41 protein-coding genes and 3 pseudogenes (1 of these 44 running past the window's edge) are annotated in these 57671 nt (G+C 71.0%); 14 read left to right on the top strand and 30 right to left on the bottom strand.

From position 1 onward, the window contains the following. Positions 1 to 504 carry the 5' end (the start) of a PIN domain-containing protein gene (locus V1634_RS32105; protein ID WP_331210533.1) on the bottom strand. The gene continues 591 nt to the left of window position 1, outside the view, so only the first 504 of its 1095 coding nucleotides appear in the window; its start codon is at positions 502 to 504; its stop codon lies off the left edge, out of view. Positions 505 to 641: 137 nt separating this feature from the next. On the opposite strand from V1634_RS32105, the gene V1634_RS32100 reads away from it, so the two are divergent. Beyond that, a complete protein-coding gene (locus V1634_RS32100; protein WP_331210532.1) occupies positions 642 to 1706 on the top strand; it encodes a serine hydrolase in 1065 nt (354 codons plus the stop codon). 79 nt (positions 1707 to 1785) lie between these two features. Here V1634_RS32100 and V1634_RS32095 read toward each other — a convergent pair whose 3' ends face one another. The 9 genes from V1634_RS32095 to V1634_RS32055 all read right to left on the bottom strand — a co-directional run bounded on the left by V1634_RS32095 (position 1786) and on the right by V1634_RS32055 (position 13979). Beyond that, a complete protein-coding gene (locus V1634_RS32095) occupies positions 1786 to 2772 on the bottom strand; it encodes an NAD(P)-dependent alcohol dehydrogenase (RefSeq protein ID WP_331210531.1) in 987 nt (328 codons plus the stop codon). 182 nt (positions 2773 to 2954) lie between these two features. Next, entirely contained in the window at positions 2955 to 3650 is a 696-nt protein-coding gene (locus V1634_RS32090; RefSeq protein ID WP_331210530.1) for a TetR/AcrR family transcriptional regulator C-terminal domain-containing protein, read from the bottom strand. A gap of 112 nt (positions 3651 to 3762) precedes the next feature. Continuing rightward, positions 3763 to 5892 (bottom strand): alpha-glucuronidase, encoded by a 2130-nt coding sequence (locus tag V1634_RS32085; protein WP_331210529.1) that lies wholly within the window; start codon positions 5890 to 5892, stop codon positions 3763 to 3765. A gap of 34 nt (positions 5893 to 5926) precedes the next feature. After that, positions 5927 to 7978 carry a beta-galactosidase gene (locus V1634_RS32080; protein WP_331210528.1) on the bottom strand — a complete coding sequence of 684 codons (2052 nt, stop codon included), beginning with the start codon at positions 7976 to 7978 and terminating at the stop codon, positions 5927 to 5929. Further along, on the bottom strand, positions 7975 to 8664 hold the full coding sequence (locus V1634_RS32075) for a hypothetical protein (RefSeq protein WP_331210527.1): 690 nt from the start codon (positions 8662 to 8664) through the stop codon (positions 7975 to 7977). Before V1634_RS32075 ends, V1634_RS32080 begins: the two co-directional genes overlap by 4 nt. Then, entirely contained in the window at positions 8661 to 10205 is a 1545-nt protein-coding gene (locus V1634_RS32070) for a GH39 family glycosyl hydrolase (RefSeq protein WP_331210526.1), read from the bottom strand. Before V1634_RS32070 ends, V1634_RS32075 begins: the two co-directional genes overlap by 4 nt. A gap of 122 nt (positions 10206 to 10327) precedes the next feature. Next, positions 10328 to 11968, bottom strand: coding sequence for an ABC transporter substrate-binding protein (locus V1634_RS32065; protein ID WP_331211452.1), 1641 nt, complete (start codon positions 11966 to 11968; stop codon positions 10328 to 10330). Positions 11969 to 12024: 56 nt separating this feature from the next. After that, positions 12025 to 12987 (bottom strand): carbohydrate ABC transporter permease, encoded by a 963-nt coding sequence (locus V1634_RS32060; protein ID WP_331211451.1) that lies wholly within the window; start codon positions 12985 to 12987, stop codon positions 12025 to 12027. Then, positions 12984 to 13979, bottom strand: a complete 996-nt coding sequence (locus tag V1634_RS32055) for an ABC transporter permease (protein ID WP_331211450.1) — start codon at positions 13977 to 13979, stop codon at positions 12984 to 12986. Before V1634_RS32055 ends, V1634_RS32060 begins: the two co-directional genes overlap by 4 nt. Before the next feature lie 428 nt (positions 13980 to 14407). Between V1634_RS32055 and V1634_RS32050 the strand changes: the two genes are divergently transcribed. Next, positions 14408 to 15445, top strand: coding sequence for a LacI family DNA-binding transcriptional regulator (locus V1634_RS32050; protein ID WP_331211449.1), 1038 nt, complete (start codon positions 14408 to 14410; stop codon positions 15443 to 15445). Between the two features lie 57 nt (positions 15446 to 15502). On the opposite strand, the gene V1634_RS32045 is transcribed toward V1634_RS32050, so the two are convergent. Together V1634_RS32045 and V1634_RS32040 are read right to left on the bottom strand one after the other, a co-directional pair. After that, complete coding sequence (locus tag V1634_RS32045) at positions 15503 to 16417, bottom strand: cation diffusion facilitator family transporter (protein ID WP_331211448.1); 915 nt, start codon at positions 16415 to 16417, stop codon at positions 15503 to 15505. 366 nt (positions 16418 to 16783) lie between these two features. Continuing rightward, positions 16784 to 17773 (bottom strand): LacI family DNA-binding transcriptional regulator, encoded by a 990-nt coding sequence (locus tag V1634_RS32040; RefSeq protein WP_331211447.1) that lies wholly within the window; start codon positions 17771 to 17773, stop codon positions 16784 to 16786. A gap of 320 nt (positions 17774 to 18093) precedes the next feature. Between V1634_RS32040 and V1634_RS32035 the strand changes: the two genes are divergently transcribed. Then, positions 18094 to 19422 (top strand): MFS transporter, encoded by a 1329-nt coding sequence (locus tag V1634_RS32035; protein ID WP_331211446.1) that lies wholly within the window; start codon positions 18094 to 18096, stop codon positions 19420 to 19422. Here the strand turns inward: V1634_RS32035 and V1634_RS32030 are convergent. Then, positions 19382 to 21505 (bottom strand): MMPL family transporter, encoded by a 2124-nt coding sequence (locus V1634_RS32030; protein ID WP_331211445.1) that lies wholly within the window; start codon positions 21503 to 21505, stop codon positions 19382 to 19384. The two genes, V1634_RS32035 and V1634_RS32030, sit on opposite strands and share 41 nt — an antisense overlap. A gap of 183 nt (positions 21506 to 21688) precedes the next feature. Here V1634_RS32030 and V1634_RS32025 point away from each other — a divergent pair, with 183 nt between their 5' ends. Next, positions 21689 to 22882 (top strand): sensor histidine kinase, encoded by a 1194-nt coding sequence (locus V1634_RS32025; protein WP_331211444.1) that lies wholly within the window; start codon positions 21689 to 21691, stop codon positions 22880 to 22882. Continuing rightward, positions 22879 to 23526 carry a response regulator transcription factor gene (locus tag V1634_RS32020; RefSeq protein ID WP_331211443.1) on the top strand — a complete coding sequence of 216 codons (648 nt, stop codon included), beginning with the start codon at positions 22879 to 22881 and terminating at the stop codon, positions 23524 to 23526. The genes V1634_RS32025 and V1634_RS32020 overlap by 4 nt, the downstream gene beginning before the upstream one ends. Before the next feature lie 177 nt (positions 23527 to 23703). Here V1634_RS32020 and V1634_RS32015 read toward each other — a convergent pair whose 3' ends face one another. Together V1634_RS32015 and V1634_RS32010 are read right to left on the bottom strand one after the other, a co-directional pair. Beyond that, positions 23704 to 25344, bottom strand: a complete 1641-nt coding sequence (locus V1634_RS32015) for an MDR family MFS transporter (protein WP_331211442.1) — start codon at positions 25342 to 25344, stop codon at positions 23704 to 23706. Beyond that, positions 25341 to 25835, bottom strand: a complete 495-nt coding sequence (locus V1634_RS32010) for a MarR family winged helix-turn-helix transcriptional regulator (RefSeq protein WP_331211455.1) — start codon at positions 25833 to 25835, stop codon at positions 25341 to 25343. The genes V1634_RS32015 and V1634_RS32010 overlap by 4 nt, the downstream gene beginning before the upstream one ends. A gap of 117 nt (positions 25836 to 25952) precedes the next feature. Here V1634_RS32010 and V1634_RS32005 point away from each other — a divergent pair, with 117 nt between their 5' ends. From V1634_RS32005 to V1634_RS31995, 3 genes are all read left to right on the top strand, one after another. Next, entirely contained in the window at positions 25953 to 26534 is a 582-nt protein-coding gene (locus V1634_RS32005; protein WP_331211441.1) for a TetR/AcrR family transcriptional regulator, read from the top strand. Further along, on the top strand, positions 26531 to 27217 hold the full coding sequence (locus V1634_RS32000) for a TetR/AcrR family transcriptional regulator (RefSeq protein WP_331211440.1): 687 nt from the start codon (positions 26531 to 26533) through the stop codon (positions 27215 to 27217). The genes V1634_RS32005 and V1634_RS32000 overlap by 4 nt, the downstream gene beginning before the upstream one ends. Before the next feature lie 172 nt (positions 27218 to 27389). After that, entirely contained in the window at positions 27390 to 31925 is a 4536-nt protein-coding gene (locus tag V1634_RS31995; RefSeq protein WP_331211439.1) for a glycoside hydrolase family 2 TIM barrel-domain containing protein, read from the top strand. A gap of 65 nt (positions 31926 to 31990) precedes the next feature. Here the strand turns inward: V1634_RS31995 and V1634_RS31990 are convergent, their stop codons facing one another. The 9 genes and pseudogenes from V1634_RS31990 to V1634_RS31955 form a co-directional block, all read right to left on the bottom strand. Continuing rightward, entirely contained in the window at positions 31991 to 33886 is a 1896-nt protein-coding gene (locus V1634_RS31990; RefSeq protein WP_331211438.1) for an adenylyl cyclase, read from the bottom strand. 230 nt (positions 33887 to 34116) lie between these two features. After that, positions 34117 to 34746 (bottom strand): DUF642 domain-containing protein, encoded by a 630-nt coding sequence (locus V1634_RS31985; RefSeq protein WP_331211437.1) that lies wholly within the window; start codon positions 34744 to 34746, stop codon positions 34117 to 34119. Between the two features lie 264 nt (positions 34747 to 35010). After that, positions 35011 to 35856 (bottom strand): CPBP family intramembrane glutamic endopeptidase, encoded by an 846-nt coding sequence (locus V1634_RS31980; RefSeq protein ID WP_331211436.1) that lies wholly within the window; start codon positions 35854 to 35856, stop codon positions 35011 to 35013. Positions 35857 to 36027: 171 nt separating this feature from the next. Continuing rightward, a complete protein-coding gene (locus V1634_RS31975) occupies positions 36028 to 37551 on the bottom strand; it encodes a hypothetical protein (protein WP_331211435.1) in 1524 nt (507 codons plus the stop codon). A 77-nt stretch (positions 37552 to 37628) separates the two neighbouring features. Next, positions 37629 to 40463 carry a PQQ-dependent sugar dehydrogenase gene (locus V1634_RS31970; protein WP_331211434.1) on the bottom strand — a complete coding sequence of 945 codons (2835 nt, stop codon included), beginning with the start codon at positions 40461 to 40463 and terminating at the stop codon, positions 37629 to 37631. 93 nt (positions 40464 to 40556) lie between these two features. Next, positions 40557 to 41726, bottom strand: coding sequence for a family 16 glycoside hydrolase (locus V1634_RS31965; RefSeq protein ID WP_407951891.1), 1170 nt, complete (start codon positions 41724 to 41726; stop codon positions 40557 to 40559). Positions 41727 to 41805: 79 nt separating this feature from the next. Then, positions 41806 to 42288 (bottom strand): annotated as a pseudogene (locus V1634_RS35575) (ThuA domain-containing protein); the annotation flags it as partial. Between the two features lie 85 nt (positions 42289 to 42373). Continuing rightward, complete coding sequence (locus tag V1634_RS31960; protein ID WP_331211433.1) at positions 42374 to 45247, bottom strand: ricin-type beta-trefoil lectin domain protein; 2874 nt, start codon at positions 45245 to 45247, stop codon at positions 42374 to 42376. A gap of 147 nt (positions 45248 to 45394) precedes the next feature. Continuing rightward, positions 45395 to 48544: a glycosyl hydrolase family 95 catalytic domain-containing protein gene (locus V1634_RS31955; protein WP_331211454.1), complete on the bottom strand. Its 3150-nt coding sequence runs from the start codon at positions 48542 to 48544 to the stop codon at positions 45395 to 45397. Between the two features lie 1022 nt (positions 48545 to 49566). On the opposite strand from V1634_RS31955, the gene V1634_RS31950 reads away from it, so the two are divergent. From V1634_RS31950 to V1634_RS31935, 4 genes and pseudogenes are all read left to right on the top strand, one after another. After that, a complete protein-coding gene (locus V1634_RS31950) occupies positions 49567 to 50193 on the top strand; it encodes a DUF5753 domain-containing protein (protein ID WP_331211432.1) in 627 nt (208 codons plus the stop codon). A 78-nt stretch (positions 50194 to 50271) separates the two neighbouring features. After that, positions 50272 to 50433 (top strand): annotated as a pseudogene (locus tag V1634_RS31945) (DUF397 domain-containing protein); the annotation flags it as partial. 596 nt (positions 50434 to 51029) lie between these two features. Further along, positions 51030 to 51305 carry a hypothetical protein gene (locus tag V1634_RS31940; protein WP_331211431.1) on the top strand — a complete coding sequence of 92 codons (276 nt, stop codon included), beginning with the start codon at positions 51030 to 51032 and terminating at the stop codon, positions 51303 to 51305. Next, entirely contained in the window at positions 51302 to 51589 is a 288-nt protein-coding gene (locus V1634_RS31935) for a CopG family ribbon-helix-helix protein (protein WP_331211430.1), read from the top strand. Before V1634_RS31940 ends, V1634_RS31935 begins: the two co-directional genes overlap by 4 nt. 97 nt (positions 51590 to 51686) lie before the next feature. Here the strand turns inward: V1634_RS31935 and V1634_RS31930 are convergent, their stop codons facing one another. Continuing rightward, complete coding sequence (locus tag V1634_RS31930; RefSeq protein ID WP_331211429.1) at positions 51687 to 53060, bottom strand: cytochrome P450 family protein; 1374 nt, start codon at positions 53058 to 53060, stop codon at positions 51687 to 51689. Between the two features lie 120 nt (positions 53061 to 53180). Between V1634_RS31930 and V1634_RS31925 the strand changes: the two genes are divergently transcribed. Continuing rightward, positions 53181 to 54146, top strand: a complete 966-nt coding sequence (locus V1634_RS31925) for an aminoglycoside phosphotransferase family protein (RefSeq protein ID WP_331211428.1) — start codon at positions 53181 to 53183, stop codon at positions 54144 to 54146. A gap of 83 nt (positions 54147 to 54229) precedes the next feature. Continuing rightward, positions 54230 to 54769 carry a GNAT family N-acetyltransferase gene (locus V1634_RS31920; protein WP_331211427.1) on the top strand — a complete coding sequence of 180 codons (540 nt, stop codon included), beginning with the start codon at positions 54230 to 54232 and terminating at the stop codon, positions 54767 to 54769. Positions 54770 to 54781: 12 nt separating this feature from the next. Here the strand turns inward: V1634_RS31920 and V1634_RS31915 are convergent, their stop codons facing one another. From V1634_RS31915 to V1634_RS31895, 5 genes and pseudogenes are all read right to left on the bottom strand, one after another. Further along, positions 54782 to 55123, bottom strand: coding sequence for a nuclear transport factor 2 family protein (locus tag V1634_RS31915; RefSeq protein ID WP_331211426.1), 342 nt, complete (start codon positions 55121 to 55123; stop codon positions 54782 to 54784). A gap of 187 nt (positions 55124 to 55310) precedes the next feature. Continuing rightward, positions 55311 to 55619: a hypothetical protein gene (locus V1634_RS31910; RefSeq protein ID WP_331211425.1), complete on the bottom strand. Its 309-nt coding sequence runs from the start codon at positions 55617 to 55619 to the stop codon at positions 55311 to 55313. A 93-nt stretch (positions 55620 to 55712) separates the two neighbouring features. After that, positions 55713 to 56066, bottom strand: coding sequence for an STAS domain-containing protein (locus V1634_RS31905; RefSeq protein ID WP_331211424.1), 354 nt, complete (start codon positions 56064 to 56066; stop codon positions 55713 to 55715). Beyond that, the gene (locus V1634_RS31900; RefSeq protein ID WP_331211423.1) at positions 56063 to 57313 is read right to left on the bottom strand and encodes a PP2C family protein-serine/threonine phosphatase; all 1251 of its coding nucleotides are present in this window, start codon (positions 57311 to 57313) and stop codon (positions 56063 to 56065) included. The genes V1634_RS31905 and V1634_RS31900 overlap by 4 nt, the downstream gene beginning before the upstream one ends. Before the next feature lie 112 nt (positions 57314 to 57425). Next, positions 57426 to 57671 (bottom strand): annotated as a pseudogene (locus V1634_RS31895) (endo-1,4-beta-xylanase); the annotation flags it as partial.

The raw sequence follows: 57671 nt of genomic DNA, 5'->3' as shown, positions 1-57671 counted from the left end.
GCCCCGCCGGGGACGGCTGGGGGCGATGTCCACCCCCTCCAGCCGGTCGTAGTAGAGGAACTCGTCACAGGCGGGTGGCAGCAGCGCCGAGGTGGACTTCTCCACGCCGACGCCGATCACCCGCTTGTTGAGTTCGCGCAGCTTGTGCACGAGCGGGGTGAAGTCGCTGTCCCCGGTGCAGATCACGAAGGTGGAGATGTATCCGCGTTCGAAGGCGAGTTCCACCGCGTCGACCGCCATCTTGATGTCGGCGGCGTTCTTGCGGCTGGCTCCCATCCGCTGCGGGATCTCGATCAACTCGACGTGTGACCGGGTGAGCATCCGGCGGTCCTCGTCGAAGTACGACCAGTCGGCGTACGCCCGGCGGACCACCACCCGGCCGCGCTCGGCCAGCGCGTCGGCGATCGGGCGGAAGTCGAAGGCCAGGCCGCCGAGGTGGTCCCGCGCACCGAGCGCGAGGTTCTCGTAGTCGAGGAAGAGGGCGATCCGGTCTTCTTGATCCACGTCGCTCAGCCTACGCCGGACGGGCCGCTCCGGGCGGCGGCCCGCCCCGGCGGGTCCGGCCTGCTCCGGGTTGTTGCCCGATATCGCCGCTCGGTACGCTCCCCGCGACAATTGTCGATGACCACGGGGGAGGAACAGTGCCGGAGCATGTCAGTCGCCGGGCGGCGATCGGGATGGGAGCGGCGGCGGCCGCGCTGGTGGCGACCGGACGGCCCGCTGCCGCCGCGCCCGCCACGACGGTGGCGGTCGGGCGGGCACCGGTCCCCGGGCCGGGCGTACCGGGCGGCCCGCTGGGCGCGACCGGCACCGCGCAGACGTCGATCCGGCAGGCGTACGACACGCAGAAGGCCCGGGCCGGTGGGGTGTGGCACTCGCACATCGCGATGGTCAACGCCGCCGGCACCCTGGAGACCGTGGTGGCGGACGACGCCGACAAGGTGACCCACGGCTACAGCGTGCAGAAGCTGGCGGTCGCGGTGGCGGTGATGGACAAGATCGACCGTGGCCAGCTCCGGCTCGACCAGAAGCTCGACCTCACCGCCGACATCATCCTCGGCGGCACCGGGATCTACTTCCTGCACACCGTCTGGGGCGACGACATCACGGTCGCCAACTTCCTCACCGCGATGCTGCTGGTCTCGGACAACACGGCGGTCCGGATGTGCGGCCGGGTGGTACCGGCGTTGGAGATCAACCAGATCCTCGCCAGCAAGGGCTTCACGCACACCCGGGTCGAGCCGGTCGCCAACCCGAACCGGTTCTTCCTCGGCGTGACCACGCCGCGGGAGACCCACGACCTGCTGTGGCGACTGGCCAACAAGACCATCGTGACGCCGAGGTCCGCCGACTTCCTGCTCGGCATCCTGCGGTGGATCAACGGGTACCACGACGGGGTCCGCCGTAACATGTCGTCGGCCGAGCGCAGCCGGGTGGCCACCAAGTACGGTGCGGACTACGACGAGTTGGGTGCGGCCCGGCACGAGGCCGGCATCATGTTCGACGCGGCGGGAGCGCCGACGCTGACGTACGCGATGTTCGCCGACTCCCTCGGCGACCGGGACAACTACGGTGCGACGCACCCGGCGGTGCAGGCGCACGCGGTCCTCGGCCGGAGCATGTTCGACGCGATCGCGACGGTCACCAACCGGACGGCGAAGGCCCGGCACACGGTCGACCCGTTCCGTCCGGTCAGCGGCGGCTGACCGGCTCCGATTCCCGGTACGTCGGCCGGGGCGAGCGGGTTCTCCGGCTCGCCCCGGCAGCGGGTCGCCGCCCGGGTGCTCAGAGCGTCACGACCACCTTTCCCGGGCTGTGTCCCTCCTCCTGGTAGCGGACCGCCTCCCGGATCTCGGCGAACGGATAGCGCCGGTCGACGACCGGGGTGACGCTGCCCTCCTCGATGAGTCCGGTCAGCAGCCGTAGGCACTGCTTCTTGTCGGGGCAGCGGACGGTGTCGGCGAGCGTGATCCGCTGGGACACCAGCGGGCTCGCCGCGAGCGCCGCGAAGACCCGGCCGACGGGCTGTAGCCAGCGACCGCCCGGGCCACCGACGACGACGAGCGTGCCGTCGCGGGTCAGCGCCCGCCGGTACGCCGCCACGGAGCGGCTTCCCGCGTTGTCCAGCAGCAGGTCGTAGCGGCGCCCGCGCCGGGTGAAGTCCTCGGTGGTGTAGTCGACGACCTCGTCCGCGCCGAGCGACCGGACCAGTTCGACGTTCCGGCCGCTGCACACGCCGGTGACGGTGGCGCCGAACGCGCGGGCGAGCTGCACGGCGAAGGTGCCGACCCCGCCCGAGGCGCCGTTGACGAGTACCTGCTGACCGGGCTGGAGCCGGCCCGCGTCGCGGAGTCCCACCAGGGCGGTGACGGCGGCCATCGGCACCGCTGCCGCCTGCTCGTACGACAGGTTCGCCGGTTTGGGGGCCAGCAGGTCCTCCCGGACGCTGACGTACTCGCCGAAGCCGCCCTCCGGAAGCAGGGCGTAGACGTCGTCGCCGGGGCGGAACTCGGTGACGTTCCGGCCGACCGCCTCGACCTGACCGGCCATGTCGCAGCCGGGGATCCCGATGGCCGGGGTACGCAGCCGGGGGCCGTCCGGCATCAGGCGGGCGACCAGCGGCTCGCCGCGGATGTGGTGCCAGTCGTACGGGTTGACGGAGGTGGCCCGGACCCGGACCAGCACCTCGTCGTCGCCGGGGGTGGGCCGCTGGACCTCGGTGAGTTCCAGCGCTTCGGGTGGGCCGTACGAACGCAGGACTGCCGCCTTCATCGTCGTCTCCTTCGGCTCGGCTCGACCGTGGGGGCGGACGGGTGTCCCGAGTGGAGCCGCAGCCGCCCTTACGTTGTAAGTCTTACGTCGTAAGGTACTCGTACGGCGTAAGGTTGTCGAGGGTGCGGATCGATCGAGATCGCGGGGCTGTGCTCGGAACCGTCCGGCGGGGGTGGGCGGACTCAGGCCCGTTCGCGGAGCCGGTCCAGGCCGTCCAGGATCAGGTCGAGTCCGAACTCGAACTCGGCCTGGTCGTCGCACCAGCCCAGCGTCGAGTCGGGGTCGTCGTGCGCGATCTCCGAGAGCATCCCGACCAGGTGCGGAAGCTGCCCGGCCAGCTCGGCCAGCCCGGCCGCCGGGTCACCGTCGCCGCCGCTGTTCGGGTCGAAGAGTTCCTGGCTGAACCCCAATGCCCTGCTGCCCAGCGCGTGCATCGCGTGGTGCGCCAGATCGTACGAGAAGCCGCCCTCGCGCATCAGACCGAGCAGGGCGTCGTAGTAACGCAGCACCGCCATGCTGGTGGTGGTGCGCGTCTCGAAGACCCCGGGCGCCCACCGGTGCCGGAGCAGCACCTCGCGGGCGGCCAGGATGCGCTGGCGTACCGCCTTCTTCCAGTCGGCGCCCCCGGCCGGTACGTCGATCCGGTCGACGACCTCGTTGATCTCCGTCGCGATCAGGTCCACGACGCCGTCGAGCACGTCTTCCTTGTTGGTCACGTGGTAGTAGAGCGACATCGCCTCGGCCCCGAGATGCTCGGCGAGCCGACGCATCGTCAGCGACTCGATGCCGCCGGAGTCGGCAACGCTGACCGCGGCCCGCAGCACCCGCTCGCGACTCAACGGGATCCGGGGCTCGACGGACTCGGCTTGGCTGGCCACCTACCTCAACTCTCCTCCGGGACGACATCGTACAAGGCAGGTCGGGCCCGGACCGCCAGGTGACAGGTGGCCCGGCGGACGCGCCACCCGGAGCCGGCCCCGTCCGGCGGCTTCAGTAGATCCGTCGGCCGTGCGCGTCCGGTACCCCGGACTTGCGGAGGAAGTAGGTGTTGACCTTGTCGCGCCACTCCTCGGCGGAGCGCAGCTGCTCGGCGAGCCGCTCCGTCACCCGGGCGTGCAACGCCGGGTCGACCAGTCCGGCCGGGCCGATCCGCTCCCACCGGCGCACCATCGCCACCACCTGCTCGACCCCGGCGAAACGGGTGTCGTAGATGTGCTGGATCACCGTCGACCCGGAGTGCAGTACGTGCTGGTAGGGCACGTGGTGGAAGAAGAGCAGCAACTCGTCCGGACAGGTGTCGAGGAACTCGTACCGGTCCGCCCAGGGCTGCGGGTACTGGCCGGTGAAGCCGGTCCCGGAGGCCCGGGTGCGGTCCACCCCGACGCCGTACCGGTCGGCGAAGTGGTAGGTGCCCCAGCGCGAGTACTCGTAGCCGTCCACGTCGGGGCCGTAGTGGTCGCCCGGCGCGACCATGAAGCCGACCCCGAGCGGCGCCGTGTACCGCTCGTAGGTGCGCCACGAGTCGTCCAGCAGCGCGTGCAGCGTCCCGCGCAGCAGGTCGGGATCGGCGGTCGCCGACGGCGTGAAGGTCAGCTCGATCCACTCGTCGAGTACGGCCACCGGGTCAAGATCGGGTGCCCAGGCGAGCTGGCCCGCGACATACAGGTTGGCCTGGGCGAGCGGGTGCCCGGTCCAGTACCGGTCGTCGCCCACGTTGGAGACGACCACCAGGCCACCACCCGCCGACGCCCCGCCGGCACCGCCACCCGCCGAGCCGGCGACCACCGAGGCGACCGTCGGCCCGCCCGGGCCCCAGGGCGCGAACCGCAGCACCTCGCTCCAGCACGGGCCGAGATAGCAGACGTGCCGCTGCTGCCCGGTGTACTCCTGGGTCGCCTGGAACTCCACCGCGAGCCGGGTGTTCGGCATCGCCGCCAGTACCGGCGAGACGGGCTCGCGCACCTGGAAGTCCATCGGACCGTGCTTCACCTGGAGGACCACGTTTTCCCGGAACCGGCCGTCCAGGGGCGTGAAGTGGTCGTACGCCGCCCTGGCCCGGTCGGTCGACCGGTCGCGCCAGTCCTGGCGGTGGTTGTAGACGAAGGCACGCCAGTGCACGATCCCGCCGAACGGCGCCAGCGCGTCGGCGAGCATGTTGGCGCCGTCCGCGTGACTGCGCCCGTACCTGAACGGGCCCGGCTGCCCCTCGGAGTCCGCCTTCACCATGAACCCGCCGAAGTCGGGTATCCGCTCGTAGACCTGTCTGGCGGCCTTGCACCACCAGGCCCGCACGTCGTCGTCGAGCGGGTCGGCGGAGGGCAGCTCGCCGAGGACGAACGGCGCGGCGAAGTTGACCGACAGATGCACCCGGATCCCGTACGGGCGGACCAGGTCCGCGATCGCGGCGACGTCGTCGAGCCGGTCGGTCAACAACTGGGTCGCCGTACCGCGCACGTTGACGTTGTTGACCGTCAGCGCGTTCATCCCACAGGCGGCGAGCAGCCGCGCGTAGTCGCGTACCCGATCCGGGTCCTGGCGGGGCGCACCGTCGCGCCAGAAGATCGACCCGCCCGCGTAGCCGCGCTCGACCTGCCCCATCACCGGATGCACGTCGACGTTGTCCCAGTGGCTGACCAGCCGCAGCCGCATCGCCGGCCGGTGCCGCCGCACCGGGATGTCGGCGCCGAACGCCGCCGGGCCGAGCCGGACGACGTGGAACAGCCCGTAGAGCAGCCCGGCCGGCTCGTCGGCCAGCACCACCGAGACGCCGTCCCGGCGGGCCACCGCGAAACCCTCCGGCCCGAGGCCGCCCGGATCCGACCCGCGCCCGATCTCGGCCGCGAGCGCCGCCGCGCCGGCCGGCAGCGGCCCGGCCGCGCCGAGCGCGAACACCAGGTCGTACGGTCCGCCGGGCGCGCCGGTGAGCTGCTCGCCCGCCGCCTCGGCCGGCAGGTGGGTGACCGTGCCGCCGAAGCGGGTGCAGGCCCGGGCGACCTCGTCGCGCACCGTGTCCACGAGGACGCCGCTACCGCGGACCAGCGTCCGGCGCGACCCGATCGCCCGGAACGCCTCCGGCGGCAACCAGGCCGGATGGATGGACGCGGGCTCGCCGGTGGTCATCGGGTCCCTCCCGGGCACGCTGCCGGAACCGTCATCACTCCGCCTCCGGGACGTCCTCGCGCAGCACCAGTACCCCCTTCGGGTCCAGCCGGATCGACTGGCCCGCCTCCACCCGGCCCCCGCCGAGCAGATCGGTACCGGCGGTGTGTGCGGTCGTCTCGACCGGGTCCACGCCGTGGTTGAGCAGGAACCGCAGCCGCGTCCCGTCCGGGGCGACCCGCACCGTCGACTCCAGTTCGGGCAGGTCCGAATACGGGCCGACGAGATCGTGCCGCTCCAGCACCCGACGGACCACCCAGTTCACGCCGGGCTGGTCGAGACCGGCGGCGACATACCAGCCGTGGCCGGCACCGTAGCTGTTCCGGGTGACCGCCGGGGTACCGGCGTAGAAGTCCGCCCGGTAGCTGCCGACCACCTCGGCACCCTGCGGTATCACCAGCTCGAAGAGGAGCCGCGACTCGACCTCGATCTCGTCGTCCGGGCCGGCGCCGTGCAGCCGTACCGGATTGACCACCTCGGGCGGACGGGCGTCCCACTCGTCGATCCGGATGCCCATCAGCGGCCCGAGCGGACCGGGAACGTCCGTCAGGAACGCCTTGTCGTCCTCGTCGACCCGTCCGGAGAGGAAGGTGGTCAGCACCGAACCGCCGCGCTGCGCCACCGCCGCCAGCCGCTGCGCCAGGTCGCCCTTGAGCATGTGCAGCGCCGGTGCGACCACCACCTGGTAGCCGCCGAGGTCGGCGGTCACCGGCAGCACGTCGACGTCGGCCCCGGCCTCCCAGAGCGCGCGGTAGTAGGCGTGCACGATCTGCTGGTAGCGCAGCAGCCGGGACGGGCCGTCGGAGATCTCCAGCGCCCACCAGCTGTCCCAGTCGAAGAGCAGGGCGACCCGGGCCGGCGTCCTAGCGCCCAACGTCGCCGGGCCGAGCCGGTCCAACTCGGCGCCGAGTCCGGCCACCTCCCGGAAGACCCGGGTGTCCTCCCGCCCGGCGTGCCCGATGACCGCGCCGTGGTATTTCTCGCAGGCACCCCGGGAGGCGCGCATCTGGAAGAAGAGCACCGCGTCCGCGCCGTGCGCCACCGCCTGCCAGCTCCACAGCCGCATCACCCCGGGCCGCTTGAGCGGGTTGACGTCCCGGGACGCGGTGTAGCTCGGAGTCTGCTCCATCAACCAGAACGGCTGGCCGTCCTTGAGCCCACGCATCAGGTCGTGGGCCAGCGCCATCCAGGCCGGCGAGTTGTCGTCGGGCGGGTAGTTGTCCCAGGAGGCGAAGTCGAGGTGCGGGGCCCAGCGGTGGTAGTCGATCGGCCGGTACATCCCCATGAAGTTCGTGGTGACCGGGACGTCGGGACTCGATTCCCGGATCGCCGACTTCTCGTCGCAGAAGTTGGCCAGCATCGCGTCCGACATGAAGCGCAGGTAGTCGAGGGTGATGCCCTGGAAGGCGGTGTGGTTCGGCCCGCGCCAGTGCTCGGTCAGCGCCGACGGCGGCTCGATCTCGGCCCAGTCGGTGAAGGTGTGCGACCAGAAGGTGGTGTACCAGGCGTTGTTGAGCGCGTCGAGGCTGCCGTACCGGTCACGCAGCCAGTCCCGGAAGCCGGCGGCGCAGAGGTCGCAGTAGCAGGCGCCGCCGTACTCGTTGCCGACGTGCCAGGCGACGACCGCCGGGTTGCCGGCGTACCGGCGGGCGACCCGCCGGGCCAGTTCGGTGGAGAGTCGACGGAAGACGGGGGAACTGGGGCAGGAGTTGTGCCGCTGCCCGTACCGGTGCTTGCGCCCCTCGAAGTCCGTCCGGGTCACCTCCGGATGGGCCCGGGCCAGCCAGGCCGGGTGCGCGCCGGTGCCGGTGGCCAGGCAGACCTGCCGCCCCTCGGCGGTGGCCCGCTCGACGATCCGGTCCAGCAGGCTGAAGTCGTAGACGTCCGGCGCCGGCTGGGTCAGCGCCCAGTCGAAGACGCCGAGCGTGACGGTGTCGATCCGGGCGGCGTCGAAGAGCCGGTAGTCCTCCTTCCAGACCTCCTCCGGCCACTGCTCGGGGTTGTAGTCCCCGCCGAAGGCAATCTTGGGGGTGACCGGCAGGCTCACGCGGTGAACTCCTTTTCGACCTTCGCGATCAGTGGGCGGCAGTTGCGGAGCAGGGCCAGCGTCAGCACCGAACCGAGGAGCCCGAGAACCGCCTCGGAGGAGACCCAGACGACTCCGGCCATCACCACCAGCAGGCAGAGGTTGCCGAGGGTCACCCCGGGGGTGTGCCCGAGGAAGTGCATCGCCAGCCGGGCGACGTCCCGGACCCGGAAGCTGAACAGCGACGTGATCACCAGGGCGTTGACGCCCCAGAGGGTGACGCCGAGCGCGACCAGGAGCAGCGGCACCCGCCACCAGCCGGGCACCCCGGCGGCGCCGAAATAGCTGAGGTTGAGCGCGACGATGGTGAGCCAGGCCAGCCACGGCACCCAGATCGCGAGTACGCCCCGGGCGTTGGCCCGGTAGCCGCGCCAGAACAGGGTCGCCGGCGCCAGCTCGGTCAGGTCCGGACGGTGGTGGCGCAGCGCGTACAGCGCGGCGGAGACGGCCGGCCCGAGCGGCAGCGCGCAGAGCGCGACCAGCGGAAGGTTGCTGACGTGCCGCTCCAGCAGGAAGAGCGGGACCAGGCCGGGCAGGGTGGTCAGCACCAGCAGCAGCTCCACCACCAGCAGGCTGTAGACCAGCGCCATGGCCCGGGAGAGCGGTCCGGTGCCGAACCGGCCGCCGGCCTCCGTGGTCTCGGTCATTCCTGCTCCCTCCCGGGGGTACTCTCCGGCGGGGTCAGGCCGAGCAGCCTGCCCTCGTCCCACCACGGCGGGGTCTCGTCGACCACCGGCGTGATCTCCGCCAGGGTCACCTCGTGCCGGGCCAGGGTCAGCGCGAGTTCGACCCGGCCGGCCACGACCGGCAGACTCCGGTGGGTGCGGGCCGGTTCGGCCGCCTCGCGCAGCGCGTCGAGCTGGCCGGGGCGCGGCGAGCGGGGCCGGCCCATCTCGGACCAGGCCGTCCAGGCGTTGCCCAGCTCCTCGTTGACCGTCGAACGGAGCAGGAAGGCGGAGGTGGTCTCCGGCGTTCCGACCGGGATGGAGAGCGCCACGCAGTGCCGGTCCACCGGTGCTGCCCCGGTGACGTCCACGGGTGCCCAGGCGAGCACCGCGATCCGGCCGGCGGGGTCCCGGGTCACCAGGTGGTCGTCCCCGCGCGCCAGCACCTGGTCACCGAGCCGGGCCAGGAAGGCGTACAGGTGGTAGGTGGGTTTCTTGACCTGGCAGTGGGTGAGCAGGCCGAAACCGCCGTGGAAGAGCGAGGTCGGGATGCCGACCTCCTCGAACATGTCGCTGAAGGTCCAGTACGAGAAGGAGTCGACCAGGTCACCGCCGGCCACCAGCACCGGGGCCAGGTACGCGGCGTGGAACGCGGTGTCGTGGATCGGGTTGTCCGGCCGGTACGAGGAGTTGAACTCGGTGATGTGCACCGGCAGCCCGGCCAGGGCGGTGTCCCGGAGCAGCTCCCTCGGCGAGCCGAACTGCTCCAGCAGCCGGGACGCCGGAGCCAGCGTCTGGTGTACGCCGAACGGCACGTGCTGGGCCGGCCCGGAGGTGTACGCGTGCTTGCTGACGAAGTCGATCGGCACGTCGCGGGCCGCGACGAAGTCGGCGAAGCGCGGCAGCCACTCGTCGGCGCCGGGGGAGATGGCCGGTCCACCCACCTGGAGGCCGGCGTCCACCTCCTTGACGGCGTGCGCGGTCACCTCGTAGAGGCGGTGGTAGGCGGACTCGTCGGCGCCCTGCCAGAACTGTTCGAGGTTCGGCTCGTTCCACACCTCGATCGGCCAGCGGCGCACCTCGGCCAGGCCGTACCGGTCGACCAGGTGCCCGACCGTGGCCTTGACCAGGTCGGCCCACTCCGACTCCGAGCGGGGCGGGGTGACGTTCCCCTGCCACCAGAAGACCGTCTGGTCGCCGGAGGCGAGCGCGGCGGGCATGAAGCCCAGCTCGACGAAGGGCCGGATGCCGAGTTCCAGATAGGCGTCGACCACCTGGTCGACGTAGCCGAAGTTGTGCCGGACCTGGCGCGAACCCTGGTGTTCGTAGGGCCGGTAGACACCGACACCGTCGCTGAGCAGCCCGTGCCCGCGGATGTGCCGGAAGCCGATCTCCCGCTGGACCAGCGCGAGGGAGTCCTGGTAGTCACGGCGCAGCGCCAGTTCGAAGCGGCCCGTGCCGACGCAGGTCCGCCAGGCGTCGGTCAGCCGCCCGGTCGGCTGCTCCGGTACGGGGATGTGCATGGTGTTCCTCTGTTCCGTGTCGCGCGGTTCCCGCCCGCGCCGGTGGTGGTGGTGCGGGCGGGGCCGCTGCGCCGACGTCCGGCCCGGTCGTGCCCGTCGCGGGGCACGACCGGACCGGGGGGTCAGCCGTGTTCCTTCTGGTACCGCTCGTACGCCTCCTGCACCTTCTCCATGTAGGCGTCCATGTTCTTGCCCTTGAGTTCGGTCAGGTAGGCGTCCCACTGGGCGAGGTCCCGCTGCCCGAGGACGAACTGGAGCGTCGCCTGGTAGACGAAGTCCCGCAGCGGCGTCGCCCAGAGCGATATCTGCTCGCGCTCCTCGTCGGTGAACGGGAACGGCGGCATCACCGGCCGTGGCGTCCGGGCGTTCATCACCTTCTGGAACTCCTGCTCCTCCGGGGAGAAGAAGGCCTGCACCAGTTCCGGCTTGCCGCCGTAGGCGAAGATGCCGTTGTAGAAGCCGAAGTCCTTCTGCAGGTGCTTCGGCGCCTTCGGGTTGAGCGCGATGACCCGGACGTCCGGCGACAGGGTGTACTTGCCGGAGGCGTCCTTGGTGAAGGTGGTGCCCTCCACGCCGAGCCGGGCGAACTCCTGGCCGGCGTCGGAGTAGAACAGCCAGTCGATGAACTGCATCATGGCGACGAAGTTCTTGCTGTCCCGGGCCTTCTTCGAGATCATGACGCCGTTCTCCAGCCTGCCGGCCGGGTTGATCTCGCCGGCCGGGCCGATCGGCAGCGGGATCTTCGTGAGCGTCGCGTTCGGCAGCGTCTTCGCCAGGTCCGGGCGGTAGTCGTTGTCCAGCGTCTGCGCGTTGCTGCTGATCACGAACGACTTGCCGTTGGCGAGCTTCTGCCGGGCGTTGTCATCGGTCTGGGTGAAGCTCTCCGGGTCGAGCAGTCCCTCCTTCACCAGCTTGTTGAGGTAGGTCAACATGTCCCGGTACTTTTCGCTGGCCCCGGTGTAGAAGAGCTTCTTGGCGTTCGCGTCCCAGCTCACGTGCTGGAAGTTCCAGCCGGCGCCCTCCAGGCCGTACGAGGCCGCGAGGATGTTCAGCAGGTTGCCGGCCGGGTTGGGCTGGCTGAACCGGTCGGAGAAGGGGAAGGTGTTGGGGTACTTCGCCTTCATCGCCTTGAGTACGGTGTAGAGCTCGTCCCAGGTCTTCGGGATCTCCAGGTTGAGTTCCTTGAGAATGTCCGTCCGGATCGCCAGCGAGTAGTCGTGCCAGGGCTTCTCGTGCAACCCGGGCAGCAGGTAGAACTTGCCGTCCGCCTGCCGACGCTGGTTGATCTCAGGAGCCAGGTTCCACTTCTCGATCTTGTCCTTGAAGTTCGGCATCAGGTCGAGATAGTCGCTGACCGGCAGGATCGCGCCGGAGGAGACGAAGGTGTCCTCCTGGCTCGGGTAGGTCTTCGGAATGATCATCGGCGCGTCGCCGGCACCGATCAGCAGGCTGCGCTTCTGCTCGTAGTCGCTCAGCGGTACGGAGACCGGTTCGAGCGTGATGTTGGTCCGCTTGTTCAGCTCGGTCCAGAACAGCCAGTCGGCCTTGTAGGGGTAGTTCGGGTGGTTGTTGTAGAGCATGGAGAACGACACCGGTTCGGTCGCCTTGAACTGCTGGTTGACGCCGAATTCGGCCATCGCGCCGGCGCGGTTCTCCGAGAGGTCCTCGGCCTCGCCCTCGTCGCCACTGCCGCAGGCGACGAGCGAGAGAGTAAGCGCGCCGGCAGCGACCACCGCTGCTCGGCGCCGGGCTCGTTGGAACATCAGGCTTCCTTTCGCTGGTGGTTCGTGGGTTCGACGGCTCACTCCCGCCTGCCGGGCTATCCCTTCACCGCGCCGAGCATCACGCCCGACACGAAGTACCGCTGGACGAAGGGGTAGACCAGCAGGATGGGCAGGGTGGTGAGCACGATGGTCACGGCCTTGAGCGTCGCCTCGGCCTGTACCTCGTTCGCCTCGGTGACGGCGCCGACGTTTTCCGCGCCGACCGCCCCGGCGATCAGGTTGCGCAGATAGACGGTGACCGGCAGCAGGTCCTGCCGATCCATGTAGAGGAACGCGGAGAACCACGAGTTCCAGAACGAGACGGCGTAGAAGAGGATCATCGTGGCGATCACCGCCTTCGACAGCGGCATGACGATCCGCAGCAGGATGCCGTACGTGTTCAGCCCGTCGACGGCCGCGGCCTCCTCCAGGTCCACCGGCAGGCTCTCGAAGAACGCCTTCATGACCAGCAGGTTGAAGACGCTGATCGCGTTCGGCAGCACGATCGCCCAGATGGTGTTCGTCATGCCCAGGCTGCTGATCAGGACGTAGTTGGGGATCAGCCCGCCGTTGAAGAACATGGTGAAGACCGCGATGCCGATCAGCGCGGTACGGCCCTTGAGGTGGTGCTTGGAGAGCACGTAGGCGAAACAGGTGGTCAGCACCATCGCGATGAGCGTGGCGACGACCGTGTAGACCACGGTGTTCCGGTAGTTGGTCCAGAACAGCGAATCCTTCATCACCAGCGCGTACGTGTCGGTGTTGAAGCCTCGTGGCACCACGGTCACCTGGCCGGCGATGATGTACGCCTCGTCGCTGAGCGACCGGGCCACGATGTTCAGGAACGGGTAGAGCGTCACCACCACCACGCCGGTCAGCACGATGGCGTTGAACACCCGGAAGACCCGGTAGCCCCGGGTGTCCTGGATGCCCCGCCGTCGACGGGGCCGGCCGAGCCGTTCGGCGGCCCGCGCCGGATCGGCGGCCTCGGGCGCGACGGTGCTGGAATCCACGGTCACCACAGGCTCGTCCCAACTGTGCGGCGGGAGATCGCGTTCGCGGACAGGATCAGGGTCAGCCCGACCACGGCCTCGAAGAGTCCGATCGCGGCGGCATAGCTGAAGTTGCTCGACTGGAACGCCATCCGGAACAGGTAGGTCGAGATCACGTCCGCTGTCGGATACGTCAACGGGTTGTAGAGCAGCAGGATCTTCTCGAAGCCGACCGCCATGAAGGTACCGATGTTGAGGATCAGCAGCGTGACCATCGTGGGCCGGATGCCGGGCAGCGTGACGTGCCAGGTCTGCTTCCACCGGTTGGCGCCGTCGATCCGGGCCGCCTCGTAGAGGTTGTCGTCGATCGTGGTCAGCGCGGCGAGGTAGAGGATGGTGCCCCAGCCGACCGTCTGCCACACCTCGGAGGTGACGTAGATGGTCCGGAACCACTCCGGCCGTTGCAGGAACGGCACGGCGTCGCCGCCGGTGAGCTTGACGAGCTGGTTCACCGTGCCGTCGGTGGAGAGCAGCTGCATCACCATCGCGGCGACGATCACGATCGACAGGAAGTGCGGCAGGTAGGAGACGGACTGGACGAACCGCTTGAGCTTGCGGGTCCGGACCTCGTTGAGCAGCAGCGCCAGGATGACCGGCAGCGGGAAGCAGACCACCAGGGTCAGCGTGCCCAGCACCAGGGTGTTGGTGAAGACCTCCCAGAACGTCGGGTCGGAGAGGAACATCTTCACGTAGCGCAGGCCGACCCAGTATTCACCGAAGATGTTGCCGCCGGGCTGGAACCGCCGGAACGCGATGATGTTGCCCAGCATCGGCAGGTACCGGAAGATCAGGAAGAAGAGCAGCGGCAGCAGTGCGAGCGAGTAGAGCTGCCAGTCCCGGCGTATCGCCTGCCGCCACGTCCGGCGGTGTTTGCGGGCCCGGCGCCCGGTCGGCCCGGCTGCCGGCCGGTCGGACTCGACGGTCACGGGCGGTGGGCCCGCGGTCATGGGCGCACTCATCGGCGTACCTCCGCAGCAGTGGGCGGGAGCGGGCCGGTTTCCTCGCCGGAGGCGTCGGTGCCGTGCAGTCGTGGATCGCGCCGCGGCACGGCGGTCCCCGTCGTGGCGCCGTCGGCCACGGGCAACTGGCTCTTCATGCCACCCCTTCGGGCCGACATGCCACTGTCCAGTCGGGACGGCGGGCCTGTCAGGCCGGCGAGTCTTCGAAACTTTCGGCAATATCCGCGTTACCTGTGCGGGGCAACCTATGCGGCGTAGCGAAGATGTGTCAAGGGTGTCTGAACTGCTGGATCCGTAGCCACACCGCATGTCGTGCGCAGAGTGGTCCGGACGGTCAGGCCGATCCCACTGCAATATCGAACCCAGGTTGGTCCGTCCGGTGTTAGGGTTTCGCACCGAAAGTTTCGGATAGTTGCGGGAGGCTGTCGATGACGAGGTCCCGGCGGATCGTCAGTACCGGTGCCGCGACGATCGCGACCATCGCCGACGAGGTCGGAGTCTCCCTGACGACCGTCTCCAAGGTCCTCAACGGCCGCTCGGACGTGGCGCCCGAAACCCGGGCCCGGGTCGAGGCCAGCCTCGAACGGCACCGGTACCGCCGCCGCGCGAAGCGCCAATCGAGCGCGGTGGAGCAGATCGACCTGGTCTTCCACGAACTCGACTCCGGCTGGGCGACCCAGATCATCCACGGGGTGCAGGCGGTGACCAACACCGCCAAGATCGACGTGGTGCTGTCCCAGCTGGGCGGCATGCACCGGCCCTCGCAGCAGTGGTTGGAGGGCGTGTTGCTGCGGCGGCCGCTCGGGGTGCTGCTGGTGCTCTGCCACCTCAGCGAGCCGCAGTTGCGACACCTCCAGCGCCGGTCGATCCCGCTGGTGGTGGTCGACACCGACAGCGCGACCTCGGCCTCGGTGCCGACGGTCGGCTCCAACAACTGGAACGGCGGACTGCTCGCCACCCGGCACCTGCTGGAACTCGGCCACCGCCGGGTCGCCTGCATCTCCGGTCCCGAGGATGTGCTGTGCAGCCGGGCCCGGGCCGCCGGCTTCCGTTCGGCGCACGACGAGGCAGGGATCCCGGTCGACCCCGATCTGGTCCGGTACGGCATGTTCTCCGCGCAGGCCGGCTACCAGTACGGGATGGAGTTGCTGACCCGGCCCGACCGACCCACGGCGATCTTCGCCGGTTCCGACATGCAGGCCCTGGGCGTGCTGCGCGCCGCTCGGCAGCTCAACCTCGACGTGCCGGCGGACCTCTCGGTGATCGGTTACGACGACCTGCCGGTGGCCTCCTGGATCGGCCCGGCCCTCACCACCGTCAACCAGCCGCTGCGGGACATGGCCGGCACCGCGACGCAGATGCTGCTCGACCTGGCCCGGGGGGCGGAACTGTCGACCAGCCGGATCGACCTCGTCACCGAACTGGTCGTACGGGAGAGCACGGCGCCGCCCCGACAGCGCGGCTGAGCACCGGCCACCGTCGAACCGCCGGCTGCCCGGTCGGCGCGGTCGTCGGGCCGGCGGTCACCAGTCGGCGTCCTGGCACACCTTGTGCGTGGTGGGCGGCTCGATCTGGAGCGTGCAGTGGTCGATGCCGAAGCCTTCGTGCAGCCGGGCACGTGCGGCGGCGAGCACCGGGGCGAGGTCGGCACCCGGGGCCAGGGCGAGGTGCGCGGAGGCGACGTCCATCCCGGAAGTCAGGGTCCAGACGTGCAGGTCGTGCACGCCGGTGACCCCGGGGACACCGGTCAGGCTGGTCGCCACGGCGGCGACGTCGATGTGCGGCGGTGCCGCCTGTACCAGTACCCGGACCGCGACCCGGGCCAGTTGCCAGGTGCGGGGCAGGATGAAGAGGCCGACGGCGACCGCGACGACCAGGTCGGCGTGGCGCCAGCCGGTGGTGGCGATGACGACGGCGGCGACGATCACCCCGACCGAGCCGAGCAGGTCGCCGAGCACCTCCAGATAGGCGCCCCGGACGTTGAGGCTCTCCTTGGCGCCGGCACGCAGCAGCAGGAACGCCACGACGTTCGCGGCGAGACCGACGACCGCGACCGCCAGCATCGGCCCGGCCCGCACCTCGGGAGGGTCGTCGAACCGGCGTACCGCCTCGACGATCACGAAGATCGCCACCCCGGAGAGGAGTACGGCGTTGGCCAGCGCGGCGAGCACCTCCAGCCGGTAGAGCCCGAAGGTGCGGTGGGCGTGCCGGGCGGCCCGGCTGGCGGCGGTGATCGCGGCCAGCGCCAGGCCGATGCCGAGCACGTCGGTGAACATGTGGCCGGCGTCGGAGAGCAGTGCCAGCGAGCCGGTCCACCAGGCCGCCCCCGCCTCCAGCAGCAGTACGGTGCCGAGGACGGCCACCGCGGCCCAGAGCGGCCGGCGATGACGCTCTCCGGCCCGCATCGCCTGGCCGCCGTGGTCGTGACCCGCGCCCATCTGCCCAGCCTCCCGCCCTCGACGTCGCCGCAGACAACATATGCGGACATTGCAATGTGTGCAAGTTGAAACTGGATGCCGATGCCGATGCCGATGCCGATGCCTTGTTCGGGTCGGCCCGCCTCGGCGGCGGTGCCCCGTCGGTCCAGCCCAGTGGTTCGGCCCGGTTCAGCCGGCCCGCCACGTCCCGGTAGATCGGCGCGCTGGCCAGCTAACAACCCCCTCGGCCTGGCTTTCGGCACGGTGAGTCAGTGACGTCGGCGGCGCCGATGCCCGCGCGCCGACGGCCCACCAGGCCGGGGCCCACGGGCGGCGACGATCAGCAATGAGGGGCGACGGGACTCTCCGGGTGCGGGCCGGAGCCGCTCAGGCGCTCTCCCGGAGAATCAACTCGGACGGGTACGCGGTGGCCGGCGGCACCCAGGCGCGATCGAGCACCGCCGTCACGGCCGCCGTGGCGATCTGCTCGACCGGATGGCTCGCCGTGGTCAGAGCCGGCGCGCTCAGCGCGGCGAACGGCACGTCGTCGAAGCCGGCCACCGCGATGTCACCCGGCACGTCGACCCCGCGCCGCCGCAGCACCGCCAGCGCCCCGAGCGCCATCGCGTCGCTGTTCGCGAAGACCGCGTCGGTGTCCGGCCAGCGTTCCAGGATCGTCAGCATCGCAGCCTGGCCGGCGTGAGCGGTGAAGTCGCCGGGTACCAGCCGGATCGGCCGCCCCGCCGCCCGCATCGCCTCCCGGTAGGCGGTGACGGGACGCCGGGAGCAGGGCATCCAGGCCGGACCGGTGATCATGGCGATCCGTCGGCGTCCCGAGGCGAGCAGGTGCCCGACGATGGCACGGGCGGCCCCGCCGTTGTCGACGTCGAACGACGGTACGGTGCGGGAGCCGATGCCGATCGACACCGTCCGACCCTCAAGCCCGGTCGGTACCGCCGCCAGAATCGGTTCGGTGGTGTTGATCACGAGTACCCCACGGACGCCACGGTCCTCCGCCAACTGCCGCAACCGGACGGGCGCGTGCACCGGCAGCCACTCCAGGGACACCCCGACCTCCCTGGGTGCACAGACCTCTGCCGCGGCCCGCACCACCCGGTCGACGTACGGGTCGTGCAGCACCGTCGGCACCGTCCCGGCGACCGCCACCACCAGTCGTACCCCGGCGCCGGTGGCCAGGGCCCGGGCGGCCGGGTCGGGTGCGTAGCCGAGTTGCGCCGCGGCCGCGACGACCCGGTCCCGGGCGGTCGCCGAGGCGGCACCGTATCCGGCGATGACCCGGGAGGCCGTCGACCGGGAGACTCCGGCGACCCGGGCCACGTCCTCCAGGGTGGCCCGGCGCGGCGCCCGGCTAGTCACGCCGGCTCCCCAGGTTGTGCGAGCAGGGAAGTGGCGGGGTGGCGACGGGACGGCCTGGCTGACACATGGGGAAATGATGCACCCGAGCCGCACGCGTCGGCGAACCGGTTACGGCGAGGCGGACCAGCGGCGGACCCGCGCTCCCGGGTTGCGTCGAGAGCGTTCCCAGGGGTGCGATCAATGGACCTTCTCGACCCGGGCGGCGCGGCGCGGGCCGCACGGGCTTCCACCCGGTGGCCACGACCGAACGCGGGGGAGGGTGGGAAGGTGCATTCGGCGGCTCGCCGACGGGGGGAGCCGAGGAAGCGGAGGGGTACCAGGTGAACACGTCCGCCGGCGCTGTCCGGCCACCGGTCGTACCGCGGCAGGTCGTCACCGCCCGGACCGCCGTCGCCGTGGTCTTCGGGCTCAACGGGCTGGCCGTCGCCTCCTGGTTCGCCCGGGTGCCGGCGGCCCGGGACGCGCTCGGGCTCACCCCGGGACGGTTGGGCCTGCTGCTGCTGGCCCTCTCCGCGGGCGCCCTGCTCGCACTGCCGTCCGCCGGGATCGTGGCGCAGCGGCTGGGCACCGCCCGCACGGTGGGCGCCGCGACCGGGGTGGCCGCGCTCGGACTGGCACTCGCCGGGGTCGCCACCGGAAGCTGGCAGGCGGTACCGGCCGTCGCGGTCGGGCTCTTCGCCATCGGCTACGGTTCCGGCACCTGCGAGGTCGCCATGAACGTCGAGGCGGCGGCGGTCGAACGGCGACTCGGCCGTACCGTGATGCCCCGGTTCCACGCAGCCTGGAGCCTCGGCACCGTGGCCGGGGCGATCGCCGGGGCCGGCAGCGCCCGGTTCGGCGTACCGATCGGGCTGCACCTCGGGCTCGCCGCCGTGGCGATGCTCGCCGGTACGCTGCCCGCGGTCCGGCTCTTCCTGCCCGACCGCGCGACCCCGCCGTCGCAGTCGAGGACCGGACCGACCCGGGGTAGCGGCACGCTGGCCGCCTGGCGTGAGCCGCGCACCCTGCTGATCGGCCTGCTGCTGCTGGTGATGGCCTTCACCGAGGGGACCGCCAACGACTGGCTGGCACTGGCCTTCGTGGACGGCCACCGGGTGAGCGACGCGGTCGGGGCGCTCGCCTTCGGGGTCTTCGTCGCCGCGATGACGGTCGGCCGTACCGCCGGCACGATCGCGCTGGACCGCTGGGGCCGGGTACCCGTGCTGCTCTGCACCCTCGTGCTGGCCGCGCTCGGCGCCACGGTGGCGGTACTGGCCAGCCCGTGGCAGTTGGCGATGGCCGGGGTACTGCTCTGGGGGCTCGGCACCTCGCTCGGCTTCCCGCTCGGGATGAGCGCGGCGGCCGACCAGGAGGACCGGGCGGCCGCCCGGGTCAGCGTGGTGGCGGCGATCGGCTACACCGCCTTCCTGGCCGGGCCGCCGCTGGTCGGGCTGCTCGGCGACCGGGTCGGCAGCCTCCGTGCCCTGCTGGTCGTGCCGCTGCTCCTGCTGCCCGCCCTGCTCCTGGTGCCGGCCGCCCGCCCACCCGCCGACGCCCGTCCCGACCTCCTCGACGCCCGACCCGACTCCGCCGACGCCCGACCGGAACCTGGCGGCCGGGCGGTGCCGGTCAGCTCTCCCGGAGACCCCACCGCCGGTGGAGCCGGCTGAGCGGGGCCGGCGCCCACCAGTTGGCCGGGCCGGCGAGCCGCATGACGGCCGGCACCAGCAGCCCCCGGATGATCGTGGCGTCCACCAGGATCGCCAGGGCCAGACCGATCCCCATCAGCTTCAGGAAGCTCATCCCGCTAACCCCGAAGGCGGCGAACGAGACGGCGAGTACGACGGCGGCGGCCGTGATCAGTCGGCCCGTCCGGGCCAGCCCGGTGGCGATCGACCGGACGTTGTCGCCGGTACGGTCGTACTCCTCCTTGATCCGGGAGAGCAGGAAGACCTCGTAGTCCATCGACAGGCCGAAGGCGACGCAGAACATCAGGATGGGCATCGAGACGTCGAGTTGGCCGGTGGCGGTGAAGCCGAGGATCCCGGAGAGGTGCCCCTCCTGGAAGATCCACACCATCGCGCCGAAGGTCGCCGTCAGGGAGAGCAGGTTCAGCAGGATCGCCTTGACCGGGACGAGAATGCTGCCGAAGACGGCGAAGAGCAGTATCGCGGTCGCCGTCGCGATCAGCGCCAGCGCCAGCGGCAGCCGGTCGGCGATGGCGGCCTTGGCGTCCACGAGTTCGGCAGCGTCACCGCCGACCCGGAAGTCGAAGGGCGGATCCAGCGCCCGGATCTCCTCGACGAGCCGCTCGCCCTCGGCGGAGCGCGGCACGACGGAGGGGACCACGCTCAGCCAGGCGCCGGCCGCCGCCGCGTGCGGCGTCACCTCGTCGACCCCGTCGACTGCGCCAACCTGGCCGGCGAAGGTCCGCACGGCCTCGGCGTCCGCGCCGTCGGCGTCGACGCCGGGCAGGGCGATCCCGAACTCTTCGGTCCGGTTGCCGGCGAACCCGGCCTCGATCGCCTCGACGACCTGCCGGGCCTCGCTCGACGGCGGCAGCGCCTGGTGCGACGGCAGCCCCGGGTCGACACCGAGGAACGGGATGCCGAGCGCGAGCAGGAAGACGACGACTCCGGTCGCGACCGGTACCGGCCGGCGCATCACCGCGGTGGCGAGCCGGTACCAGAAGCCCGGCCCGGCCGGCCGCTCCGTACGCCGACGCGACCGCAGCGACCCGGCGTTCACCCTCGGCCCGAGCAGCGCCAGCAGGGCCGGCAGGGTCAGCAGGGCACCCGCTGCGGCGCAGAGCACCACCGCGACCCCGGAGTAGGCGAACGAGCGCAGAAAGGACAGTGGGAAGACCAGCAGCGCCGAGAGCGAGACCGCCACGGTGAGCGCCGAGAACGCCACCGTACGGCCGGCGGTACGCACGGTCCGCAGCACCGCCTCCTCCGTCGTCCGGCCGGCCGCCAGCTCCTCGCGGAACCGGCTCAGGATGAAGAGCGAGTAGTCGATGGCCAGCCCGAACCCGAGCCCGGTCATCAGGTTGATGGAGTAGACCGAGACCTCGGTGAGCTGCGCGATGCCGGAGAGCACGAGGAACGCGCCGAGCACCGCGATCACCGAGACGGCCAGCGGCAGCGTCGCCGCCACGATCCCGCCGAAGACGAAGAGCAGCAGGAGCAGCGTCACCGGTACCGCGATCAGCTCGGCCCGGACCAGGTCGGTGTCGAGTTGTTCGCCGATGGCCTCGTCGATCGCGTACCCGCCGCCCACCCGGACGGTGAGCGGGCCGCGACCTCCGGCGTACTCCGCCGCGATGCCGGCCGCCGCCGCCTCGACCTGCTCCTCGCCGCCGGCCAGGTCGACCACGACCAGCGCCGCGCCGCCGTCGGTCGAGCGGAGCGCGGCCCGCCCACCGGTCGACCAGTACGAGTCGAGCCCCAGCACGCCGGGCTCGTCGGCGAGTTCCCGGCCCAGCGCGGCGCCGGACGCCGCCACCGCCGGGTCGTCGACTCCGGCGCCGTCGGGCGCCTCGACCAGCAGCACCAGTTCGGGCCGGGGAGCGCCGACCTCGGCCAGGAAGGCTTCGGCCCGGGTCGACTCCGCGTCCGGGTCCGCGAAGCCACCCCCGCCGAGCTGGCCGAAGAGGCCGGAGCCGGCCGCACCGGCGACGACGACGAAGAGGACGGTCAGGGCCAGCACCAGTCGACGGCGACGGACGACGAAGTGACCGATTCGGCCGAACACGGCAACCTCCGGGGTACGCGGAAAAGGGGCGTCGTCATCGTCCGTGCCGGACCCGTCCGGCCACATCGGACCGGCGAACCCCTCCGTCCCGCCCCCGGCCGGGTGCCGACCCGTACCGGGGACCGGGGTCGGGACGTACCCGGGGACGGGGTGACCGGTCCGACCCGGCGGTAGTCTGCGGGCGTGGAGCAGACGGGGTTGCGGGCGTGGGGCGGCTCGTTCACCACCGGTCTGGCCTTTCCGCTGGCTGCCCTGGTGGCGGCGCTGCTCGTCTTCCTGACCACCGGCATCACCCTCGGCCTGGTCGGCACGCTGGTCGTCGCGCTGCTGCCCTGGGCGCTGCTGGCCGGCCAGGTCCGGGTCGGGCCGTGGTCGATGGTGACGCTCGGCGTCGGGGTGCCGGCGCTAGTCGCCTTCTGCTACGACGCTCCGGGCGCCGTCTTCCTGGCCATGCTCGCGGTGGCCTGGCTGGCGGCGCTGGGCGGATCGTGGCCTGCCGAGACGGTGGCCGTCGTCGTCACCTCCGCCGTGCCGGTGGCGCTGGTCGCGGTCGAGGGGGAGTGGCGCGAGGACTATGTCGGCGTCGTCTTCTTCGGCACCGGCACGCTGTTCACCTGGTTGATCGGCCGCATCCTCCGGCGGGAGCGGCAGCTCGTCGCCGCGCTGACCGAGGCACACGACCGGCTCGACGTCGCGGCGGCCGCGGCCGAGCGCCGCCGGATCGCGTACGAGGTGCACGACGCGGTCGGGCACGGGCTCACCGTCGTACTGCTCAACCTGGTCGGCGCCCGACAGGTGCTGGACCGCGACCCGACGGCGGCGGCCGAGGCGCTGGACCGGGCCGAGCAGGTCGGCCGGGAGAGCCTCCAGTCCGTACGGGCGATCGTCGGTCTGCTGCGCGACCCGGGCGAGGGTCCTCCGCCCGCCCCGGGGCCGGGCCGGGGGAGTAACTCGCAGGCCCAACCACCGTTGCCGGGAGCGGCGGAGATCGTGGATCTCGTCCGGGGCGCGGCCGAGGCCGGGCTGCCGGTCCGCACCGAGCTGTCCGGCGACCTCGGATCCGTCGACACCTACACCGGACTCGCCGCGTACCGGATCGTGCAGGAGGCGGTCAGCAACGTGCGGCACCACGCACCGGGAGCCGAGGCGGTGGTCCGGATCGTCCGGCACCCCGACCGCCTCGCGGTGTCGGTCCGCAACGGTGCACCGGCCCGCACCCCCACCCCGACCGGCCGGGGTGGTGGCGCCGGACTGGACGGCATGCGCCAGCGGGTCGACGCGCTCGGCGGTACCGTTTCGGCCGGACCGGACGGCGACGGTTGGCTGGTCGAGGCGTCGCTGCCGGTGCGGCGTACCGGCACGGGGGTGGCCCGTTGATCCGGATCGTGCTCGTCGACGACCAGGAACTCGTCCGGGCGGGACTCCGGCTGATCCTGTCGGCGCACGACGATCTCGCCATCGTGGGTGAGGCGGCCGACGGCCGGAGCGGTGTGGACCTCGCGGGTCGGCTGGCCCCGGACGTCGTACTCATGGACATCCGGATGCCGGTGCTGGACGGGATCGAAGCGACCCGGCGGTTGGCCGCCGCGGAGCAGGCGCCGCCGGTGCTGGCGCTCACCACCTTCGGCGACGACGAGGTGCTCTGGGGCGTCATCGAGGCCGGCGCGGCCGGTTTCGTGCTGAAGGACGCGCCAGCGGCGGAACTCGTCGGCGCGATCCGGGTCACCGCCCGGGGTGGCTCCTGGTTCGACCCCCAGGTGGCGGCGCGGGTGCTGGCGCTGGTCCGGGCCCGGCGGGCGGGCCGGCCGGCGTCCTCGGTGGCCGGGCTGACCGGCCGCGAGCTGGAGGTGCTCCGCCTGGTGGCATCGGGCGCGAACAACCTCGAGATTGCCGGGTCACTGCACCTGAGCGAGCGGACCGTGAAGGGTCACGTCTCGGCGATCTTCCTCAAGCTCGGTGTCCGGGACCGGGCCGGCGCCATCGTCCGGGCCTACGACGCCGGCATCGTGCCGGGACGGTGATTCGACGCCGGCATCGTGCCGGGACGGTGATTCGACGCCGGGCCACCTGTCGAGGTCGACGCCCGGAGACCGCCTCTGCCCGGACAGCCGCCGGACGACCAGCCCGGTGGGGCTGGTCGTCCGGGTTGGGACGGTGCTCGCCGGCCGGGTCGCGGTCGGCGGGCACCGGTCTGCGGGTCAGCGCCGGGGCGCCGCCGGATTCGGGGCCGGCTCGGCGGCCGGCGGGGCGCCGTCGACGGCGCCCGCCGCGGTGGCGGTACTGGTGGCCGGGTCCGGCAGGTCGAGGCTGGTCCGCAGGGTGACCGGCTTGAGCAGGGCGGCGGCGATCACCCCGACCACCGCGATCGCGGCGGAGATCAGGAAGACGTGCCCGGTGGCGTCGCCGTAGGCGTCGCGCACGATGTGCACGACGGCGTCCGGCAGGCCGGAGAGGTTCAGGCTGTTGCCGGCGCTGCCCGCTCCCGAGGCGGGAATCCCGGCTGCGGCCAGGTCCTGGGTGATCTGCTCGGTGACCCGGCGGGCGAGCACGGCACCGAGTACGGAGACTCCGATGGTGCCGCCGAGCGAGCGGAAGAACGCCACCGAGGAACTCGCCGCACCGATGTCCTTGAGCGGTACGGCGTTCTGCACCGCGAGGACCAGGTTCTGCATGGTCATCCCGACCCCGATCCCGACCAGCAGCATCGCCCCGCCGATGAAGACCAGGGAGGTCTGGTGGTCGATGGTGCCGAGCATCAGGAAGCCGGCGACCAGGACGATCGCCCCGGTCACGATGTACGGCTTGATCCGCCCGCTGCGGGTGATCAGCCGTCCCGCCACGATCGACGAGACGAGCACCCCGACCATCATCGGAATGGTGAGCAGGCCGGCCTCGGTCGGGCTGTAGCCACGGCCGATCTGGAAGTACTGGCCGAGGAAGACGGCGCCACCGAACATCGCCATCCCGACCGCCAGGCTGGCGACGATCGACAGTGCCGTGGTGCCCTGCCGGACGATGTCGAGTGGCACGACCGGCTCGGCGGCGCGGGTCTCGACCAGTACGGCGAGGGCGAGCAGGACCAGGGCGGCGCCGACCATGGCACCGGTCTGCCAGGAGATCCAGGCGAACGAGCCGTCGACGAACGAGATCCAGACGAGCAGCACGCTGACCCCGGCCGCGATCAGGGTGGCGCCGAGATAGTCGATCTTCACGTTCTCCCGGCGGACCGTGACCAGGTGCAGGGTGGCCTGGAGGACGAGCAGCGCGACGATCGCGATCGGTACGCCGACGAAGAAGCACCAGCGCCAGCCGAGCCAGGAGGTGTCGACGATGAGGCCGCCGAGCAGCGGTCCGCCGACGGTGGCGAGCGCCATCACGCCGCCGAGGTAGCCGTTGTAGCGGCCGCGTTCCCGGGGCGGGATCATCGCGGCGATCACCACCTGGACGAGGGCCTGCAACCCGCCGACCCCGATGCCCTGGAAGGCGCGCGCGGCGATGAGCTGGCCGGCGTTCTGGCTCAGCCCGGCGACCACGGAGCCGAGGATGAAGATCACGATGGCGCTCTGGACCAGGGTCTTCTTGTTGAACAGGTCCGCCAGCTTGCCCCAGACCGGGGTGGTCGCGGTCGCGGTGAGCAGGGTCGCGGTCACCACCCAGGTGTACTGGTTCTGCGATCCGTTCAGAGCGCCGATGATCTTTGGCAGCGCGGTCGAGACGACGGTGCTGCTGAGCATCGCCACGAAGAGCACCAACAGCAGGCCGCTGAGCGCCTCCAGGGTGCGCCGATGATTCATCGGCTCCGCTGCTGGCGCGGGTGCGAGGGTGGTGGGTGCGCTCATCGCGCGGCCTCCAGCTTTTCTTGGGAGTTGATCGGTCCAGGGGCCCGGTCGAGGCTGCCCTGGATGTCGGTGACGAACCGGTCGAGCGCGCCGGTCAGCGCGTCGATCTCCGTCGGGCTCCAGTCGGCGAGCGCGGCGCGGAGCAGGTCGCCGTACCAGTCGCGGGCGTCGGTCAGTGCCGTACGCCCCTCGTCGGTGAGGACGAGGAAACTGGCCCGCCGGTCTGCCGGGTCGGCGCGTCGGGTCACCAGGCCCCGCTCCACCAGCGCGGCGACCGCCCGGCTGACCGTGGAGGGGTCGAGGCCGGACCGGTCGGCCAGTTCCTTGGCGTGGCAGCCGGCCGCCTCGTCGGCCAGTTCGTCGATCTGCAACAGCATCCCGACCAGCCCGGACGGCACGGCCGGTCGTTCGATCGCGCGGCGGTGCCGGATCAGCCGCATGGCCGACATCAGGTCCCGGAGCCGGTCACCGAGCTCGGTGTGCCGAGCCATGCTGTCCACCTCGCCTCCTACGGACGGTTGGTTGTCACACACAAGGATCGACACATAGCTGCGCGGTGCGCAAGTTTGCTCTTTGAGAAATGAATCACCACCAGTAAGCTGTTCCCGATGGATGAGACGGTGGGGCGGCGGGAGCGCAAGAAGCTCGCCACGCGCGAAGCACTGCACCGGGCGGCGCTGCGGCTCGCCGCGGAGCTGGGGCCCGACCGGGTCACCGTGGAGGCGATCGCGGACGCCGCAGACGTGTCCCGCCGGACATTCTCGAATTACTTCGCGAACAAGGAAGAAGCTCTCTTCCACGCCGATCTGGTCCGGATCCGTCGACTGCTGGAGCTGGTGCACGCCCAGCCCGCCGACGAAGCGCCCTGGACCGCCCTCACCCGGGCCGCCGAACAACTGGCCCGGGAGAGCGACGGCCTCGACCCGCTGTGGCTGGCCCAGCGGCGGCTGATCCGCCACCATCCCAGCCTCGCCGCCCACCAGATCGCCGCGTACGGCACCGTCGAGCAGGAGTTCATCGCCGAGATCAGCCGACGCCTGCCCGACGCACCCGAGACCCCGCTGCACGCCCGGGTACTCGCCGGAACGTTCCTGCACGCGCTGCGCGCGGCCACCCAGTACTGGACCGACCATCCCGAGCGCTCGATGGTCGAGGTGGTGCGTACCGCCCTCGGGTACGTGCTCCGATGACCGCCGGACCGGCCCGTACCGGTCGCCGGGGCGGGCTCCGGACCGATGACACCCGGTCCCGGATCCAGGACGTGGCGCTGGGCCTCTTCGTCGCCGACGGCTACGATCGCACCTCCCTGCGCGAGGTCGCCGACCGGCTCGGCCTGACCAAGGCGGCGCTCTACTACCACTTCCGGGCCAAGGAAGACATCGTCGACAGCCTGATCGAGGAGCGGATCGCCGCTCTCGCCGAGTTGATCGAGTGGGCGGAGCGGGAGCCGGACCCGGTACGGATGCGCCGCGAGTTCGTCCGCCGCTACGCCAGCGACCTCTACGAGACCGAACGGCAGGCGGAGATCAGCCGGTTCGTCGCCCGCAACCCGACGGTCGTCAACGCGCTGCCCGGCGGCCGGCGGTTGGCCGCCCGGATGCGGCAGGCCCTGGAACTGCTCGTCGCGCCGGACGAGCCGCTGGGCGCGCAACTGCGGCGGATCCTGGCGGTCTTCTGCCTACACGCCGGTGAGTTGTTCGGCGAGGGGCTCGGTGACGAGCGGGAACGGCGGACGGCGCTGCTGGAGATCGCCCTGGAGACGATGGCGAGCGCGGACGGGGCGACGGCCCGCCGCGACCAGCAGCGCAGCGGTGTCCCGGCGGCAGCGCCCGCGCGGCCGGATATCCGGGCGACGACGCGGTCGGGCTGCTGACTGCTGCCGGTTCTCCGGCGTCGGCAGAGAGCCCGACCGCGACCCCGGGCCACCCGAGACCGGTCCGTCGTGCCCCCGACTCCCTTGAACATCGGTGGTGCTTGATGTTAGGAAGAGTTGATAATTTTCGGTCCCTGTGCGGATCTGTCGAGATCCGGGTGAGAGGGTGTCGATGTCATCCCGAGGACTGCTCGCCGCGTTCACTCTGCTCGCCCTGCTGGCGCCCGGCGCGGCGCCACCGGCCGCCGCGTCGGCCGCCGAGCGCGGGAATACCGCCGCCGCCGGGGGCCCGGTCACCGTCGAGGACGTCTACCGCTATCTCGACGACCCGGAGATGACCGGCGAGGGGCAGCAGCCACCGCACGCGATGCTGCGCCCGTACCCGGACGCCCGGACCGCCGCCGCCGACGTCACCGAACACAGTGCCCGGTCGCCCTGGATGCTGCCGTTGAACGGCGACTGGCGGCTGACCGTCGCCGACCGTCCCGGCGAGGTACCGGCCGGCTTCCACGCCGAGGACTACGACGTCTCCGGCTGGCCGACCGCCACGGTGCCGCACACCTGGCAGTCCGACTTCGTCGACCACCCGATGTTCCGCAACATCCCCGAGGAGATCTGGCCCGACGACCCGCCACGGGTGCCCCGGGACGTCAACCCCACCGGCGCCTACGTGCGCTCGTTCGAGGTCTCACCGTCCTGGTCCGGTCGGCGGACCTTCCTCCGCTTCGAGGGCGTCACCAGCGGCTACTTCGTCTGGGTCAACGGCCGCTACGTCGGCTACGACCAGGGCGGCTACACCCCGGCCGAGTTCGACGTGACCGACGCGCTGCGGCCCGGCACCAACCGGGTGGCGGTGCAGGTGCACCGGTGGGGTTCGGGGGCGTACCTGGAGGACGTCGACCAGTGGCGCTACAGCGGCATCTTCCGGGACGTCTGGCTGTACGCGACCCCGCGGACCCACCTGCGCGACGCGTACGTCACCACCGACCTCGACGACCGGTACCGGGACGCCACCCTCACCGCCCGGATCGCGCTGGCCGGCCCGGCCGACGGGTACACCGTGCGGGGCACCCTGCGCGACGCCTCCGGCCGGACGGTCAGCACGACGACCGGGCGGGACACCCTCACCGCCACGGTGCGGAACCCCGCCAAGTGGAGCGCCGACGCGCCGCACCTCTACGCGCTGGTGCTGGAACTGCTCGACCCGGACGGCCGGGTGGTGCACACCACCGCGCAGGCGGTCGGCTTCCGCGAGGTCGAGGTGCGCGACGCGCAACTGCTGGTCAACGGGGAACGCATCCTGATCAAGGGCACCAACCGGGCGGAGACCGACCCGGAGACCGGCCGGCACGTCAGCCGGGCGGCGCAGCGCCGCGACGTCGCGCTGATGAAGCGCCTGCACATCAACGCGGTCCGCACCTCGCACTATCCCTCGGATCCCTACCTCTACGACCTGGCGAACCGGCACGGGCTCTGGATCGCCGACGAGGTGGACATCGAGACGCACTCCCACGAGAACTGCCCGGACAACTGCCTCGCCTCCCGGCCGGAGTGGCAGGCGGCGTTCGCGGACCGGTTCCAGGCGATGGTGCACCGCGACAAGAACCACCCCAGCGTGATCATCTGGGACACCGGCAACGAGGCGGGGCTGGGCACCGCGCACTTCGCGATGGCGGAGTGGGCGGACGCGAACGAGCCGACCCGGCTGCTCTACCACCAGTCCAACAGCCCGAACGGCGACGCGCCGTACGCCGACGTGTGGGGGCCGCGCTATCCGACCCCCCGGTACGTCGAGTCGATCGCCCGCACCACCACCCGGCCGGTGGTCTTCGGCGAGTACGCGCACGCCATGGGGAACAGTGTCGGCAACTTCGACCGGTTCTGGGCGCTCGCCCGGCAGCATCCGTCGCTACAGGGCGGCTTCGTCTGGGACTGGGCCGAGGCGAACCTGCGCCAGCCCCTGGTCCTCACCCCGGACTCGTCGGGCAACCGGATCCAGGCGTTCTTCGTCGGCAAGCCGTCCCTGGTCGACGGCAGGCGCGGCAAGGCCGTCGCACTGTCCAGCCTGGACGACTTCGTCGACGTGTTCCGCGACCCCCGGCTCGACTTCACCGGCAGCCAGGTGACCCTGGACGCCTGGGTACGCCCCGGCGAGTGGGCCGGCAGCTTCCCGATCGTCACCAAGGGCCGGGCGTACGCGCTCCAGATGCGGGACCGCGGCACCCTGGAGTTCGGGGTGACCACCGCCGCCGGCTGGGCCTCGGTCGCCGCGCCGGTGCCGGCGAACTGGTACGACGACTGGCATCGGGTCAGCGGCGTCTACGACGGGACCGCACTGCGGCTCTACGTCGACGGCACCGAGGTCGGCAGCGCCGCCCGCTCCGGTGCCCTCGACCCGGGGCTCTACGAGGTGAACGTCGGCCGCAACGCCGCCACCCAGCAGGACGACCTGCGTACCCGGTTGGCCCGGGGGCTGGTCGACGACGTCCGGGTCTACGGCGCGGCGCTGACCGCAGCGGAGCTGGCGGCCGACCCGGTGCGCCGGGCCGCGCTGGCGCTGGACTTCGACCGGGCGCAGCCGCGCGGCGAGTTCGACAGCCTCGGGATCAGCCTCTCCGGCACCGACGGCCTGGTCGGCACCGACCGCTACCTCCAGCCGGAGACCGTCGAGGTGGCCTGGGCACACGCTCCGGTCCGGTTCGCCACCGACGACGCGGCGACGGGCCGGGTCCGGGTGCACAACGAGCAACCGGCCGCCGCGCTCGACCTCCGGTTGCGCTGGTCGCTGGTCGAGGTGGACCGGACGCTGCGGTCCGGCACCCGCTCCCTGCGGCTCGGGCCGGGCGAGACCGTCACCCTCGACCTCGGCGCCGCGCCGCCGAACCCGCAGGACCGGCAGCGCCGGCTGCGACTGGAGGCGGTCGGTGCCGGCAATCTCCGGTACGGCTGGGACGAGTTCGCCGCCGGTGGCCGGGTGGTGCCCGGCGTACTGCCGTCGGCGCCGGGTGGCGACGCCCCCCGGTTGACCCGGGACGGTGGCACGGTGGTCGTCTCCGGCCCCGGCTGGCGGTACCGGTTCGACACCGGCACCGGGGTGCTGCGCTCGATGACGTCGGACGGCCGGGAACTGCTGCGTACCGGTCCGGAACTCGACGTCTACCGGCCGCCGACCAGCAACGAGACGTACGGCTGGGGCACCGCCGACCGGGAGGTCTGGCACGCGCTCGGCCTCGACCGGCTGCGGACCGAGGTGACCGGGGTGTCGACCACACTGGAGGACGGGGCGGCGGTCGTCGAGGTGCGCAGCGTCGCCCGGGGCACGGCGGCCTTCGAGATCGACCAGACCATGCGCTACCGGATCGACGGGCGCGGCACGATCACCCTCGCGCACCGGGTCACGCCGCGCGGCTCGGGCGTCGGGCAACTGCCCTACCTGCCCCGGGTCGGCGTGCAGCTGCGGGTGCCGGACTCGATGCGGCGGTTCGCCTTCTACGGCCGGGGACCGCAGGAGACCTACAACGACCGGCAGCGGGGCGCGTTCACCGACGTCTGGCGCAGCACTGTCGACGAGGAGTACGTGCGCTACTCCCGGCCGCAGGCGTACGGCAACCACACCGGGGCCCGGTGGGCGTCGCTGACCGACGGCCGACGGGGACTGCTGGTCGGCAGCGCCACCGGTGCCGATCTCGACGTCAGTGTCACCCCGTACGACGAGCTGGCCCGGGCCGAGTACGACTTCCAGCTTCCGCTGGTCCGCAACGACGGCTGGGTCACCCTGCACGCCGCCGCCGGGGAGACCGGGATGGGCGAGACGCCGAACTCGGTGCTGGACGAGTACCGGGTGCCGGCGAACCGGTCGCACGAGTACACCCTGACGCTTCGGCCGCTGACCGGGCGGGAGGTGCGGGCCGGCGGCGTGCCCGATTCGCGGGCGGCCGCGCCCTGCCCGCCGGACGTCGCCGTGGCGGCCGGTGCGGAGGTTCGCCCCGGCGAGCCGCAGCGGGTCGCGGTCACCGTCACCGCCTGGTGCGCCGACGGCCTGCGGGACGCGGTGGTCAGGCTGGCCGCGCCGGCCGGCTGGACGGTCACCCCGGCCACCGTGTCGCTGGCCGAGGTGCGGGCCGGGTCGCCCGAGGAGGCGGTCTTCACGGTCACCGCGCCGCCGGAGACCGACTACGGCAGCTACCAGCTGACCGCGACGGTCGACGCGGTGGGCAACGGCTTCCCGACCACCGTCGAGGCCCGCACGACGGTACGCGCGCCGCTGCCGCCGGGGGACCGCTGGGTGAGCGACCTGCCGTTCCTGGTCGCCGAGAACGGTTGGGGCCCGGTGGAGCGGGACATGAGCAACGGCGAGCAGCCGGCCGGGGACGGGGAGCCGCTGCGCATCGGCGCGACGACGTACGACAAGGGGATCGGCGCGCACGCGCCGTCCCGGATCGTGGTCGACCTGGCCGGCGGCTGCACCGCGTTCCGGGCCGACGTCGGGGTCGACGACGAGGTGGACGGCGGCTCGGTCGGCTTCGAGGTCTGGGTCGACGGCGAGCGGCGGGCCGCGACCGGTGTGCTGACCGGTGCGGCCGGACCCGAGCGGATCTCCGCCGACGTCACCGGCGGGCAACGGCTGGAGTTGCGGATCACCGACGGCGGCAACGGCAACGGTGAAGACCACGGCGACTGGGCCGCCGCCCGGTTGACCTGCTCCTGACGCGGGAACGGCGGCCGGCCGGTCATCCCGACCGGCCGCCGTCGCGCGGTTCGCAGTCCGGCCGGCTACGGCGCCGCCGGATACTCCGCGAGGTAGACCGGCGCGCCGACCCGGGTGGTGTCGGCCGCCTCCCCGACGCCGTTGACCACGTGGTCGATGGTGCCGGCGCTGAGGTTGACGGTCATGACGTGGTGCAGCCGTACGCCCGGCGTCTCCGGCACCTCGAAGCCGTTCTCGGTGTGGATCGACGGGTTGTTCTGATTGAAGACGTACACCCCGCCGCCGTGCAGGGTGTGCCGCTTCACCCGGTCGCCGACCTTGTAGCCGGCCCAGCCCTCGACGTCGCCGTTGCGCCAGTCGGCCTGGGTCGGCGGGTCGTAGGGCAGCTCGTTCTGGTAGAGGATCGTGGTGCCGTCCTCGCCGTTCCAGACGGTGTTGTAGCGCTGGAAGTGCTCGACGAAGAGCCCGGTCGCGGTCACGTGGTCGCCGTTGATGACGGCGCCGTACCGGCCGGTGTTGGTCCGCCAGCGGTCGGTGTCGCCGTTGACGCCCTCGGTGAAGCCCTCGACGCCGTGGTCGCCGCGCCACACCCAGGTGTGGTCGATGAGGACGTGGTCGCTGTTCACCTCCAGCGCGATGTGCGTCTTGCCGATGTGCGGCCCGCCGACCCGGAAGTAGACGTCGGAGAGCGTGATCGGGTTGGCCGGGGTGCTGTGGCTGCGGCCGTGCCGGCTGCCGACCCGGAGCAGCACCGGTGACTCCCGCAGGCCGGCGTCGACGGTGACCCCGGCGACCACCACGCCGGGTACCCCGGCCACGTCCAGCGGGACGGCGCCGTTCACGGCGGTCAGGGTGGCGTGCCCGATGCCGAGTACCACCGTGTCGGGGCGGTTGACCTCGATGCTGCGGGCGACGTCGTAGACGCCGGGGGTGAGCAGCAGGTGCCGGCCGCGCGCCAGCTCCCGGTTGAGCACGTGTACCGGGTCGGAGGGCCGGGCGACGAAGAAGTCCCGCAGCGGGATCGTCCGGCCCGGGGTCAGGCCGGTGCCCCAGGTGACGCCCCGGCTCTCCCGACGCACGGCGGGCACCCGGACCTGGTAGCTCCCCTTCCCGTCCACGAAGAGGTACGGCTTCTCCCTGCTCAGCGGCGTCGTCTCCAGCGTGGTGTACGGCGGGTCGGGGAACCCGGCGTCGTCGGGTGCACCGACCACCCCGGAGAAGACCTGGTTCCAGACCGCGTTGGACCAACTCGCGACCTCGGTGTTGCGGGTCAGCCACTGCTGCTGGGAGCCGTTGGTGGTGGCGGGCAGTCGCGAGTCGGCGATGAAGCCGCCGCTGGCGTACTGCGGGCCGGCGGTGCAGTAGTCCATCAGGGACAGTCCGCCGCCGCCGATGTTCATCCGGCGCAGCGAGACCGCCTGCGAGACGGCCCAGAAGTTCGCCGACGCCCGGCAGTCGTCCTGACCGGTCGCGACGATGTTGAGCGACAGGTTGGAGAGGGTACGCCAGAAGTTGACCAGGGCGATGCAGTTGCCCGTGCCGCCGCCTTCGAGGCAGCGGTTGTAGACCTCGACCTTGCCGTTGATCACGACGTCGGTGGGGGAGGCGCCGAGTCCGGAGATCTCGGTGTAGTAGCCGACCTTGATCTGTAGTGGCTGCTCGGGGCTGCCGTAGCTGCCGGGTTTGAAGAGGTAGGCGTACCGGTCGGTGCCCATCTCGTTGCCGACCTGCCGGGCGTGCGTCGCGTCCAGCGTCGCCTGGATCTCGCTGACCGGCATGCTCGGGTCGAAGACGGTGACGTTGCGCCCGAGGTCCTGGGTGCCGGGCCGGGACGGGCCGGTGGCACCGGCGGGTGCGCTCGGCGCGGTGACGGCGGTGGCCAGTACCAGGCCGAGCACGAGCGCCCGGCGGAGGGTACGGCGCGGGGAGCGCCGCCGGAGGCCGGGGGAGGAGGTAGTCATGCGGTTTGTCCGTCCTTTCCGCTGGCCGGAGCGGCGGCTCCGGGCGCAGCGACGGGGTGGGTCGACGGGGCACCTCCGCCGGGCGGAGGCGGAGCCCCGAAGAGGTCAGAGAGCGCTCTCTCAACCGTCCGGGGACATCCGCTCGGCACGCGATGAAGGTTGACATGTTTCTACCCGTTGCCCGCCCCTTGTGCCATCGGACGAGCGGCGTTGCCGAGGATCGACCGGCGTCAGGAGATCCGGATCGCGGTCCTCGTCGCGCTCGCGGGACAGACGACCAGCAGGCAGCTCTCGACGCGTACGGCGTCGATGACCGGGCCGTAGGCGCTCGGCGTGGTGCTGGCGAACCGGAGGGTGGTCGAGCTGGAGAGCACGTTGGTGAAGTACACCGTCCGGTACACGTAGCCCATGTCGGACGGGTTCTGACCGGTGGTGTCGAAGGTGAGGTTGTCGATCGTCTGGCCGTTGGCGGTGACCGTGCCGCTGGTGACGACGGGCCCGTTGTCGGGGTTGCCGGCCAGCGCGTAGCGCACCCGGTAGGTGGTGAGCAGGGTGGTCGGCAGGCTTCGCGCGACGGCGCCCGGGCCGCTGCCGTTGAGGTCGAGTGACTGGTTGCCCTCGGCGTGCTGCCAGTCGCGGGTCAGGTCGACGGTGCCGGAGGTGACCGTCCACGGGCCCAACTGCTGGCCGGCGGCGAAGGTCGTGAAGTCGTTGAAGATGACCGGGTTCTCGAAGCCGTCGGCGAAGACGACGGCCGCGGACGCCGGGTTCGCGGTCAACAGGGTCAACAGGGCGGCGAGGGCCACCGCCAGGCCGGCGCCGACCGATGTACGACGGGCACGTGCAGGGGTACTTGTCATGCTTGTCCTTCCGATGCAACTGCCCGGCAGGCCGGGTGTCGGGACGCCGTGCCGGGCCCGGCCACCGGTAGCCGAGAAATCGATGTCTGTCGGTGACGCTATGGTGACGCGACAGAGCGCGACAAGGTCGTCCCTGGTCGGGAGCGCCGCCGCCATCCGACAGCGGAAGGAGTATCGGCCGGCCTTGACATGCCGGCCCCGATCGTCGGCGGAGCCGGTGGGCACGGGTGCCGGCCGAGGTCGGTCCGCCGGCTGATACTCAGCTCAGCGCAGGATCAGCACCGCCAGCGTGCCGATCACCGCGTTGGCGGTCACGTGCACCAGGTACGGCAGCAGGATCCCGCCGCTGCGCAGCCGCAGGATGCCCAGGACGTATCCCCAGCCCGCGGCCATGATCATGCCGATGATCCCGGACGGGAACCCGGCGAAGTGCGCCACGCCGAACAGCAACGCCTGAAGGTCCACCGCGACCCGGGCGCCCCAGACCGAGGCGAGTTCGGTCTGTAGTACTCCCCGGAACAGCATCTCCTCCCACACCGGGTTGACCAGGGCGAAGCCCACGATGCCGAGGATCGCCAGCCACAGCGGGAGCTGTCGCAGGTCGCGCAGATAGTCGGCTGGCTCGGGCCGTACCGCGAGCGCCCAGGCGACGAGGGCGACGGCGCCGATCAGCACGGTGGCCAGGCCCAGCCACGGGGCCTCGCGAGTCAGCCTGCCCCGGGCCAGCCACGGCGCGGCCGGACCGGGCCCGGTCCACCGCCCGGCGAGCAGCAGGCAGGCCAGCGGCAGCACGCAGACCAGCACGGTGGTGAGCGCGGGCGGCCAGCCGGCGAGGATGCCCACCGCGAAGCAGCCGACGAGCGGGCCGACGAACGCGGCGGTCCGGAACACGGCCGGTGCATGCAGCGCGGCGGCGACGCCGACCAGCGCGAGGACGGCTCCGGCGACGATCGCGGTCCGGGCCGCTGCGGCCGGATCGACCGGCAGTACGGCGCAGACACCCAGCGCGAGGATGGTGCCGCCGGCCAGCCCGGTCCGGACGGCGGAGGGGGCCGGACCGGGCGCGTCCGGCGACGACGGCGATTCCGATCGCTGCACTTCGGAGGTCATCAGCGGCTCCCGATCGGGTGCGTCGAGGCGGCGGACGGAGGTGTCCGGTCGCAGGACTGCGGCGACGGATGACCATTGTGCTGGGCCCGCGCCACCGGCGCTGTCCGGTGACCCGGCGCAGGTCAGCGTGACGGGGCCCGACCGGTGGCCGGACCCCGTCGCGTCGACCACTCAGCCGACCAGGTCGAACCGCTCCCAGGGGCCGATCCCGGTCCGGTTGGCGACCAGCGGCGCCGCTCCGGCGTTCTCGGCGACCACGTACCGGTTGTTCACCGTGGCGCGCAGGCTGACGCTGCCGTCGCCGTTGCGGACCAGGTGGAACGTCTCCCAGCCGCCGACCGCCGTCCGGTTGGCGACCAGCGGGTTCGCCCCGGCGTTCTCGGCCGCGACGTACCGGCCGTTGGCGCGGGCGCGCAGCGCGACGGTGCCGGCGCCGAGTTCGACGAGGTCGAACTGTTCCGCCGTACCGGCTGCGGTGCGGTTGGCGATCAGCGGGGCGGTGCCGGCGGGGTCGGCGGTGACGTACCGGCCGTTGGCGTGCGCGCGCAGGCTCACCGGCCGGGCCGGATCCGGCCCTGGTCCCGGGTCGACGGCCGGGTTGAACTGGCGTACCCAGTGCCGGGTCCGGTCCAGGTAGGCGGTCTCGGCGGCGGCACCTGTCTGCCCGTACGCCCCCGAGTAGGTCAGGTAGCCGTGCCCGCCCGGCGGGTTGGCGCTGGCCGGTTCGATCGTCGAGCCCTCGTGCCACTCGTTGAACGAGGTGATCGAGACCCAGGTCGGCGGGCCGCCGTTCGCCGCGCTCAGCGCGTTGCCCCACTGCCGGTCGTACGCCGCGCCGTTCGCCCGGTCCACCGTCGGGGTGGTGTTACCGGGCACCGCCCGGTCGTCGAGGTACCCGGGTGCCACCGAGGGAGCCCAGACCAGGCCGTTGGCCTTGCAGAAGGCGCTGGCGTCGGCCCAGCCGGGCGCGGTCGCCCCGGCGATCCCGTCGTAGGTGTACATGCCGCCGAAGTGCGCCACCTTCGTGGTGTCGGTGGTCTGCGCCAGCACGATGCTGTTCGACTTGACCTGCTCCAGCGGCGTCCAGTCGGTGGTCCGCAGGCTCTCGAAGACGTAGAACGCCGACCGGTTGCCGTGCGCGGTGTCGCGGTGGAAGGCCGGGTGGCCGCCGTACCGGTTGTGGATGTAGTTGATGTCGGCGACGGTCGAGTCGGCGGTCCGCCCGGCGTACGGTTCAAGGTGCCAGGCGACCTGCAGGCCGTGCTCGGCGGCGGCGTCCAGCACCACCGGGGTCAGGTTGTCCTCGTAGGAGCCCTGTCCCCACCAGCTGTGCACCACCACTCCGACCCCGGCCCGGCTGATCCAGGCCATGTGCTGCCGTACCGCCGCCGGGTCACCGGAGTCGTACGCTCCGAGCGTCGGATAGAAGTTGGCGCCGATGTCCTGCGGCGGGGTGTGGCCGCCCTGCTGCCAGTGCCGGTAGCTGCCGGAGTGCGCCGGGTTGCCGTACCAGGAGTAGTAGAAGATGTGCACGTTGCCGGCGGTCTGCGGCGGCGCCGCTGCCGCGACCGGCGTGGCGGGGCCGACCGGTTCGGCGGGGCCGGGCGGTGCGGCGGCGTTCGCCGGTGCGGCGAGTCCGGCCGCCAGTAGCAGGGTGGCGGCGGTGCTCCGCAGCCAGCGCGTTCTCGAATGCATCGGGACTACCTCCGTGGTCGCGCCGGGCCGGGTCGGGATGGCGGGGATGCCGGCCACCCCGCCCGGCCCGGCGGTGCTCAGCCGTTGACGAGGGTGAACTTCTCCCAGGGGCCGATCGCCGTCCGGTTGGCGATCAGCGGTTCGGTGCCGGCGTTCTCGGCGGCGACGTACATGTTGTTCACCGTGGCCCGCAGGCTGACCGTGCCGTCCGGATTGCGGACCAGCGCGAACGTCTCCCACGCCCCGGCGGCGGCCCGGTTGGCGACCAGCGGGTCGGCCCCGGAGTTCTCGGCGCAGACGTACATTCCGGTGTTCCGGGAGCGGAGCGCGACGTTGCCGCCGCCGAGGTCGACCACGTCGAACTGTTCGGTGGCTCCGATGCTCGCCCTGTCGGCGATCAGCGGCCTGCTGCCGACGGCGCTGACGTACTGGTTGTTGGCGCTCGCCCGCAGCCCGGTGGCGGGTCCGCCGCCGGTGCTGCCGGTGGCGAAGGTGAACGAGTCCAGGTCGAAGAGGTTCCCGGCGCCTCCGGAGAAGACCAGGAAGAGCGTGGTCGTCCCGGACGGCTGGTTGGCGAGGTTGGTCGAGACGTTGGTGAAGGTGTCCCAGCTACCGGTGTTCGCCACGGCGACGCTGCCGAGCAGGGTGCCGGTGGCCGAGCCGGCCCGGACCTGGATGGTGCCGCCGGACCCGCCGGAGGAGACCCGCGCGGTGAACCGGGTGACGTTGCCGAGCTGGTACGGCTGGTACGAGATCCAGTCGTTGTTGTCGATGAATCCGGCGGTCCGGCCACCCTCGGCGGCGGCGTGCTCGGCGGTCTGCACCCCGCCGGACTGGGCGCCGAAGTGCTCACCCTGGCGGTGCCTCGGTTGCAGCGTCCGGATGCTGTGCGAGGTGAGGCCGCCGTTGTCGGTGTAGCTGGCGTCGAGGACGCCGTAGATGTTGGCGGCGGCGTCGTGCTCACCGTCCACCGGCACGTTGATGGTGCCGGAGCAGCCGTTCCTGGAGGTGATCTCGTGGGCGTGACTGTCGTGCCCGAGGGCGTACGTGACCCTGACCCGGGCACAGTCGATCGTCCCGTCCTCCGGATCGCTGACCGTCACCTGGTACGGCACCGTGTCGCCGAAGCTGAACAGCGTGCCGTTGCCGGGGACGGTCAGGTTCACCGTCGGCGCCGAGTTGCCGACCGTGACCACCAGGCTGGCGGTGCCGGTCAGCCCGGCCGGGTCGGTGACCCGCAGTGTCGGGGTGTACCGCCCGTTCGCGGTGTACGTCTTCGTCGGGTTCGCCGCCGTCGACGTGGTGCCGTCGCCGAACGTCCACAGGTAGCTCAGCGCCCCGCCCTCCGGGTCGGAGCTGCCGGCCGAGGAGAAGTTCACGGTCAGCGGGCTCGGTCCGGAGCTGCGGTTCGCGCTGGCGATGGCGATCGGGTTGCGGTTGCCGCCGCCGATGTACTCGATCCGGTACAGCGCCTGGTTGTTCGCGCCGGTGCCGTAGTCGAGCACGTAGAGCGCACCGTCCGGACCGAACGCCTGGTCCATCACCTGGGTACCCCGCCACGGGAAGTCGGAGATCTCCCCGGGGGAGCCGTCGGCGTTCACCGCGATCGCCTTGATCCAGCGCCGGCCGTACTCACCGGCGAAGAAGCGGCCGTTCAGCGAGGCCGGGAACTTGACGCTGGAGTTGAGGTTCGGGTCGTAGCGGTAGACCGGGCCACCCATCGGCGACTCGGAGCCGCCGCCGAACTCCGGCGGCGAGCCGGCGTCGCCGTACCTGATCCAGCTCGGCTTGGCCGGTGGCAGGGTGGTCAGGCCGGTGTTCCGGAACGAGTTGTTGGTCGGCCCGCCGGCACAGTTGTACTTCGCCTGGGACGGCCCGGACGGGAAGGTGTACTCGTTGTACGTCTCCGCCGGGGTGTTCGTGCCGGTGCAGGACGGCCAGCCGTAGTTGCCCGGCCCGGTGATCCGGTTGAACTCGACCTGCCCGCCCGGGCCCCGGTTCGGGTCGCCGACGCCCGCGTCCGGGCCGTAGTCGCCGAGGTAGACGATCCCGGTCGCCTTGTCGACGCTCATCCGGAACGGGTTCCGGAACCCCATCGCGTAGATTTCCGGCCGGGTTCCGGCGGTGCCGGGCGCGAACATGTTGCCGGCCGGAATGGTGTACGTCCCGTCCGGCTGCGGTCGGATCCGCAGCACCTTGCCGCGCAGGTCGTTGGTGTTGCCGGAGGAGCGCTGCGCGTCGAACTGCGGGTTCCGGTTGGTCCGCTCGTCGATCGGGGTGTACGAGTTCGACTCGAACGGGTTGGTGTCGTCCCCGGTGGACAGATACAGGTTGCCGGCGGCGTCGAAGTCGATGTCGCCGCCGACGTGGCAGCACTGCCCCCGGTCGTTCGGCACCTGGAGCACCACCCGCTCGCTGCCCAGGTTGAGGGTGTCGTCGGCGTTCATGGTGAACCGGGAGAGCCGCAGGTGCCCCTTCCACCGGTCGAAGTCGGCGGCGGTCCCGGTGGTCGGGGCGTCCCCGGCCGGGGTGTTCAGCGGCGGCGAGTAGTAGAGGTAGACGTACCGGTTGCTGGCGAAGTTCGGGTCGGCGGCGACGCCCTGCAACCCCTCCTCGTCGTGGGTGTAGACCGGGATGCTGCCGGCGACCTTGGTGTTGCCGGCCGCGTCGGTGACCCGGACCGTGCCGTTGCGGGCGGTGTGCACCACCGATCGGTTCGGGAGTACGGCCAGGGACATCGCCTCGCCGATCTCGGCGGCGCCGGTGGCGAGGGTGACCTGCTGGTAGTCGGCGGCGGGGACGGGGTCGGCCTGGGCCGCCGCCGTCGGCAGCGCGGCGAGGAGCGCGGCGGCGGTGGCGAGCGTCGCGGTCGCGTACGACCACGGTCGTCCTCTGCTGGGGTGCGCGGACACGGGAACCTTCCTTCTGTGCCGGGGTGTGCGGGGCCGCCGCCCCGGGTCGCGGGGCGCGGCACGCGCGTGGTGGGGAGGGAGCGGACCGGCGGGTCAGCCGCCGTAGACGTTGAGGTCCCAGAGCGAGTAGCCCCACTGGGTGGCCCGCTGGGTACCGGTGATCCGGACGTACCGGCCGTTCGCCGAGATCGGCACGTCGTCGACGCCGCCGTCGCCGGTGGTGGTGGCGTAGACCTGGGTCCAGGTCGCGTTGTTCGCCGAGACCTGGATCTGGTACGCCCGCCCGTACGCCGTCTCCCAGTTCAGCCGGACCCGGTTCAGCGGGTACGCCGCGCCGAGGTCGACGGTGATCGTCTGCGGGTCGCTGTACGCGCTGCCCCACCGGGTACCGGAGTTGCCGTCGACCGCGTTCGCCGCCACGTGCGGGCTGTTCGGCTCGACGCTGCTGGCGGTGACCGCCTTGCCTCGGGCCAGGTCGGTGGCGGGTGGCTGGTTCGGCCCGTCGGTCCTGATCCGGACGTTGCGGTAGTTGATGTCCAGCCCGGCGCCGTCGTTCTGGAGTCCGAGGTAGCCGTCGGCGATGTCCCGACCGCTGGTGTAGTCGTTCACCTTGACGCCGTTGAGCCAGACCTCCACCCGCTGGCCGTGTACGCCGATCTCGTAGCTGTTCCACGAACCGGGCGGGTTCAGCGCGGCGTCCCGGATCGCGGGGTTCGGCGCGGAGAAGCTGTAGACGCTGCCGGTGGTCCGGGACGGGTCGGCGTCGGTGGCGTCGATCTGGATCTCGTGGCCGGCGTCGACCGGCCGCCACGGGTCACCCTGCGGGTCGGGGAAGCCGACGAAGACTCCGCCGTTGTCGTCGCCGGGCATCATCCAGTCGACCTTGAGCGAGTAGTTGCCGTAGGTCCGGACCGGGAACCAGAGCAGCCCCATCCCGCCGAACGAGGTGAGCGTGCCGTCGGCCAGGGTGAAGCCGCCCGGCCCGGCCTGCCGCCACTGCCCGAAGCTGGCCTGGCTGCCGTCGAAGATCGGCGTGTAGCCGGTCTCCGGGCGGCAGTCGGCCGGGGCGGCACCCGCGGCGATCCGCAGCCCGCCGAGGAGCATCCGGGTGAAGAGCGGATCCGAGTACGACTCGTCGGTGTTCCCGAGTCCGGTGTACCAGGAGCGTCCGCCGCCGTAGTTCTGGCACCAGGTGATCGGGTGGTCGCCACCCATCGACCCGCCGCTGTACGACGACTCGTCCAGGCTGGCCAGTACCTTCACCCGGGACCGGGGGTTTGGTCCGGTAGTTGTACCACTCGTCGGTGCGGGTCCAGCTCGCCGGCAGATGTGAGGTGGACGCGTTGCCCCGGTCCTCCACCCGGATCGTCGCCTGCTGGGTCGCCGGATGCGAGGCGAAGTACGCCCCGACCAGCCCGCCGTACCAGGCCCAGTCGTACTCGGTGTCGGCGGCGGCGTGCACCCCGACGTACCCGCCGCCGCCCGCGACGTACGCCTCGAAGGCGCTCTGCTGCCCGGCGTCGAGTACGTCGCCGGTGGTGTTGAGGAAGACCACCGCCTGGTACTGGCCGAGGTTGCCGGTGTTGAACGCCGCCGCGTCCTCGGTGGCGGTCACGGTGAAGCCGTTGGCGGTGCCGAGCTGCCGGATCGCGGCGATCCCGGGTGCGATCGCGGAGTGCCGGAAACCGGCGGTCTTGGAGAAGACCAGCACCCGGGTCAGCGCGGCGGCCTCGGCCGGTGCCGGTGCCACCACCGTGACCGCGCCGGCCAGGGCGAGTCCGGTGGCCACCGCGGCGGCCGTGGCGGCGAGCAGACGTCTGCGCATGGAAGCTCCTTGCGACGAGAGGGTTGGGACGAGGGGTGGGGGCCCGAGGGTTCGCGGTCAGCGGTTCGCGGTCAGCGGGTCGGGATCAGGGCAGGGTCCAGTTCTGTGCGCCGGTGCCGTTGCAGTCGTAGATCTGCAACTGCCGGCCGTTGCTCGGATTGGAACCGGGGATGTCCAGGCAGCGGTTGGCCTGCGGGTTGCGCAGGCTGCCGTTGGCGCCGGCCGCCCACTGCTGCGCCCCGGTGCCGTTGCAGGTCCAGAGCTGCGCCGGCGTGCCGTTGGTGGTGCCGCTGGCCGCCACGTCGAGGCACTTGCCGAGCGCCCGTACGGTGCCGTCGCCGGGCAGCGTCCATTGCTGGTTGGCCGAGCCCGCGATGCAGTCCCACATCTGCACCCGGGTGCCGTCGGCGGTGCCGCCCGCGTTGACGTCCACGCACCTGTCCATGCCCCGGATCGGCCCGGTACGCGGCCCGCCGCCACCGGCCGGGGTGCTGACCCCGGCGCCGGTGAAGGTGTAGCTGTCCAGGTCGAGCAGGGCGCCGCCGCTGCCGCCGGTGAAGACGAGGTAGAGGTCGTGGGTGCCGTCGTCGGGCTTGTTGACCGGGGCGGTGACCTCGGTGTAGTTGTCCCAGCCGCCGGTGTTCGGCACGGTCACCCTGGCCACCTCCGGGCCGCTCGGCGAGTCGTACCGGAAGGAGACGACGTTGCCGGCCTTGTCCGAGGAGACCCGGGCCCGTACCCCGGTGATGCCCTGCAGACTCACCGCGTGGTGCCGGACGTACTCGCCGGTCTGGATGTCGCCGAGCCGTCGGCCGCCCTCGGCGCCGGAGGCGTTGATCACCTGCGGGCCGTTGACCGAGACGTAGTGCTCGGCCTGCCACTGCTTCGGCCAGAGGGTGATCTCCTTCTCTCCGGTCAGCGGCACCGCGCCGGTGGCGCCCCGGTCGGTGTAGCTGGACCGGAGCACGAAGAAGAGCACCGAGTCCGGGCCGGCGTGCACCGGTCCGGTGTTGACGGTGAAGCCGCAGCCGGTGCCCTGGCCCTCCTCGTGCGCGTGCTCCTGGTGCCCCAACGCGGCCCGGATCACCACGTTGGCGCAGGGCACGCTGCCGTCCTGCGGGTCGGTGGCGGTCGCGGTGGAGGTGACGTTCTCGTCCCACGAGATCATGCCGCCGAACGGCAGCCCGTCCAGCGTCACCGTCGGCCGGTTGTTGCCGACCACGACCGCGAGCTGGGTGGTGCCGGACCGCCCGGTGCCGTCGTTGACCGTCAGCCGCGCCCGCTTGTCGCCGTTGGTGGTGTAGGTGTACGTCGGGTTCGCGGCGGTCGAGTCGACGGTGCCGTTGCTGTCGAAGTCCCAGGCGTACGTCAGCGGGTCGCCGTCCGGGTCGGAGCTGCCGGCGCTGGAGAAGCTGACCTGGAGCGGGGCGAGCCCGTTGTCCCGGTTGGCCGTGGCGACGGCGGTCGGGGAGCGGCCACCGGCGACGTAGTTGATTTTGTAGAGGCCGGCGGCGACGTCACCGGAGAAGTAGCCGTTGCCGTACTCCAGCAGGTAGAGCGAGCCGTCCGGGCCGAACTCCATGTCGATCGGGTGCACGAACTGCATCCCGGCGAGGACCGGCTCGATGACGGTCGGGTTGCCGGTACGCGGGTTGCCGTTGTCGAACTGGACCTCCTTGATCCAGTTGCGGCAGTACTCCGTGATGATCAGCTTGTTGTCGTAGTACGCCGGCCACTTCACCTCGGAGTTCAGGTTCGGGTCGTAGTGGTAGACCTCGGCGTGGTTCGGCGAGCCGCAGCCGCCCGGGTTGTCCAGCGCCGGCCACTCTCTGCTGCCGCCGTGCTGCTCCCAGACCAGCGCGCCCCGGGTCGGCGGCAACTGCCGCTGCCCGGTGTTGTTCGGCGAGTCGTTGACCGGCCCGGTGCTGCCGCCACACGGGAACCAGCCGCACGGGGAGTTGGTGGCGAAGTTCCAGTCGTTGTAGGCGACGTTCGGGCCGCCGCAGTACGGCCAGCCGTGGTTGCCCGGCGCGGTGGCCCGGTTGTACTCGTCGTACGCCGCCGGCCCCCGGTTGGTGATCGTCGCACCGGCGTCCGGCCCGACCTCGCCCCAGTACAGGGTGTTCCCGTTCTTCTTGTCGACCCAGATCCGGTACGGGTTCCGTACCCCCATGACGTAGATCTCGGGGCGGGTGCCGGCGGTCCCCGGCGCGAAGAGGTTGCCGGCCGGGATGGTGTAGCTGCCGTTCTCCTCCGGATGGATCCGGTTGATCTTCCCGCGCAGGTCGTTGGTGTTCCCCGAGGTGCGCTGCGCGTCGTACTGCGGGTCGCGGCCGGGACGCTCGTCGATCGGCGCCATCCCGGCGGAGTCGCCACCGGAGTTGGTGTTGTCGCCGACCGCGAAGTAGAGGTTCTCCTGACTGTCCCAGCTCATCGAGCCGGCGGAGTGGCAGCAGAGCCGCCGCTCGGTGGGCCACTCGATCAGCTTCGTCTCGCCGCCCAGTTGCAGCGTGCTCGGGTTGAAGGTGAACCGGGAGATCCGGTTGACCAGCGGGTCGGCGACCGGCGAGTAGAAGAGGTACACCCAGCGGTTGGTGGCGAAGCGCGGGTGCAGGGTGATGCCGATCAGCCCGTCCTCGAACCGGGCGTCGAGTTGCAGGGTCAGCGCGACGCTGGTCGAGCCGGTGGCCGGGTTGTAGAGCCGGACCTGCCCGCCGCCGGAGCTGGTGCCCCGGTTGATGTAGAGCACCTTGCCGTCCGGCAGCACCGACAGCTCGATCGGTTCGCCCATGGAGAGTCCGCCGTCGAGCTTGACCTTCTCGAACTGGGTGGTCGGCGGCGGCGCGGCGGTCGCGGGCGGGGCGGCGACGCTGACCGCGACCAGCGGTGGCAGCAGCGCGGCGACGGTGGCCAGCACCACGGCGCCGACGGTACGACGTGCGGGAGTTCTTCGATTCATGGCGTGCTCCGGCGATTCGAGGGGTGGTGACGGGCAGGTGCGGCCCGGCGCGACGGGGATGGGGTGTGGGGAAGGGCCACCGCAGCTACCGAAAGCGATTTGAAGGGGCCCTTTCCGCACACCCGGAAGTGGTCCGGCCGTGGTCGGTCAGGCGGGAACCAGGTCGAACTTCTCCCAGGGGCCGATCGAGTCCCGGTTGGCGACCAGCGCCGCCGTGCCGCCGTTCTCGGCGACGACGTACCTGCTGTTCACGGTGGCCCGCAGGCTGACCGAGCCGTCCGGGTTGCGGACCAGGGCGAACGTCTCCCACGCCCCGGCCGAGGGCCGGTTCGCGATCAGCGGGTTCGCCCCGGCGTTCTCCGCGCAGACGAACTGGTTGTTCACCCTGGCCCGCAGCCCGATGTTGCCGCCGCCGAGGTCGACCTGGTCGAACTGCTCCCAGGAGCCGACGGCGGCGGCGTTCGCGATCAGGTTGCCGGCGCCCGCGTTGCTGGCGCTGACGTACTGACCGTTGGCCTGGGCGCGCAGCGCCACCGCGCCGCTCGGCTGGGTGCCACCGGTGAGAATCCGGAGCGCGTCGATCATGCCGACCGAGGTGGTCTTGTTGACGATCCGGATGGTGTGCTGGCCGTTCGACAGTCCGGTCCTGCGCCAGACGACCTGCTGGGCCTGGCGGGCGCCGGAGGCGTTCAGGTTGAGGTTGGCCTGCAACACGTTGTCGAGATAGACGTCGACGTTGCCCATGTCGCTGAAGCGTTCGGAGAGGTATTCGACGCCGGTTCCGGTGAAGGTGTACGACGCGGTCGCCCCGACCGTGGTGCTGTGGTGGGTGTCGTCGTTGTAGTCGCCGTACCCGCGTGCGGTGGTGAGGTGCCAGTTGGCGTCGTAGCTGAGCAGGGTGTTGTTGACCAGTTCGCCGCCGCCCGGATTGCCGGGGCCGCCGCCGAGGCCGAGCGTCGAGGCGGTGCCGGAGAGCGCCTTCGCGCCCTGGTTGGCGCTGCCGGTCAGCGTGGTCGCCGAGTAGTTCGACAGCGGCTTGCCGGTCCGCTCCACCACGTAGTTCGTGTTCGCCGCCGTGGCAAAGGTGATCTCGCCGGCCGCGCTGGTCGTCAGCACGGCGTTGTCCGAGGTACGCCGGACGCGTACCTCCTGGTTGCCCCACGGGTTCACCACCCGGGCCTGCTTGCCGTGCAGGCTGCGCAGCCCGACGTACTTGATCTCGCCGGCCTCCCGCTCGGAGCTGACCAGGAAGCCGTCCTTGGCCAGCAGGGTGAACTTGCCGACGAAGCTGGAATCGGTCGGCACCGCCGGGAAGACCCGGATCTTGTCGTTGTACGACTGCATCAGCGACTCGTTCATCGCCGCCAGGTGGATGCCGAGGTACTCGAAGACCCCGTTGGTGTTGTTGGTCATCCCGTTCGGGTAGTTCTGGTATTTCTGGAGCATCGTCTTCATGCCCTGGAACGCCTGGTTGCCGAGCCCGAGCCGGGCGGCGTGCACATGGTCGTTTGCCCAGACGTTGCCGTAGGGGTGCGGCCGGACGTTCCAGGTGTTCACCGCGGTCTGGTAGTCCGGGTAGCCGATCCCGGTCAGGTCGTAGGGCCAGACGAGTTCCAGCGCCACGTTCTCGCCGTTGCGGGTCGGCGACGACGGCGGGTCGTGCGGCAGGTACGCCCCGTTCGAGATCTGGTACGGCGCCAGGTTGTTCACGATGTTCTGCCAGTTGGCCCGGAGCCCGGAGTCGAGCCCGAGCTGCTGGCTGACCTGGATCGTCAGCGGGAAGAGCAGCCGTACCGCCGCCAGGTCGGTGATGGCGTTGCGGACGTCCCAGTACGTCTCGTGGGCGTTGGAGTTCGCCATGTAGTAGCGGCCGGAGGAGTCCCGGCTCAGGATGTCCTCGTAGAACTTCACCGCCTCCCGCATGTACGGGTACGCGGTGTTCCGCAGGTAGTTCTCGTCGTTGGTGTACCGGTACTGCAGGTACATGTTGTAGGCGGCCTCGGTCCCGGTGGAGTAGAGGTCGTTGACGTAGTCGCTGTTGATGGTGCCCCGGGCGTTGCCGTCCCAGCCCATCGTCTCCGGCACCCAGAGCCCGTCACTGCCGTACCGGGTGGTGGTGTAGGACTTCAGCGCGGCCAGGTTGCGGCTGTAGAGCCGGTTGAATCCGGCCATCAGGTCGACGTGGTTGCTGGCCAGGAACGAGTTGTAGACGTCGCGCTGGTTCCAGTACCAGTAGCCGTTGCTCCACTTGGAGTTGTCCTGGGTGGCCCGGAACACCCCGTTGATGAAGTGCAGCGGGTAGTTGCCGAAGCCGCCGGCCGCGATCATGTAGGTGGCCAGGTAGTAGACGTTCTCCAGGTAGTCGGCGTCCCCGCCCGCGTTGGAATACTGCACGAACGACCTGGCCCAGAAGTTGTGCCACCAGTTGCGGTAGTTGTTGAGTGTGGTGTTGTAGCCGGTGGCTTTCACCGCCGCGAGCTGGTTGCGCGCCTGCTGCACCGAGTTCTGCCCGGGGGAGTTGATCCGGGAGGCGGCGGTGAACCAGACGGTGTAGCTGCTGGTCGGGGTGATGTTCAGGCGTACCCGGGTGCCGTTGACCGTCTGCGAGGTGTAGCTCGCGCCTTCGACGGTGGCCGCCAGGGTGTAGCCGAAGTTGTTCGGGTCGGCCTGGCCCCGGCTGATCCCGACCCCGGTCGAGTCCGCGAAGGTGCTCGCGGTGCGCCAGGTGGTCAGGTTCGGTACGTCGGCGATGTTCTGGACGCTGTTCAGGTCCCAGAGGCTCAGGTCGAGCCCGACGCTGGTGACACCCGGCCGGCTGTCCTCGACGTGGATCCCCATCACCTCGGAGTTGGGCGAGCCCATGATGGTGACGGTGCGGTTGTTGTCATACCTCGTGGTCAGCGTGCCGTCGTAGAGCGACAGCCGCTGCTGGAACGTGGTGTAACCGGTGTCGAGTTGCGGGTTGCTGAACAGGTTGACGTTGCCGGCCGCGTAGGTCGACTGTTGCGCCAGGTCGACTCCGGAGACCTGCATCGACAGGCCGTTCTGGCTCCACACCATCGCGCCGGTCTTCCCGTTGCCGACGGTCAGCCCGTGCAGCGGGTTGGTGTTCGGCCGGTTGTAGACGATGTCGTGCTTCGACAGGTAGTTGGCATAGTTGACGTTCAGCGCGCCGGTGCTCGAACTGAACGCGGCGTCGGTGGGCACCGCGACGGCCGGGGAGGCCGTACCGGTGGCGGCCAGGCCCCCGGTGAGCAGGGCGGCGAGCATGACGCGGATCGGCGTACTCACCTTCATCGACACGATCCCCTTCTAGATCGTCCGGTGGGATGATGTCTCGCGCCCCGGAGGCCGGTGCAGCTCCCCATCCGCCGAAAACGGGGAGCGACGTCGAGACGGACCGGGCTGGTGAGCCGCCCCGAGGTCGCGTTGACCTCCGGGTAACCATCGACCCAGGTCTGTGATTTGCAGTTAACATTGGATGTCTTGCATCCGTCAATCCCTTGCTGCGATGTTCTGCCGGCGGGTCGTTGGTGGAGAGCGCCCACATACATCGGAGGTATGGCCTGCCCGCGCCATGCCATGCCATGCCATGCCATGCCGTGCTGCGCCAAGCGGCCCGCCCCGGACCAGGGGTGAGTGGTCCGGGGCGGGCCGGGGGCGACGAGGCGGGTCAGCGGCGCCGGGGCACCCAGTAGAAGAGCTGGCCGGCGATCAGCGCGGGGTGCGTGTCGGGCAGCGCTTTGCAGCGCGCGGGCAAGGCGCGGCGAGGTACATCATCAGCCCCACCCGATCACCCTTGAAACCGACCAGCAGGGCGAGGCGGGCCGGGGCGCACGGCCACGGGTCGCGGCAGGTCTGACACTGGTACGTCGTAGCCGGGCTGTGCCGGCCGGCCGGGTAGCGCCGCGGGTTCCGGCGCATGTGCCGGTACCAGCGCTCCTGTGGCCCGATCACGGCTCACACCAGGGCGCCTGGTGCCGCGCCCGGAGCGCTGTTGCCGTACCGGAGTCGCGCCGTCGCCCGCCCGGTTGGCCCGTCGGGCGTGCAGGGGCGCGTCCCAGCCGTGGCGGCGGTTGGTCGCCCTGGTACGGCTCGGCGCCGGAGGTACGGCCGCGCGGGCCGGCTCCGGCCTTGCCGTCCGGACTGCGGCCCGACAGTCGGCGCGGGAGAGTGGCGGTGGCGGCGCCGGCTGATAGGGCATCGGCGTCAGCTCGACCGAGTCCGGGCAGCGCCACCGGTAGCCGCACCGGCAATACCGCCAGAGTCGGCGCCAGTCCCGGCGGTGACAGGGCTTCAATCCGAAGCATGTCGGTGCGGTGGAGCGTGGTGAGAGGCCGGCGCTCCCGGACTATCTGACAGCCGTTGATCGCGCGTTCGGCACCACGTTCATGCAGTTCTACCGGATGTTCGTGAAGGACGAACTGGTTCCAGTCTGGTACCGACCGTTCAACGAGCACGAGCAGCAGGCAAGCCTCCTCAGGGTCTACCAACCGCTGCTGGTCCCTGGCCTTCTGCAAACCGAGGCGTACGCTCGGGCCATCCTGGCAGGCTTCCGCATACAGCCGGATGCCATAGATGCGATAGTGGCGACGCGGCTCAGTCGACAAGAGGTCCTGTGTCGCCGGCCCAATCCCTGTCAGCTAGTAGCTGTGATAGACGAGGGTGTCCTGCAGCGCTGCGTCGGGAACGCGGAGGTAATGCGCGACCAGTTGAAGGCTCTGGTGGCGGCGTGCGAGTATCCCGACGTTCGGGTGCAGGTCGTCCCGTTCGACGCTGGCGCTTACGTTGGGCTGGACGGGCCACTGGTGGTTGCGACCGTGGACGGCCGGTCGGTCGGGTTCCTGGAAGGGCACCTGAAGGGTCGCGTGGTCGATAGCCCGGATGCCACGACGGACCTTGAGGGGGGCCTGGGAGGCTATCCGGGACTACGCTCTACCCGGTAACCAAAGCCTAGACCTGATCATGAGGACGACTGAGGAATGGACGTGAATACCGCTCCGAACTGGTACAAGTAGTCACGCAGCGAGAGTGGACAATGCGTCGAGGTGGCCGACAATCTCCCGGGCCGCGTCCTCGTACGGGACAGCAAGGATCCGCAGGGGCCGCCCCTGACCTTCGGCCCTCGCCAGTGGCGCAGATTCGTAGACCTAGCTAGGCGCCAGCGTGACTACCCGGATGTCTGACGACTGCTCCTGGAGCTCCTGTCGAGCGACCTTCTGTTCCAGGCAGTCAAGCTACAGATGACGACGTCCAATGCGAGGAATGATGCTGCGGAGGAGTTGCGTGCTATCCGTCCCATTCCGCGATTGGAGCTTGTCACGGCGTTGCGAGGGGTGGCCCCTCCGTGGGTGGCGAAGTGGGCGCTATCTCAGGCTAGCCTCTTGTCATGAAACAGGTCGTTCAGCGAAGTTGTAGTAATTGTCTCTTATGCAAGAACAGCGAGTCGTCAAGTGCTGCTTCGTGCGCCGACGCCAGGCGTGCTTCCCGACAAGGTTCCCGTCAGACGTCCCTAATTCCTTGGCTGGAGCGCAAGGTCTTTTCTCGGCATCAGGTCGGCGCTCACTGCGCCGATCGCAGGCAATCCCGGAAGCCGCAGTAGTTACTAAATGTAGTTGGCTGGTTGCAGTGTCGTCTACTGGGCGGGGGTGATGGCCGGAGATGGAGTAAGGCGGGTTCTGGTGGTGACGGGTATTCGGGCGACCGTAGCCAGCCGCTGAACCTGGGCGGTGTCGTGACCCGTAACCTCCCGCTGACGTTTTACGCGTTGTACGCTGACATGGTGACGGAGCGGGAGTACGGGTGGACGGAAGCCGGCAAGGCCAGCGCGGCCCGGCACGGCGTCTCCGAGCAGGAGTCGATCGAGGCGCTCTACTCGCCGCAACGGATCGAGAACCACATCGGGACGTTGCTGCTGGCGGTAGCCGGCCTGGCTGACACCGCGCGGGTGATCGTCGTGCTCTGCGAGCGGGTCGGGAAGGTCAACAGCTACGCGATCCTGGCGGTACGACCCGCCACGCCCGAGGAGGTCAAGCAGTGGATGGAGGGCACGCGATGACCGCGAACCGAGACCCGCGGACGATGAGCCGCGAAGAGTTGGTGGCGTATTTCGACCGGGGCGGAGACATCTCGCAACTGCTACGCGACGCGGCCAGGGGACCTGACCTGGGGCCGACCCCGAGTCCGGACAGCGTACCGATGATCGTGACCGGGATCCGGCTTCCCTCCGCGACCGTGCGCCGGTTGGACGCGCTCGCGGGCACCGACAAGGGCGGTCGTTCGGGCCTCATCCGCCAGGCGATCGACGAGTTTCTCGCCCGACACGCCGACGAAGCGGCCTGAACCACCTTCGCCATCCGAAACGCGTCGTGACGGTGCGCGACCTGCCCGGCGCTTCCCGATCAGCCGTGCGTACGGGCTTCCCACCCCTGCGACCGCGTCAGCCAACCCGGACGGGCAGGGTCGCCAGCCCACGGAAGACCGGGAAGGGAAGCCAGCTCAGCTCCTCCGGGGCGCACGCGAGGCTGAGGTGGGGAAACCGATCCAGCAGCGTACCGATCGCCACAGACCCCTCCATCCGGGCGAGTGCTGCGCCCAGACAGCGGTGCAGGCCGTGCCCGAAGGCCAGGTGCCGGTCGTCGTCGCCGCGCGTGATGTCCAGCCGGTCCGGTTCGGCGAACCGGCGTGGGTCGCGGTTGGCCGCCGCGATCCCGACGATCACGATGCTTCCAGCCGGAACAACGGTGTCACCGATGGTGAAGTCATCCACGGCATAGCTCGGCGAGGATCGTGCGGTAGGGCCGTCGTAGCGCAGCAGTTCCTCTATCGCGGCGGGCAGCAACTCCGGCCGCTCGCGCAGCGTGGCTAGCTGATCAGGGTGCCGGAGCAGCGCAGCCATGCCGTTTCCGATGAGGTTGGTCGTCGGTTCGTGGCCGGCGAAGAGCAGTTGCTGGGTGAGAGCGACCAGTTCCGCTGCGGTGAGCTGGTCGCCGTCGTCGCCTGCCGCGAGGAGCGCGGTCAGCAGATCGTCCTGCCCACCGGTACGGGCCTGTGCACGCTTCTGCGCCACCAGCTCGACGACGTACTCCCGGAGGAGCCGGCGCCCCTCCTCCCTGGACATCGGGGCGTCGGTCACGAACGGCGGGTGCATCGCCGCGATGGTCCAGGTCCGGAACCGGCCATGGTCGATCGACGGCACCCCGAGCAGCTCGGCGATGACGGTGAGGGACAACGGGTACGCGTAGTCCTCGATCAGGTCTGCGGTCTGCCGCTCGGCGATGGCGTCGAGCAGTTCGTCGGCGATCTGCTGGGTCCGCTCCCGCAGCCCGGCCACCCGTCGGCTCGTGAACGCCCGACCCATCAGCCCGCGCAGCCTGGTGTGCTCCGGCGGGTCGGTGGTGTGCAGGTCGAACGTCGCCTCGCCCGGCTCGCCGCTGACCACCCCGGCCGCGCGCAGCGCATCCCAGGCGCGTCGCGGATCCTTCGACAGCCGGCCGTCGGCGAACGCCGCGCGTGCCTCGTCATACCTCGTGACCAGCCAGTATTCCAGGCCGTTCGGGTTGCGCAGCCGTTGTACCGGCGCCTGCTCACGGAGCTGCGCGTACGCCGGGTGCGGATCGGCGAAGAACTCGGGCGTGTACATCGCATGGTCCGCTGTCACCTGTACGTCCCCCCGCACCCGTTGCTCGTCCTGCCGCCCGAACCGCACCAGCCCCGCCTGCCGCAGCACGGCTCGCAGTTCGGCGATTGCCTGGACGTCCGCGATCGGCGCCGGTCGGATTTCCGGTCCGAGATAATCGAAGGCTACCTTCACCAGGAGGAGCATCGGGGGAGTCCTGGTGTTCGGTTCGCCGATGGCGGGGCGGGTTCGTAGGCTCGTCAAACGCCAGTAGCGACGGGGGTACGGCTTGTTGTGTCAGATGAGGACGTTCCGGTGAGCGACACGCCGGATCTCGGTCCCGTGCCGCGGCGTATCGCCGTCGACGCCGAACAGGTACGTCGGCTCGTCGCCGACCAGTTCCCCCGGTGGGCCGATCTGCCGGTCCGGCCGGTGGCGGAAGGCGGCTGGGACAACTGGACCTTCCACCTGGGCTCCCGACGGTCGGTGCGCCTGCCCAGCGCCTCCGAGTACGCCCTGGCGGTCGAGAAGGAACACCGCTGGCTACCGGAACTCGCCCCTCAGCTCCCGCTGCCCATTCCGGTACCACTGGCGAAAGGGGAACCGGGCCGCGGCTACCCGTACTCGTGGTCGATCTACCCGTGGTTGGACGGCGAGCCTGCGCGCGCGGACCGCATCGCCGACCCGGTCCGGTTCGCCGTCGACCTGGCCGAGTTCCTGGCGGCCCTGCGCAGCGTCGACCCCACCGACGGTCCACGGCCCGGCCTGCACAACTGGTACCGGGGCGGCGCGCTGCGCACCTACGACGGGCAAGCGCAGCGCGCGCTCACGGCACTCGACGGCCATGTCGACGTCGACCTGGCCCGCGAGATCTGGCAGAGCGCGCTCGACGCTCGCTGGGACGGTGTGCAGAGCTGGTTCCACGGCGACGTCGCCCAGGGAAATCTCCTGCTCAGCGACGGCGAGTTGGCAGCCGTCATCGACTTCGGGACGTGCGGGGTCGGCGATCCGGCCTGTGACCTGGCGATTGCCTGGACATTGTTGACCGCCGACGGCCGGCACGCGTTCCGGGAGCGACTGGCCGTCGATGATGCGACCTGGGCGCGTGGGCGCGGCTGGGCTCTCTGGAAGACGCTCGTCACCTGCTCCTACAACCTGGGCGAGGCCGACGGGTCGGCCGCAGACGCACTGCGCGTCCTCGGCGAGATCTTCTCCGAGTACGCCGGAGGCACCGTCACGGTACTGCGGAGCTTGAATCGTCAGGATCAGATCCTGGGTTAATCGCGTCGCGGGCTGATCGTTCCAGGGGCTAGCCTGGCGCCGTGAACTCAGGGGATGACCTTCACGGCGGATCTGTCGAGCCGGTGGTCCGGCAGGAACGGGCCGAAGATCACGAGGCCGTGCGGGACGTTCACCGGCAGGCGTTCGGCGACGGCGAACGGGTTCCTGCGCTGGTCGATGCGCTGCGCGCCGGTCAGGCATCGCTTGCACCGTTGTCGCTGGTCGCCACCGTCGGCGAGCGGGTTGTCGGCCATGTGCTGCTCAGTGCCTGCCGGTTGGACGCCCTGCCCCGGCTCGTGGACGTGATGTCGCTGTCGCCCCTCGGGGTGCTGCCGGAGTTCCAGCGTCGGGGAGTCGGTACTCGGCTCGTGGCGCACGCTCTCGCCGAAGCTGACGGTCGGGGCATCCCGCTGGTGTTCCTGGAGGGCTCACCGCTCTACTACGGCAAGCGCGGCTTCGTCGACGCCACGAAGTGTGGCTTTCGCCCGCCCACGCTGCGCTACTCGCCCGGCGTCTTCCAGGTCGCCAAACTGTCCTCGTACGAGGAATGGATGACGGGCACCTTCGTGTACTCCGACGCCTTCTGGGCCTTCGACTGTGTGGGCGGGCGCGCCTCGGGCTGACGAGGGGCAGCCTTATGACACCCGGACCACCAGCGAGGTCACCCGCTCGTCCGGCCCCCAACTCAGCAGCATCTCGCCGCGACCCGCGTCCGGACGGGACATCCAGGCGTACTCGACGCGCGCCCGGTCGGTTCCCTCCTGCCGGACGTCGACTACCTCGATGGTGTCGTCAGGTGGCTGGGCGTGGTAAGCGGACGCGATGGCGTTCCTGCCCCGGAACGGACCGAACGGCATGTCCTCGAACGACATCGTGGCGTTCTCCGCGAACGAGTCGACCAGGGTGTTGAAGTTGCCGGACTCGACGCTGGTGTTGAAGCGCGACACATGTTCACCAACGAGCCGGTGCAGATCCATCAGAGTCGCTCCCCTCGGAGAACGCCGGTCGCAGACCCGGCACGCGGGCGTACGACGCGCAGAGTATAGAGCGGAGCGTCCCACGGCAGAAGTCTCCTGACCCGTGCCGCCCGCTCCCGCGTCGGCCGTCTGCGGCCGTGCCGGTCAGGAGCGTAGGTCGGCCTGAACCGGTCCCACCCGCTTCCAGTCAACCGAGCGCGATGACCCGCTGCGCGTCGGCGGCCGAATCGAAGAATGCGCAGCTCGGCCAGGGCGGTAGTTCCGCCGATCCGCTCCAGGTCAGGTGAACCAGTGCCCACCGGTCGCCGATCTTGAGCAGTACGTCGTCGGTGGCATCGGACCGTCCGACGACGGTGAAGGCCACCCCGTACAGCGGGTGCCCGCGCGATGTCTCCTGGACCAGCTCCGTACTGATCTCCTGGACCTGCCGTTGCTCGGAATCGCCGGGTCCCCGCAGGTCCCACCAGGGGTCGACCAGGACCACATCGTCAAGCACGTCGATATCTTGACATGTCGGCACCCGGCGGGCGTGCCGTACACGTCACTCTCGGTACCCTGGCCGTCTGCCACTCGACGACGGTCGTCCCCGTCACCGCAGCGCGCGGAGCGCGTCCTCGACGGTCGGGTCCAGGTGCAGGAGCCGATCGAGGTTCGTCGCGTCCAGTACCAGCTGGACCGGCCGCGGGACCCGGGCCAACCGCAGAGAGCCGCCGCGCGACGCGGTGAGCCGGTGCAGTTCCAGGAACAGGCCCAGGCCCCCGGAGTCGCAGAACGAGACGGCGCCGAGATCGAGGACGAGCCGGGTTCCGTCGTCGCCGAGCGCCAGGTTCGCGGCCTCGCGAAGGACGTCGCGACTGTCGTGGTCGATCTCGCCCACCGCGGCCAGGACCGGAACCGGTGCCGTCGCGTCGACGCGGCTGACCGTCAGGATCTCGTTTGTCATGATTGTTCCTCATGGGTTCGCTGGCTGGCGTCCGGCACGGTTCTGCGCGCGGCCGTGGCAGACCATTCCACCAGCACCAGCGTGGCGTCGTCGGTGGGCGGCCCGGCCTGGTGGGCGACGACCGTGTGGGCCAGGCGCCGGAGCGTCTCCGGTGCCGGCAGGCCGGCTCCCGCGTGGCGTTCGGCCAGGTCGACCAGCCGGTGCACCCCGAAGCGTTCACCCCCGGCGGCACGTGCCTCGGTGACACCGTCGGTGTAGAGCAGCAACCGGTCGCCGGGTTCGAGTGTCTCCTCCGCCACCTCCACCGACGGGTCGTCGACGCCGAGCGGCATGCGCCGGCCGCCGGAGAGTTGCCGTACCAGCCGCCCACCGCGCAGCAGCAGCGGTTCCGGATGGCCGGCGTTGATGTAGCGCAGCCGTCCCGTCTCCAACTGGAGTTCGGCGAGGACGGCGGTGGCGAACCGGGCGTCCGGGAACTGTTCGAGCAGCGCGGCGTCGGCGGCGCGGGTCTGGTCGTACAGTCCTCGGCCGGCCCGGCGGGTGGCCCGGACCGCCGCCAGGGCGACCGCGCAGGCCAGCCCGGCGCTCAGGCCCCGGCCCATGGCGTCCAGCACCAGCAGATATGCGGTGGTGTCCTCGAGTACGTAGTCGAAGCCGTCACCGCCGATGTCGTAGCAGGGTTGCAGGACCGCTGCCACGACGGCCGCCTCGGTACTCGACGTCAGGGGCGGCAGTTGTTGCCACAACAGTTCGGAGGCGATCGACATCGGCTGGGTACGACGTACCTGTTCGATGCTGTCGCCGCCCGTGATGACCGTGCCGAGCAGGTGGCCCACCAGACCGGCCAGCAGCTCGCACCGGATCACGAAGTAGCGGTCCTCCCGGTCCACCTCGCGCTCCGGGGTGAACTCGATCAGCCCGAGTCGATCGGTGCCGTCCACCACGGGTACCCACCACCGGCCGGCCTGGGCGCCGTCGCCGGCAGCGTGCAGGGACGCCACGGACGTGAACGCCCGGCCCGGTAGCGAGCCGTCCACGCGGATCGGCCGGGGGGTCTCCCGGCCGGGCACGGACAGGGCGTGCAGCGAGCGCTGCTCGTAGTCGACCAGCCAGATCGTGCTGCGCAACCCCAGCGGAGCCACCGCCTCCGCCACCATCTCCGCCAGCCGGCTCGGTGCCACCAGGTGGCCGCGGTCGAGGAGTGTCCGGAGGGCTTGGCCCCAGCCAAGGTCGACGACCGCGTCCATGGCGGCCAAGATATCCCGGTAGCGTCGTGGCGCGCGCGCTTTCCCGCCTCGTACGCTGGGGCCGACCTCCCCGCCCGGTCCCGAGCGCGGAGGTCGGCCGGTTGGCGGGATGTCAGCCGGCGGTGCAGGACCTGACCTGTGGTCGGGCGCTGGAGTTGCCGTTCATCATGGTGGTGAAGCCGAAGCTGTTGCCGCTGCCGTTGGAGCGCATCGTCAGTACGGTGTTGTTGCTGCTCAGGCTGGCGCTGCCGCTCCAGGTGCTGCTGATCGACTGTGGTGAGGTGACGGCGACGACCACGGTCCAGTTGCTGGCGCCGCTGACCGTCACCGTGGTGTTGTAGCGGTCGCCCCAGACCGT

Origin of the sequence: Plantactinospora veratri (assembly GCF_036421995.1) — a bacterium.
Taxonomy (GTDB): Bacteria; Actinomycetota; Actinomycetes; order Mycobacteriales; family Micromonosporaceae; genus Plantactinospora; species Plantactinospora veratri.
This window is presented reverse-complemented; position numbering and strand designations above follow the sequence as displayed.

Bases quoted from the DNA above. Each gene is read 5' to 3' on its own strand.
- V1634_RS32095 (WP_331210531.1), bottom strand. From the start codon at position 2,772: ATGAAGGCGGCAGTCCTGCGTTCGTACGGCCCACCCGAAGCGCTGGAA.
- V1634_RS32085 (WP_331210529.1), bottom strand. From the start codon at position 5,892: ATGACCACCGGCGAGCCCGCGTCCATCCATCCGGCCTGGTTGCCGCCG.
- V1634_RS32075 (WP_331210527.1), bottom strand. From the start codon at position 8,664: ATGACCGAGACCACGGAGGCCGGCGGCCGGTTCGGCACCGGACCGCTC.
- V1634_RS32070 (WP_331210526.1), bottom strand. From the start codon at position 10,205: ATGCACATCCCCGTACCGGAGCAGCCGACCGGGCGGCTGACCGACGCC.
- V1634_RS32065 (WP_331211452.1), bottom strand. From the start codon at position 11,968: ATGTTCCAACGAGCCCGGCGCCGAGCAGCGGTGGTCGCTGCCGGCGCG.
- V1634_RS32055 (WP_331211450.1), bottom strand. From the start codon at position 13,979: ATGAGTGCGCCCATGACCGCGGGCCCACCGCCCGTGACCGTCGAGTCC.
- V1634_RS32050 (WP_331211449.1), top strand. From the start codon at position 14,408: ATGACGAGGTCCCGGCGGATCGTCAGTACCGGTGCCGCGACGATCGCG.
- V1634_RS32045 (WP_331211448.1), bottom strand. From the start codon at position 16,417: ATGGGCGCGGGTCACGACCACGGCGGCCAGGCGATGCGGGCCGGAGAG.
- V1634_RS32015 (WP_331211442.1), bottom strand. From the start codon at position 25,344: ATGAGCGCACCCACCACCCTCGCACCCGCGCCAGCAGCGGAGCCGATG.
- V1634_RS32010 (WP_331211455.1), bottom strand. From the start codon at position 25,835: ATGGCTCGGCACACCGAGCTCGGTGACCGGCTCCGGGACCTGATGTCG.
- V1634_RS32005 (WP_331211441.1), top strand. From the start codon at position 25,953: ATGGATGAGACGGTGGGGCGGCGGGAGCGCAAGAAGCTCGCCACGCGC.
- V1634_RS32000 (WP_331211440.1), top strand. From the start codon at position 26,531: ATGACCGCCGGACCGGCCCGTACCGGTCGCCGGGGCGGGCTCCGGACC.
- V1634_RS31995 (WP_331211439.1), top strand. From the start codon at position 27,390: ATGTCATCCCGAGGACTGCTCGCCGCGTTCACTCTGCTCGCCCTGCTG.
- V1634_RS31990 (WP_331211438.1), bottom strand. From the start codon at position 33,886: ATGACTACCTCCTCCCCCGGCCTCCGGCGGCGCTCCCCGCGCCGTACC.
- V1634_RS31985 (WP_331211437.1), bottom strand. From the start codon at position 34,746: ATGACAAGTACCCCTGCACGTGCCCGTCGTACATCGGTCGGCGCCGGC.
- V1634_RS31980 (WP_331211436.1), bottom strand. From the start codon at position 35,856: ATGACCTCCGAAGTGCAGCGATCGGAATCGCCGTCGTCGCCGGACGCG.
- V1634_RS31975 (WP_331211435.1), bottom strand. From the start codon at position 37,551: ATGCATTCGAGAACGCGCTGGCTGCGGAGCACCGCCGCCACCCTGCTA.
- V1634_RS31960 (WP_331211433.1), bottom strand. From the start codon at position 45,247: ATGAATCGAAGAACTCCCGCACGTCGTACCGTCGGCGCCGTGGTGCTG.
- V1634_RS31955 (WP_331211454.1), bottom strand. From the start codon at position 48,544: ATGAAGGTGAGTACGCCGATCCGCGTCATGCTCGCCGCCCTGCTCACC.
- V1634_RS31935 (WP_331211430.1), top strand. From the start codon at position 51,302: ATGACCGCGAACCGAGACCCGCGGACGATGAGCCGCGAAGAGTTGGTG.
- V1634_RS31915 (WP_331211426.1), bottom strand. From the start codon at position 55,123: ATGGATCTGCACCGGCTCGTTGGTGAACATGTGTCGCGCTTCAACACC.
- V1634_RS31905 (WP_331211424.1), bottom strand. From the start codon at position 56,066: ATGACAAACGAGATCCTGACGGTCAGCCGCGTCGACGCGACGGCACCG.
- V1634_RS31900 (WP_331211423.1), bottom strand. From the start codon at position 57,313: ATGGACGCGGTCGTCGACCTTGGCTGGGGCCAAGCCCTCCGGACACTC.